The organism is Agreia bicolorata, assembly GCF_000938265.1.
Lineage (GTDB): Bacteria > Actinomycetota > Actinomycetes > Actinomycetales > Microbacteriaceae > Agreia > Agreia bicolorata.
In genome coordinates this window covers 115,343-172,280 of the sequence record NZ_JYFC01000004.1, presented here as the reverse complement: position 1 = coordinate 172,280, position 56,938 = coordinate 115,343, and the positions used below count along the sequence as shown (strand labels likewise).

Annotated in this window: 58 protein-coding genes, 1 tRNA gene and 1 other RNA gene (2 of these 60 cut by a window edge); 29 read left to right on the top strand and 31 right to left on the bottom strand. The window is 65.4% G+C overall.

The window, feature by feature from the left end; genetic code table 11:
• The 6 genes from TZ00_RS10990 to TZ00_RS10965 form a co-directional block, all read right to left on the bottom strand.
• Positions 1-250, bottom strand: partial view of an aspartate-semialdehyde dehydrogenase gene (locus tag TZ00_RS10990; protein ID WP_044441717.1) — the beginning only. 818 nt of this gene lie to the left of the window's left edge; only the first 250 of its 1,068 coding nucleotides appear in the window; its start codon is at positions 248-250; its stop codon lies off the left edge, out of view.
• 162 nt (positions 251-412) lie between these two features.
• Positions 413-1,075, bottom strand: coding sequence for a hypothetical protein (locus tag TZ00_RS10985; RefSeq protein ID WP_152631170.1), 663 nt, complete (start codon positions 1,073-1,075; stop codon positions 413-415).
• Positions 1,076-1,572: 497 nt separating this feature from the next.
• On the bottom strand, positions 1,573-2,868 hold the full coding sequence (locus TZ00_RS10980; protein WP_044441715.1) for an aspartate kinase: 1,296 nt from the start codon (positions 2,866-2,868) through the stop codon (positions 1,573-1,575).
• A 60-nt stretch (positions 2,869-2,928) separates the two neighbouring features.
• Positions 2,929-4,635: a bifunctional 3'-5' exonuclease/DNA polymerase gene (locus TZ00_RS10975; protein WP_044441958.1), complete on the bottom strand. Its 1,707-nt coding sequence runs from the start codon at positions 4,633-4,635 to the stop codon at positions 2,929-2,931.
• Positions 4,636-4,643: 8 nt separating this feature from the next.
• Complete coding sequence (recR, locus tag TZ00_RS10970; protein WP_044441714.1) at positions 4,644-5,243, bottom strand: recombination mediator RecR; 600 nt, start codon at positions 5,241-5,243, stop codon at positions 4,644-4,646.
• Complete coding sequence (locus TZ00_RS10965; RefSeq protein WP_044441712.1) at positions 5,244-7,403, bottom strand: DNA polymerase III subunit gamma and tau; 2,160 nt, start codon at positions 7,401-7,403, stop codon at positions 5,244-5,246. It abuts the gene before it with no gap.
• An 85-nt stretch (positions 7,404-7,488) separates the two neighbouring features.
• Here TZ00_RS10965 and TZ00_RS10960 point away from each other — a divergent pair, with 85 nt between their 5' ends.
• Both TZ00_RS10960 and TZ00_RS10955 read left to right on the top strand, forming a co-directional pair.
• Positions 7,489-7,923 (top strand): GNAT family acetyltransferase, encoded by a 435-nt coding sequence (locus TZ00_RS10960; RefSeq protein WP_044441710.1) that lies wholly within the window; start codon positions 7,489-7,491, stop codon positions 7,921-7,923.
• 156 nt (positions 7,924-8,079) lie between these two features.
• Complete coding sequence (locus TZ00_RS10955; protein ID WP_161793765.1) at positions 8,080-10,800, top strand: LuxR C-terminal-related transcriptional regulator; 2,721 nt, start codon at positions 8,080-8,082, stop codon at positions 10,798-10,800.
• 22 nt (positions 10,801-10,822) lie between these two features.
• On the opposite strand, the gene TZ00_RS10950 is transcribed toward TZ00_RS10955, so the two are convergent.
• The 7 genes from TZ00_RS10950 to ffs all read right to left on the bottom strand — a co-directional run bounded on the left by TZ00_RS10950 (position 10,823) and on the right by ffs (position 16,943).
• Positions 10,823-12,007 carry an acetate/propionate family kinase gene (locus tag TZ00_RS10950; RefSeq protein ID WP_044441706.1) on the bottom strand — a complete coding sequence of 395 codons (1,185 nt, stop codon included), beginning with the start codon at positions 12,005-12,007 and terminating at the stop codon, positions 10,823-10,825.
• Entirely contained in the window at positions 12,004-14,154 is a 2,151-nt protein-coding gene (gene pta / locus TZ00_RS10945; protein WP_044441704.1) for a phosphate acetyltransferase, read from the bottom strand. Before pta ends, TZ00_RS10950 begins: the two co-directional genes overlap by 4 nt.
• Before the next feature lie 104 nt (positions 14,155-14,258).
• Positions 14,259-14,780, bottom strand: coding sequence for a hypothetical protein (locus tag TZ00_RS10940; protein ID WP_044441702.1), 522 nt, complete (start codon positions 14,778-14,780; stop codon positions 14,259-14,261).
• The gene (locus TZ00_RS10935; protein WP_044441956.1) at positions 14,780-15,394 is read right to left on the bottom strand and encodes a signal peptidase I; all 615 of its coding nucleotides are present in this window, start codon (positions 15,392-15,394) and stop codon (positions 14,780-14,782) included. Before TZ00_RS10935 ends, TZ00_RS10940 begins: the two co-directional genes overlap by 1 nt.
• Positions 15,391-16,032 (bottom strand): SipW-dependent-type signal peptide-containing protein, encoded by a 642-nt coding sequence (locus TZ00_RS10930; protein ID WP_044441700.1) that lies wholly within the window; start codon positions 16,030-16,032, stop codon positions 15,391-15,393. The genes TZ00_RS10935 and TZ00_RS10930 overlap by 4 nt, the downstream gene beginning before the upstream one ends.
• A 5-nt stretch (positions 16,033-16,037) precedes the next feature.
• The gene (locus TZ00_RS10925) at positions 16,038-16,682 is read right to left on the bottom strand and encodes a SipW-dependent-type signal peptide-containing protein (protein WP_052521491.1); all 645 of its coding nucleotides are present in this window, start codon (positions 16,680-16,682) and stop codon (positions 16,038-16,040) included.
• 164 nt (positions 16,683-16,846) lie between these two features.
• Positions 16,847-16,943, bottom strand: an RNA gene (gene ffs / locus TZ00_RS19320) — signal recognition particle sRNA small type.
• 53 nt (positions 16,944-16,996) lie between these two features.
• Here ffs and TZ00_RS10920 point away from each other — a divergent pair.
• On the top strand, positions 16,997-17,650 hold the full coding sequence (locus TZ00_RS10920; RefSeq protein ID WP_044441698.1) for an SDR family oxidoreductase: 654 nt from the start codon (positions 16,997-16,999) through the stop codon (positions 17,648-17,650).
• A 79-nt stretch (positions 17,651-17,729) separates the two neighbouring features.
• Here the strand turns inward: TZ00_RS10920 and TZ00_RS10915 are convergent.
• Positions 17,730-17,814: transfer RNA gene (locus TZ00_RS10915), tRNA-Ser, on the bottom strand.
• A gap of 160 nt (positions 17,815-17,974) precedes the next feature.
• Here TZ00_RS10915 and TZ00_RS10910 point away from each other — a divergent pair.
• The 7 genes from TZ00_RS10910 (at position 17,975) to TZ00_RS10880 (ending at position 28,612) form a co-directional block, all read left to right on the top strand.
• A complete protein-coding gene (locus tag TZ00_RS10910; RefSeq protein ID WP_044441696.1) occupies positions 17,975-18,997 on the top strand; it encodes a LacI family DNA-binding transcriptional regulator in 1,023 nt (340 codons plus the stop codon).
• Positions 18,998-19,044: 47 nt separating this feature from the next.
• A complete protein-coding gene (locus TZ00_RS10905) occupies positions 19,045-20,304 on the top strand; it encodes a sugar ABC transporter substrate-binding protein (protein ID WP_044441952.1) in 1,260 nt (419 codons plus the stop codon).
• Between the two features lie 58 nt (positions 20,305-20,362).
• Positions 20,363-21,331, top strand: coding sequence for a carbohydrate ABC transporter permease (locus TZ00_RS10900; protein WP_044441950.1), 969 nt, complete (start codon positions 20,363-20,365; stop codon positions 21,329-21,331).
• Entirely contained in the window at positions 21,328-22,146 is an 819-nt protein-coding gene (locus TZ00_RS10895) for a carbohydrate ABC transporter permease (RefSeq protein WP_044441695.1), read from the top strand. Before TZ00_RS10900 ends, TZ00_RS10895 begins: the two co-directional genes overlap by 4 nt.
• Positions 22,147-22,149: 3 nt before the next feature.
• Positions 22,150-24,075 carry a glycoside hydrolase family 127 protein gene (locus tag TZ00_RS10890; protein ID WP_238579660.1) on the top strand — a complete coding sequence of 642 codons (1,926 nt, stop codon included), beginning with the start codon at positions 22,150-22,152 and terminating at the stop codon, positions 24,073-24,075.
• A 70-nt stretch (positions 24,076-24,145) separates the two neighbouring features.
• A complete protein-coding gene (locus TZ00_RS19315) occupies positions 24,146-26,821 on the top strand; it encodes a LamG-like jellyroll fold domain-containing protein (RefSeq protein ID WP_084606056.1) in 2,676 nt (891 codons plus the stop codon).
• A gap of 75 nt (positions 26,822-26,896) precedes the next feature.
• On the top strand, positions 26,897-28,612 hold the full coding sequence (locus TZ00_RS10880) for an amylo-alpha-1,6-glucosidase (RefSeq protein WP_044441693.1): 1,716 nt from the start codon (positions 26,897-26,899) through the stop codon (positions 28,610-28,612).
• Between the two features lie 13 nt (positions 28,613-28,625).
• Here the strand turns inward: TZ00_RS10880 and TZ00_RS10875 are convergent, their stop codons facing one another.
• Complete coding sequence (locus TZ00_RS10875) at positions 28,626-29,669, bottom strand: LacI family DNA-binding transcriptional regulator (RefSeq protein ID WP_084606055.1); 1,044 nt, start codon at positions 29,667-29,669, stop codon at positions 28,626-28,628.
• A 183-nt stretch (positions 29,670-29,852) separates the two neighbouring features.
• Between TZ00_RS10875 and TZ00_RS10870 the strand changes: the two genes are divergently transcribed.
• Together TZ00_RS10870 and TZ00_RS10865 are read left to right on the top strand one after the other, a co-directional pair.
• On the top strand, positions 29,853-30,569 hold the full coding sequence (locus TZ00_RS10870; protein ID WP_044441689.1) for a ThuA domain-containing protein: 717 nt from the start codon (positions 29,853-29,855) through the stop codon (positions 30,567-30,569).
• Positions 30,554-31,651 carry a Gfo/Idh/MocA family protein gene (locus TZ00_RS10865; RefSeq protein WP_044441687.1) on the top strand — a complete coding sequence of 366 codons (1,098 nt, stop codon included), beginning with the start codon at positions 30,554-30,556 and terminating at the stop codon, positions 31,649-31,651. Before TZ00_RS10870 ends, TZ00_RS10865 begins: the two co-directional genes overlap by 16 nt.
• Before the next feature lie 17 nt (positions 31,652-31,668).
• Here the strand turns inward: TZ00_RS10865 and TZ00_RS10860 are convergent, their stop codons facing one another.
• Positions 31,669-32,202 (bottom strand): RNA polymerase sigma factor, encoded by a 534-nt coding sequence (locus TZ00_RS10860; RefSeq protein ID WP_044441685.1) that lies wholly within the window; start codon positions 32,200-32,202, stop codon positions 31,669-31,671.
• A gap of 226 nt (positions 32,203-32,428) precedes the next feature.
• On the opposite strand from TZ00_RS10860, the gene pgi reads away from it, so the two are divergent.
• The 7 genes from pgi to TZ00_RS10825 all read left to right on the top strand — a co-directional run bounded on the left by pgi (position 32,429) and on the right by TZ00_RS10825 (position 37,609).
• Positions 32,429-34,156, top strand: coding sequence for a glucose-6-phosphate isomerase (gene pgi / locus TZ00_RS10855; RefSeq protein ID WP_044441683.1), 1,728 nt, complete (start codon positions 32,429-32,431; stop codon positions 34,154-34,156).
• Between the two features lie 30 nt (positions 34,157-34,186).
• Positions 34,187-34,816: a dihydrofolate reductase family protein gene (locus tag TZ00_RS10850; RefSeq protein ID WP_044441682.1), complete on the top strand. Its 630-nt coding sequence runs from the start codon at positions 34,187-34,189 to the stop codon at positions 34,814-34,816.
• 20 nt (positions 34,817-34,836) lie between these two features.
• Entirely contained in the window at positions 34,837-35,325 is a 489-nt protein-coding gene (locus TZ00_RS10845) for a glutathione peroxidase (RefSeq protein WP_044441680.1), read from the top strand.
• A gap of 5 nt (positions 35,326-35,330) precedes the next feature.
• Positions 35,331-35,843 (top strand): hypothetical protein, encoded by a 513-nt coding sequence (locus TZ00_RS10840; RefSeq protein WP_044441679.1) that lies wholly within the window; start codon positions 35,331-35,333, stop codon positions 35,841-35,843.
• Positions 35,844-35,862: 19 nt separating this feature from the next.
• On the top strand, positions 35,863-36,501 hold the full coding sequence (locus TZ00_RS10835) for a DnaJ family domain-containing protein (RefSeq protein ID WP_044441678.1): 639 nt from the start codon (positions 35,863-35,865) through the stop codon (positions 36,499-36,501).
• 74 nt (positions 36,502-36,575) lie between these two features.
• Positions 36,576-36,905, top strand: coding sequence for a hypothetical protein (locus tag TZ00_RS10830; RefSeq protein WP_044441677.1), 330 nt, complete (start codon positions 36,576-36,578; stop codon positions 36,903-36,905).
• Positions 36,899-37,609 (top strand): TMEM175 family protein, encoded by a 711-nt coding sequence (locus TZ00_RS10825; RefSeq protein WP_084606053.1) that lies wholly within the window; start codon positions 36,899-36,901, stop codon positions 37,607-37,609. The genes TZ00_RS10830 and TZ00_RS10825 overlap by 7 nt, the downstream gene beginning before the upstream one ends.
• Before the next feature lie 31 nt (positions 37,610-37,640).
• Here TZ00_RS10825 and msrA read toward each other — a convergent pair whose 3' ends face one another.
• From msrA to TZ00_RS10785, 7 genes are all read right to left on the bottom strand, one after another.
• Positions 37,641-38,159: a peptide-methionine (S)-S-oxide reductase MsrA gene (gene msrA, locus TZ00_RS10820; protein ID WP_044441675.1), complete on the bottom strand. Its 519-nt coding sequence runs from the start codon at positions 38,157-38,159 to the stop codon at positions 37,641-37,643.
• Positions 38,156-38,644 (bottom strand): peptide-methionine (R)-S-oxide reductase MsrB, encoded by a 489-nt coding sequence (gene msrB / locus TZ00_RS10815; protein WP_044441672.1) that lies wholly within the window; start codon positions 38,642-38,644, stop codon positions 38,156-38,158. The genes msrA and msrB overlap by 4 nt, the downstream gene beginning before the upstream one ends.
• Before the next feature lie 89 nt (positions 38,645-38,733).
• A complete protein-coding gene (locus TZ00_RS10810; protein ID WP_238579659.1) occupies positions 38,734-39,234 on the bottom strand; it encodes a DNA alkylation repair protein in 501 nt (166 codons plus the stop codon).
• Entirely contained in the window at positions 39,234-39,671 is a 438-nt protein-coding gene (locus tag TZ00_RS10805; RefSeq protein ID WP_044441670.1) for an SRPBCC family protein, read from the bottom strand. Before TZ00_RS10805 ends, TZ00_RS10810 begins: the two co-directional genes overlap by 1 nt.
• 60 nt (positions 39,672-39,731) lie before the next feature.
• Complete coding sequence (locus tag TZ00_RS10800) at positions 39,732-40,130, bottom strand: hypothetical protein (protein ID WP_044441668.1); 399 nt, start codon at positions 40,128-40,130, stop codon at positions 39,732-39,734.
• Between the two features lie 100 nt (positions 40,131-40,230).
• On the bottom strand, positions 40,231-41,253 hold the full coding sequence (locus tag TZ00_RS18910; protein WP_052521489.1) for a hypothetical protein: 1,023 nt from the start codon (positions 41,251-41,253) through the stop codon (positions 40,231-40,233).
• A 109-nt stretch (positions 41,254-41,362) separates the two neighbouring features.
• Positions 41,363-42,337, bottom strand: coding sequence for a DMT family transporter (locus tag TZ00_RS10785; RefSeq protein WP_044441666.1), 975 nt, complete (start codon positions 42,335-42,337; stop codon positions 41,363-41,365).
• 72 nt (positions 42,338-42,409) lie between these two features.
• Here TZ00_RS10785 and TZ00_RS10780 point away from each other — a divergent pair, with 72 nt between their 5' ends.
• Entirely contained in the window at positions 42,410-42,967 is a 558-nt protein-coding gene (locus TZ00_RS10780; RefSeq protein WP_152631167.1) for a CGNR zinc finger domain-containing protein, read from the top strand.
• Between the two features lie 9 nt (positions 42,968-42,976).
• The gene (locus TZ00_RS10775; RefSeq protein ID WP_044441664.1) at positions 42,977-43,456 is read left to right on the top strand and encodes a PPOX class F420-dependent oxidoreductase; all 480 of its coding nucleotides are present in this window, start codon (positions 42,977-42,979) and stop codon (positions 43,454-43,456) included.
• A 35-nt stretch (positions 43,457-43,491) separates the two neighbouring features.
• Here the strand turns inward: TZ00_RS10775 and TZ00_RS10770 are convergent, their stop codons facing one another.
• Positions 43,492-44,055, bottom strand: a complete 564-nt coding sequence (locus tag TZ00_RS10770) for a manganese efflux pump MntP (RefSeq protein ID WP_044441662.1) — start codon at positions 44,053-44,055, stop codon at positions 43,492-43,494.
• A gap of 120 nt (positions 44,056-44,175) precedes the next feature.
• The gene (locus TZ00_RS10765) at positions 44,176-45,282 is read right to left on the bottom strand and encodes an AI-2E family transporter (protein WP_044441660.1); all 1,107 of its coding nucleotides are present in this window, start codon (positions 45,280-45,282) and stop codon (positions 44,176-44,178) included.
• Between the two features lie 51 nt (positions 45,283-45,333).
• On the opposite strand from TZ00_RS10765, the gene TZ00_RS10760 reads away from it, so the two are divergent.
• On the top strand, positions 45,334-46,653 hold the full coding sequence (locus TZ00_RS10760) for an MFS transporter (RefSeq protein WP_044441658.1): 1,320 nt from the start codon (positions 45,334-45,336) through the stop codon (positions 46,651-46,653).
• A gap of 27 nt (positions 46,654-46,680) precedes the next feature.
• Here the strand turns inward: TZ00_RS10760 and TZ00_RS10755 are convergent, their stop codons facing one another.
• Positions 46,681-47,184, bottom strand: coding sequence for a dihydrofolate reductase (locus TZ00_RS10755; RefSeq protein ID WP_044441655.1), 504 nt, complete (start codon positions 47,182-47,184; stop codon positions 46,681-46,683).
• Positions 47,181-47,987 (bottom strand): thymidylate synthase, encoded by an 807-nt coding sequence (locus tag TZ00_RS10750; protein WP_044441653.1) that lies wholly within the window; start codon positions 47,985-47,987, stop codon positions 47,181-47,183. The genes TZ00_RS10755 and TZ00_RS10750 overlap by 4 nt, the downstream gene beginning before the upstream one ends.
• Before the next feature lie 54 nt (positions 47,988-48,041).
• Here TZ00_RS10750 and TZ00_RS10745 point away from each other — a divergent pair, with 54 nt between their 5' ends.
• From TZ00_RS10745 to TZ00_RS10730, 4 genes are all read left to right on the top strand, one after another.
• On the top strand, positions 48,042-48,398 hold the full coding sequence (locus tag TZ00_RS10745) for a hypothetical protein (RefSeq protein WP_044441651.1): 357 nt from the start codon (positions 48,042-48,044) through the stop codon (positions 48,396-48,398).
• Positions 48,399-48,479: 81 nt separating this feature from the next.
• Positions 48,480-48,785: an SHOCT domain-containing protein gene (locus tag TZ00_RS10740; RefSeq protein WP_044441649.1), complete on the top strand. Its 306-nt coding sequence runs from the start codon at positions 48,480-48,482 to the stop codon at positions 48,783-48,785.
• A 433-nt stretch (positions 48,786-49,218) separates the two neighbouring features.
• Positions 49,219-50,241, top strand: coding sequence for an HNH endonuclease signature motif containing protein (locus TZ00_RS18905; protein ID WP_052521488.1), 1,023 nt, complete (start codon positions 49,219-49,221; stop codon positions 50,239-50,241).
• 4 nt (positions 50,242-50,245) lie between these two features.
• Positions 50,246-51,451, top strand: coding sequence for a DNA alkylation repair protein (locus TZ00_RS10730; RefSeq protein WP_044441647.1), 1,206 nt, complete (start codon positions 50,246-50,248; stop codon positions 51,449-51,451).
• Here TZ00_RS10730 and TZ00_RS10725 read toward each other — a convergent pair.
• Both TZ00_RS10725 and TZ00_RS10720 read right to left on the bottom strand, forming a co-directional pair.
• Complete coding sequence (locus TZ00_RS10725) at positions 51,397-51,969, bottom strand: DUF6328 family protein (protein WP_174436069.1); 573 nt, start codon at positions 51,967-51,969, stop codon at positions 51,397-51,399. The genes TZ00_RS10730 and TZ00_RS10725 overlap by 55 nt on opposite strands.
• 54 nt (positions 51,970-52,023) lie before the next feature.
• Entirely contained in the window at positions 52,024-52,530 is a 507-nt protein-coding gene (locus tag TZ00_RS10720) for a GNAT family N-acetyltransferase (RefSeq protein WP_044441644.1), read from the bottom strand.
• 208 nt (positions 52,531-52,738) lie between these two features.
• On the opposite strand from TZ00_RS10720, the gene TZ00_RS10715 reads away from it, so the two are divergent.
• Positions 52,739-54,157, top strand: a complete 1,419-nt coding sequence (locus TZ00_RS10715; protein ID WP_044441642.1) for a protein kinase domain-containing protein — start codon at positions 52,739-52,741, stop codon at positions 54,155-54,157.
• Here TZ00_RS10715 and TZ00_RS10710 read toward each other — a convergent pair.
• Positions 54,154-55,095 (bottom strand): aldo/keto reductase, encoded by a 942-nt coding sequence (locus TZ00_RS10710; RefSeq protein WP_044441640.1) that lies wholly within the window; start codon positions 55,093-55,095, stop codon positions 54,154-54,156. The genes TZ00_RS10715 and TZ00_RS10710 overlap by 4 nt on opposite strands.
• 274 nt (positions 55,096-55,369) lie before the next feature.
• On the opposite strand from TZ00_RS10710, the gene TZ00_RS10705 reads away from it, so the two are divergent.
• Together TZ00_RS10705 and TZ00_RS10700 are read left to right on the top strand one after the other, a co-directional pair.
• Positions 55,370-55,921, top strand: coding sequence for a TetR/AcrR family transcriptional regulator (locus tag TZ00_RS10705; RefSeq protein ID WP_152631166.1), 552 nt, complete (start codon positions 55,370-55,372; stop codon positions 55,919-55,921).
• A 123-nt stretch (positions 55,922-56,044) separates the two neighbouring features.
• Positions 56,045-56,671 carry a hypothetical protein gene (locus tag TZ00_RS10700; RefSeq protein ID WP_052521487.1) on the top strand — a complete coding sequence of 209 codons (627 nt, stop codon included), beginning with the start codon at positions 56,045-56,047 and terminating at the stop codon, positions 56,669-56,671.
• Between the two features lie 25 nt (positions 56,672-56,696).
• On the opposite strand, the gene TZ00_RS10695 is transcribed toward TZ00_RS10700, so the two are convergent.
• A protein-coding gene (locus TZ00_RS10695) for a helicase HerA-like domain-containing protein (RefSeq protein ID WP_044441636.1) crosses the window boundary here: on the bottom strand, positions 56,697-56,938 show its final stretch. Its footprint extends 1,594 nt past the window's final position; the window shows 242 of its 1,836 coding nt (coding positions 1,595-1,836); its start codon lies beyond the right edge, outside the window; its stop codon occupies positions 56,697-56,699.

Genomic DNA, 56,938 nt, shown 5'->3' with positions numbered 1-56,938 from the left:
CCTGGGCACGCGATCCGGTGGCTCCGGCAGAGAAGAGGGCGATGTCGAGGCCGGTCGGGTCTGCAGTCTCGATGTCTTCGACGACGATCTGCTCCCCGCGAAACTCGAGGGTCGTGCCTGCCGAGCGGGCGGTGGCAAAGAAGCGGATGCTCGCAATCGGAAAGTCGCGTTCCTCGAGCAGACGGCGCATAACTGTGCCGACCTGTCCGGTCGCTCCGACAACGCCAACGTTCAATGCCTGTGCAGCCACGGTAAGTTCCTCAGGTGATGGGCGGCCATCTGCCGCAAACTCTTACATTACCAAGCCGCCCCGTTGCGCCCGGAGACCACAACCCCGGCTCCCCGCATGGGTGTTGCCCAAAGCGACGGATGTTGCCGGGCGACCGGCAACATCCGTCGCCCCAAGCAACATTCAGCGCCCTGTGATCCTGGGAACTCCGATACGCAGGAGGCGGCGCGCGATCTCAGGCGGGTTGCGAAGCTCGGGTGGACCCCACCGCGTCACGTCGTTGTTCTCGTCTCGAAGGTGATCCTCCCGGATCTTCTCCTCATAGATGACATCTCCGGCTCTCTCTCCGAGCTTCAACGCCTGCTTCAGGTACTTGCCGAATCCATCGAACTCCGCAATCGCCTTGTACTCGGGCCACTCATGATCGGTGTAGTAGAAGCCGCCCCTGGGATTCACGTGCTGAACCTGAAGGAGAGGCTCCGGAAAGCCAAGTTTGATGATCGCGAGCCTGCTCAGCGTTTCGCCCGCGTTGTCGGCACCGACCCTCGCGGCATCGATGGCTCGCCTGGCCCGCGCGCGGCCGTTCGTGCGCGGCGAGCGGAGCAGCGCTTCGATGAGCTGTTCTCGCGTCAGAACATGTCGGCCCGCGCGCTTCTCATACAGGGTGAGGTCGATCGCGGCGACGGCAATGGGGAACGGCATGGTGCGCGCCAGGTCGATCGTCGTGCGCTCGAGGCTTGTGACGAGCACTCCGTTGCGCTCGACGACATCGCCATCATCCACCCGCTGACGATGAACCACCACACCGTTCTTGCTGCGCGCGTATGAGCTCTGGCCGACGATCACGTGCACCTCTGCGGGCCACGCACGGTCGGCCAGCGGAAGGCCCCAGATCGCGGCTGCCGAGACGTGGCCGAAGACCGGATGCCGATGGGTCGAGTCGACGGCGAGGACATTCGCGAGTTGACGGGAGTGCGTGTCGAGGCCGGCCTATGAGTCTGCAGCCACGTAGACACCTCGACGAAGCCGACGCGTGTCGGTGCCCGCAGAGCGTTGAAGCTGCCGGAGAGTATCAGGATCGAGATCGCGCGCGAGAAGGAGGTCGGTCGCTCGAGGCCTACGGGATGTCGGGGCTGTCATGCCTCCCAGAATGAACGGAGCCGAGAGCGCGAGAACTGCACTCAGACCCAAGAGTGCACAAGCCTGAGCAGCACCGACCGGTTGAGGAGTGGCTCATTCACTCGATCGGCTAGAGGCGAGTGTTGCCGAACGCGACGGATGTTGCCGGGCGACCGGCAACATCCGTCGCCCCGGGCAACATCATTCGTGGCGAACGGGTCGGGCTAGCGGCCCGTTCCTCCGTGCACGACCGCCTCGGTGTCGCCGTCGAGGCCGAAGGCCGTGTGCACCACGCGCAGGGCGTCGTTGATGGTGTCGGCTCGGGTCACGACCGAGATGCGGATCTCACTCGTGGAGATCATCTCGATGTTGATTCCGGCCTCGTAGAGGGCGGTGAACAGGCGTGCCGAGACACCGGCGTTCGTTCGCATGCCGGCACCGACGAGCGCGAGCTTGCCGATCTGGTCGTCATACTGCAGGCCGACGAAGCCCACGTCGCTCTGGTCGGCGCGCAGGGCGGTGAGAACCGTCTGCCCCTCGGTCTTCGGAAGCGTGAAGGAGATGTCGGTGAGACCCGTCGACGCGGCCGACACGTTCTGAACGATCATGTCGATGTTGGCACCCGTTTTGGCGACGAGGTTGAAGATCTGGGCCGCCTTGCCCGGGATATCGGGGACTCCGACGACGGTGATCTTGGCTTCGCCCAGGTCTGTCGCGACTCCGGCGATGAGTGGCTCTTCCACGGCGTTCTCGCTCTCTGTGGGGAGACCCTCCGCGGGGTTCTCCGATGGGTTGTAGACGATGGTGCCCTCGTTGTTGTTGAACGAGGAGCGCACGTGCAGGGTGACTCCGTGGCGACGGGCGTATTCGACGGCTCGGATGTAGAGCACCTTGGCGCCGTTGGCCGCCAGCTCGAGCATCTCTTCGCTGGTGATGCGGTCGATCTTCTTGGCCTTGGGAACGACTCGGGGATCGGCCGTGAAGATGCCGTCGACGTCGGTGTAGATCTCGCACACGTCGGCGTCGAGGGCCGCGGCAAGCGCGACGGCGGTCGTGTCGGAGCCGCCCCGACCGAGTGTTGTGATGTCTTTGGTGTCGCGGTTGAAACCCTGGAAACCCGCCACGATCGCGATCGCGCCCTCGTCGAGCGCTTCACGAAGCCGCACCGGCGTGACATCGACGATGCGCGCCGAGCCGTGCCGGGCATCCGTGATCATGCCGGCCTGGCTGCCGGTGAACGAGCGTGCCTCGTGACCCAGGCTCTTGATGGCCATGGCCAGCAGCGCCATGGAGATTCGCTCGCCCGCGCTCAGCAGCATGTCGAGCTCGCGCGGCGCCGGCATCGGTGTAACGGCGTGGGCCAGGTCGAGCAGTTCGTCTGTGGTGTCGCCCATCGCGGAGACAGCGACGACGACCTCGTTGCCCGCCTTGCGCGTCTCGACGATGCGCTTGGCGACACGCTTGATGCTCTCGGCGTCGGAAACCGATGATCCGCCGTACTTCTGCACGATCAAGCTCACGTAAACACTCCTGAAATGACGAGGATGGGCCCAGCGTGCAATCTTAGCGGGCAGGCGGGGTCATGCTTTGGCCTTGTCGTAGCTGTCGACCACGGCGACCGTCACCGGGAACTGCACCGGTACGGACCCGAACAGCAGCCTGCCCGCGCTTTCGGCTGCCGCGCGCACCTCTGTGGCGACCGCCTCAGCGAGCGCGGCGGGCGTGTGCACCACGATCTCATCGTGCAGAAAGAAGACGAGGTGGGGTCGTTCACGAAGGGTGGCCTCAGGGTCGAGCAGCGCCAGTCGGCGGCGGAGTCCGGCCATCCATGCCAGCGCCCACTCCGCTGCGGTGCCCTGCACAACGAAGTTGCGGGTGAAACGGCCCCAGCTTCGCCTCGCAGTCTTCGCCCGGGCCTGCACTGCCTCGCTCGCGCCCTCCTGTCGAGCGTCGTCTTGCAGCTCGCGCCACTCGTCTGACGGCCGCGGAGACGTGCGACCCAGGTGGGTCGACACCACGGCGCCGCTCTCTCCCAGCCGCGCTGCCTCTTCGACGAACCGGATGGCATCCGGGTAGGCCCGCTCCAGCCGGGGAAGCATGCGGCCGCTCTCGCCCGTGGTTCCGCCGTACATGGCGCCGAGCATTCCGACCTTGGCGTGTGCGCGCGTGTCGACGGCACCGGATGCGACGATGCCGTCGTAGAGATCGCGGTCGCGCCCCGCCACGGCCATGGCGCGATCGCCTGACATGGCGGTGAGGATGCGTGGCTCAAGTTGCGCGGCGTCGGCGACCACGAACATCCACCCCGGGTCTGCGATGACGGCGCCTCTGACCTGGTGGGGCAGTTGCAGCGCTCCTCCGCCATCGGCCGCCCAGCGGCCGGTAACGACTCCGCCGGGCACGTAAACGGGGCGGAATCGCCCGCCCTCGACCCAGGTGTCGATCCAGTTCCACCCGTTGGCCGTGAGCAGCCGAGACAGCTTCTTGTAGGCCAGCAGCGGCTCGATGACCGGATGCTCGTGGCGAGCGAGTTCCCATCGGTTCGTGCTCGAGACATCGACTCCAGCGCGGCGTAGCGACTTGACCAGCTCGACGGGCGAATCCGGGTTCGCGGCCGGGTCATTGATCGCGGCGCGGATCTCGAGAAGCAGCTCGTGCATGCGGGCAGGCCGCTGCCCCAGCGGCGGTCGCTGCCCCAGCAGCTCGACCAGAAGCTCGTTGTGCCGGGACGCGTTCCACGGCAGGCCGGCGAACTGCATCTCGATCGCGATGAGGCTGCCGGCGGACTCCGCCGCGAGTAGCAGCGACAAGCGGTTGGGATCGGCCGCACCTGCCACGGCTGCGCGCTGCAGACGGAACTCTTCGACGGGGTCTGCGCCCGCGGCATCGTCACGACCGCGCTGCACGCCGAGGTCGAACAGGGTGTCGGTTTCGCCGTGTTCAGCCCAGCTGCTCGGCTCGTCCCACGATGAGGGCGGCGCGAGGGCGAGCTCTGACTCTGCAGATGCGGCGGCATTGCGCAAGATGGTGTGGCACAGACGCAGGTCGACGCAGCGTTCGACCTCGACCTCGGACTCGAGCAGCGCCGGGTACCAGCGCCGAGTGTCGTCCCAGACCCAGCGCGGCGACTGCTCTTCACGCCGGGCGACGGCGTGCGGAAGTTCGTCGCGCGAGACTGTTTCAGGCTGACCGAGAAGCCTGCCCGCCTCGTCGAGCTCGGTGAGCGTCACGGCCTCGTCTCCGGCAGCGCCGGGAGCTGCACGTCCCGTATATGCACTGACCGCGATGTGCACGATCAGCTCTCGACGAGCCGACGCCCCTCGAAGGCACGGCCGAGTGTGACTTCGTCGGCGTACTCGAGATCGCCGCCGACCGGAAGACCGGATGCCAGGCGAGTGACGCGGATCTGAAGCGTATTGAGCAGGCGCGAGAGGTAGGTGGCCGTGGCTTCGCCCTCGAGGTTGGGATCGGTGGCGATGATGACCTCGGTGATGTTGACGTCGGCCAACCGCTGCATGAGTTCACGGATGCGCAGATTGTCTGGACCGATGCCATCGATCGGGCTGATAGCGCCGCCGAGCACGTGATAGAGCCCTCTGAACTCTCTGGTGCGCTCGATCGCGACGACGTCTTTGGCCTCTTCGACCACACAGATCACGGTCTGCTGGCGGCGAGGATCGCGGCAGATCGAGCAGGTCTCTTGCTCTGACACGTTTCCGCAGATCGAGCAGAAGTGCACCTTGTCGCGCACCTCGATGAGCACCTCGGCGAGCCGGGTGACGTCGAATGACTCCGTCTGCAAAATGTGGAACGCGATGCGCTGCGCCGACTTCGGGCCGATGCCCGGAAGCCTGCCCAACTCGTCGATGAGCTCTTGGACGATGCCTTCGTACACTTAGCCGTCGCTTCTCTGCGGGTTGCGGGGAGCCACGGGCTGCTCCTCGATGAAATTGGCGCCCAGGATCTCGCGAACGACGGCTTCGCCGTAGCGTTGACGACCGGAATCGGTGGTTGCGGCAGGCGCCGGGCGGGCCTGCGGTGTCTCGGGGCGACCTCGGGTGAAGGTGGGCGTGGGTACGGCCGGAGCGGCTTGCTCGGGGGCCTGCGCAGCAGCAGCCGGCGCGGGCCTGAACACGGGCTCCCGGAAATCGGGTTCAGGTTCGCGATCTTCTTCGGGCACGGGCTCGGCCGCAGGATCTGACTGCGGGATGGCGACGACGGCCCAGGAGCTGGTGACCTCGGCGGGCTTCTGTGGCGCGCGCGCCGGCTCGGGGCGTGACGCCGGCTCGCGTACCACGGCGGGTTCGGATGCGGATGCCGCCGTGGGTGGGGACTCGGGCGACCGGGCCGAGTTGGCCTGGGGTGCGGCAGAGGCCACCGGTTGCTCGACGCGAGCGATGTATTTGACGCGCACACCCAGCAGGTCGAGGATCGCCTGCCGCAAGATCTCGCTGACGCCCTGACCTGGAGCCTGCTGCTGCCTGAACTGGTTGACGTCATTCTCGCTGGGGAACTCGAGGGTGAGGACGTCGTTCTCGAACGCCCGCACTGTCGCGGTGAACGCGACCAACCATGCGCTGCGCTTGGTCTTCTGCACCGCATCGAGGATCTCGGGCCAGGTGTCTCGAACCTGCGCCAGAGTAACCGGCCCCGCCTGAACCGCAGGCTGCGCAGGCGCAGCGGGCTCGATGTGTGGCGGCGAAGCGACAACCGGCGCTGCCTCGGGAGTCGGGTCTGCACCGGAAGGGGCTGGCGCTGCGGCCATCTGCTGCCCCGTGGTCGTGGGAGCGGCCTCAGCGACGGCGACAGGCACGGGTTCAGCAGCCGGAGCCGGAACCGGAGCGGCACGCTGAACGGGCGCCGCGGCCCGAGGCGCATCGGCCGTCTCGACTCCGACTCGGCGCTCGAGGCGTTCGATACGGGCGAGCGATCCGCGCTCGGTGTCGTCGCTGGCGGGAACGAGAACTCGGGCCACCATCAGCTCTAGGTGCAGACGAGGGCTGGTTGCCCCGGTCATCTCGGTGAGAGCGGCGTTGACGATGTCGGCCGTGCGCGAGAGTTCAGCGTGGCCGAACTGCTGCGCCTGGTGGTGCATGGCCTGCAGTTCATCGGTGGGAACGCCTCGTAAGACGGCACCGGCTGCCTCGATGCTGGTCGTGGCGCTGACGATGATGATGTCGCGCAGGCGCTCGAGCAGGTCTTCGACGAAACGACGGGGGTCTTGGCCGGTCTGGATGACCCGGTCGACAGCGCCGAACGCTGCCGCCGCGTCGCGCACGCCGATGGCATCGATCACCTCGCCGAGAAGAGCGGAGTGCGTGTAACCGAGCAGGGCGACTGCCCGTTCGTATTCGACGGTGTTGTTCTCCGAGCCCGCCATGAGCTGGTCGAGCAGGGAGAGGGTGTCACGCGGAGAACCGCCGCCGGCACGCACGACGAGCGGCAGCACACCGGGCGCGACCTGCATGCCCTCGCTGTCGCACAGCTGCTGCACATATTCGAGCAGTTGGGCAGGAGGCACGAGGCGGAAGGGGTAGTGATGCGTGCGTGAGCGGATGGTGCCGATGACCTTGTCGGGCTCGGTCGTGGCGAAGATGAACTTGACGTGCTCCGGCGGCTCTTCGACGATCTTCAGCAGGGCGTTGAAGCCCTGCGGCGTGACCATGTGCGCCTCGTCGAGAATGAAGATCTTGAAGCGGTCGCGGGCGGGGGCAAAGACCGCCCGCTCGCGAATGTCGCGCGCATCGTCGACACCATTGTGGCTCGCGGCGTCGATCTCGACGACGTCGAGCGAACCCCCGCCGTCGCGACCGAGTTCGACGCAGCTGGGGCAGACGCCGCACGGGGTATCTGTCGGCCCCTCGGCGCAGTTGAGGCAGCGAGCGAGAATGCGTGCCGAGGTTGTCTTGCCGCAGCCGCGTGGGCCCGAGAAGAGATAGGCGTGGTTGACCCTGTTGGTACGAAGGGCCGTCATAAGCGGATCGGTCACCTGCGACTGTCCGATCATCTCGGAGAACGCCTCAGGTCGATAGCGGCGGTAGAGAGCGGTGACCATGCAGCAATCGTAACGGTCGCCGCTGACACCGTGCCCGTCGCATCCGGTGCCTGTGGGCGGAGCCTTCACCCGGCAGGATGGAGGGATGCAGATTCGCCCTTTCGCCCCCGAAGATGCCCATGCCGTGATCGAGTTGTGGACCGCCGCAGGGCTCGTTCGCCCGTGGAACGATCCGCGCAAGGACATCGAGCGCAAGCTGACGGTGCAGCCGGATCTGTTCCTGGTCGGCGAGTCCGAGGGAGCGGTCGTGGCGGCCGCGATGGTGGGTTACGACGGCCACCGCGGATGGGTCAACTACCTGGCCGTGTCGCCCGGATCCCGAGGCCTCGACTACGGTCGCCGCATGATGCAGGAGGCGGAGCGGCTGCTCATCGAGCTCGGCTGCCCGAAGCTCAACCTGCAGATCCGCGGCGACAACACAGAGGTACGCGCGTTCTACGAACACCTCGGCTACACGCAGGATGCCGCGGTCAGCTACGGAAAGCGCCTTATAGCCGACTCCCCAGACGGCAGCTACTGAGTCCCCGACTACCGAGCCCCTCACTACTGAGACGCTGACTACTGAGACTCGGTGTCCCACAACTCAGTAGTCCGGGCCAAGACTCTGAGAGCGTTCTCCGCGTAGGCTCAATCAATTAATACGGGTCGTAGGGGACCGTGCATGGGGGTGTCAGGTTTGAGCCAAACATCAGATCACAGATATGTGGCCTACAAGTCCGAGCTGCTCACATTTGCAGAATCGTTCGACGAGAACCGCGAGGCCGAGATCGCGCGGGCCTCGGCGATCATTCTCTCAGGTGGCTCGGTCATCATCGCGGCGCCTGCTGGCATGGGCAAGAGTTGGGCCGCTCGCGCATGCGCCGCCGCGGCCCGCGCACGTGGACGCACGGTCGAGACGGTCACCTGCATTCGACTGCGCGATGAGCAGTTGATCGCGCAGATGGATTCACATCCTGGACTGTTGATCGTCGAGGACGCGCATCTCCTCGGACTCGATGACACCGTCCGTCTCGCCGACCTCGCGAGCGCTCAAGACCACAGCGTTCTTATCACGCTGGACACCGGCGTCTCGTACACGGCCGCTCGCACCGAGGAAAGCCTGCGTGAACTGACGAATCTCTGGACAGAGCGAGGCATTCCGCGCGTCGATCTCGGCGGCGTCGGCTACGACGAGGCTGTGAGAATCGTAGAGACGATCGCCGGCCCGAACCGCATCGACATCGTCACCCGAGCCCGCATCATGCTGCTCGCTGAAGGAAACCCACGGCTGCTCGAGGAGCTGACGCGCGAGGAACTGCAGCGCGGAACCTACTCAGCCCGCCAGCAAAACATGCTGCTCGGGCCGTCGTACATGTCTCCGCGCGTCGTCGACTTCGTGCGCCCTCTGCTCCGACGGTTGAGCGCGGAAGAGGAATACGCGCTGGTGACCCTTGCACGACTCGGCCCCACCCCGTTCGCCAGAGCGGCGAGCCTCGTCGGCAGTACAGCGCTGAGATCCCTGCTCCGGCGGGGACTCGTCCGCTACGACCAGCGAACTCCGGACTGCGTCTTCAGTCGCTCGCTCTATGCTCGCGCAGCCCTCGCGATTCAGATAGGCGAGAATCCCCTCGAGGCACGACATGTCGTCGAACTCGCGCTTCTGCACGATGCGTCCACCGGGGTCGAACTCTCGGGCGCCGAATGCGCGTTCGCCGCCGAATACCTTCTGAACGACCCCAGTCACGATCCGCTCGACGACATGTCGTCGAGCCAGGTTGCCGTTCTGCTGGCCCGTGCCGCCCGCCACGCGAACGAGAACGGGATGCCGGGCTCCGCCCGGATGCTCGCTCACAGATCTCTCAGCTACGAGCCCACTCTCACTGGGGTCGAGCAGCTGTCTCGCTGCCTCGTGAAACTAGGCAAGTTTCAGGAGGCCATCGATGTCCTGGAGCGCGTTCACGTTCCACACACGGATCCAAGACAGGACGCTCTCTATCTCGCTTGGTGGATACAGCTGCTGGGCCAGCACGGACCGTCGTCCGAGCGGCTCGACAGGCTGCAAGAGGAGGCACGCTCCTGGGGCACCGTCGACTCCGCTCTCGACGAATGGGCCTCGTTCGCGAGGGCCCGCTCGCGCATGATGCTCAGTTGCTACGCCGACGGGGTCGAGGAGATGGAGGGTATCGCCGAAAGCGATGCCTCCTCTTCGCCGTTCGTTCTGCGGGCGATCACCGAGTTGATGCCGTGCTATGTCTACCGCGGCGAGACATCGAAGTTCGAACGCGTGCTCCGCACCGGCTGGGCCATGGTCGCCCCCGCACTCTCCGCTTCCGCCTCTTCTGGAGTGAAACGTGGCGATCGCAGCGGGGTCATCACCGAGTTCGTTATGCAGGCGTCGCTGGTGCGCGGGGCCGTCGGCCACGACAGGGCGGGCCTTGCTCAGGAGCTGGAGTCGTTCGCGTTGCGAACGGTCGAATCGTCCGATGAGTATGGCATGGCGCTGGTGAATCTCGCCGCCGGCCACCTCGCCCTCGAGAAGGGGCAGGCGGAGCGCGCAGAGAATGAGCTGCAACGGGCTCTCGAGCGTGTGGGATATAGCACGCAGATGAAGTGGACGACCTGGATACAGCTGCTCCGTTCGAACGCCCTCGCCGCCCTTCACCGCTACGACGACGCCCTCCTCGTGGAGCGCGAGATCTCGGCCATCACCCGTGAGAGCACGCCGTGGCTGGCCCAGTACTCCAGTCAACTCAGCGCTCGGCTGAAGGCTCACGACGGAGATCTGGCTGGGTCAGCCGCCGCGTGCCGCGCGCTCGCAGACGCCCGGTCGGATTCGCGCTTCTTCGCTGTGAGGCCGCTCCATGTGGCCGCTGCACTCGGGGACGACCCCGAGGAACTGGTCATGGAGATCGAGCAGCTGCCCTCTCAGCAGATGTGGGACTCGACCAGGCTCCTCGAAGGCCATCTGCGCGCCTCGGCCGACGGTGACGCCGACGAGCTCGAGCGCATCGGCGCTGAACTCGCCGCGCTCGAGTTCTGGTGGGAGGCGGTGTTCTCATTCACAACGGCCGCGACGATCCACGGTGATTCCGCCAACGAGTCACGTCGCGACGCCGCCCTCGCCCAGGCGGAGGCGATTCGTCGCCATGTTCCCTCGCTGCAGCTCGTCGACGACAACGCCTCACCCGAACACGACGCAATGGGCGGTGAGGCGGACGAGCTCGCCGCCCGAAGACTCGCCAAGCTCACGCCTCGCGAACTCGAGGTTGTCACGCTCGCGGCCGACGGCCTCACGAACGCCGAGATAGCCTCTCATCTCTACCTCAGCGTGCGCACAGTGGAGTCGCACGTCTTGCAGGCGCGATCAAAACTTGGCGCCATACCCCGGTCGGAGCTCAGATCGATCGTGAGAGGGTAAGGCTGCCACCGCCGGTCTGACCTCAGATCACGGCCAGCGACTGTCGGGCGATCTCCAGTTCCTCGTTCGTGGGAATCACGAGGACTGCGACGCGCGACGCATCCGTCGAGATGAGCCGGGGCCCGCGCTCGGTCGACTCGTTGCGCTCCTCATCGATCTCGATGCCCAGGATGCCGAGTCCCGCGAGCGCCCCGGCCCGGATGAGCGGGGTGTTCTCCCCCACTCCCGCCGTGAAGACGATCGCGTCGAGCCCGCCGAGCTGCGCGGCGTAGGCACCCACGTAGTGCTTCAGGCGGTGCAGATAGACGTCGAGGGCTGCCTGCGCTTCTGCATCGCCCGAGCGCGCTGCGGCGATCATGTCGCGCATGTCGCCGTAGCCCGAGAGGCCCAGGATGCCGCTGCCACGATTGAGAAGTGTGTCGAGATCGTCGAACGTCTGGCCCGTCTTGCGATGCAGGTGGAACAGCACGGCGGGATCGAGATCGCCCGAGCGAGTGCCCATAACGAGTCCCTCCAACGGCGTCATACCCATCGACGTCTCGACCGACTTTCCGTCGGAGACGGCACAGGCGGACGCCCCGTTGCCGAGGTGCAGCACGATCGTCTTCGTGTCGTCGAGCGGCCGCCCGAGGAACGCCGCCGCGGCCTCAGACACGAACTTGTGCGACGTGCCGTGGAACCCGTATCGCCGGATGCGGTGCTGGTCGGCGAGCTTCTTGTCGATGGCGTAGGTGTAAGCGGCGGGAGAGAGGGTCGAGTGGAACGCGGTGTCGAACACCGCCACGTGCGGCACATCGGGAAACGCCTTCTGAGCCGCCTCGATACCCTGCAGGTTCGCCGGATTGTGCAGTGGCGCGAGGTCGGCGAGGTCGTCGATATTGATCTTCACGAGGTCGGTCACGACCGTCGCCTCGAAGAATCGCTTTCCGCCGTGCACAACGCGGTGTCCGACAGCGACGGGCGGATGCTCGTCGAGCGACGGCCCGTTCGCTCGGAACGCGTCGAGCATCACCTGGAACCCCTGCGAGTGATCGCGGATCGGCAGGTCGAGCTCGCTCGATCCTTGGGCGTTCGTGTGCTTGGAGTGCCCGGTCTCGTCGCCGATGCGCTCGACAAGGCCGGAGGCGAGCACCTCTTCGGTGGTCATCTCGATGAGCTGGTACTTGAACGATGACGAACCGGAGTTCACCACGAGGATAGCGCTCACGCGGAGACTCCTTCTTCTGCGACGGCGTCGACGGGCTGGGCGGCCGCCTGGATTGCCGTGATGGCGATGGTGTTCACGATGTCGGCCACAAGCGCGCCGCGGGAGAGATCGTTGATCGGCTTGTTGAGTCCCTGCAGCACGGGCCCGATAGCCACGGCACCGGCGCTGCGCTGCACCGCCTTGTAGGTGTTGTTACCCGTGTTGAGGTCGGGGAAGATGAACACCGTGGCGCGACCGGCCACCTGGCTGTCGGGCATCTTCGTGGCCGCCACCGCGGCATCCGCTGCGGCGTCGTACTGGATCGGACCCTCGACCAGCAGGTCGGGGCGCCGCTCGCGCACGAGACCGGTCGCTGTTCGAACCTTCTCGACCTCTGCGCCCGAGCCCGACGTTCCTGTGGAGTACGAGAGCATCGCAATGCGTGGCTCGACGCCGAACTGAGTGGCCGTGGCGCTCGACGAGATGGCGATGTCGGCGAGCTGCTCGGCGGTGGGGTCGGGGATGACGGCGCAGTCGCCGTAGACCAGCACGCGGTCGGCGAGCGCCATGAGAAAGACACTCGAGACGACGGATACACCGGGCTGGGTCTTGATGACCTCGAACGCCGGTCGAATGGTGTGCGCCGTGGTGTGCGCGGCGCCAGAGACCATGCCGTCGGCGAGGCCGAGCTTCACCATCATGGTTCCGAAGTACGACACGTCAGTGACCGTGTCGCGCGCCTGCTCGAGGGTGATTCCCTTGTGCGCGCGCAGCCGCGCGTACTCCTCGGCGAACGGCTGGCGGTACTTCTCGTCGAACACGCTCACGATGTGCGCGCCCTCGAGGTCAAGTCCGAGACCGGCAGCCCTGGTGCGCACCTCGTCCTCTTCTCCCACGATCGTGAGTTCTGCGATGCCGCGTGCCAGCACGGTGCTCGCGGCTTTCAGCACACGGTCGTCGTCGCCCTCGGGAAGAACGATGTGCCGGCGCACGTGCCGCGCCTGATCGATGAGGCCGTACTCGAACATGAGCGGAGTGACGACTGTCGACGAACTCACGTCAAGCAACTCGAGCAGCTTCGCGCCGTCGACATGCTGCTCGAACAGCGCAAGTGCGCTGTCGTATTTGCGCTGCGAGTCGGCCGCGAGGCGCCCGCGAGTCGACGTGATGCGCAGCGCCGTGTCGTAGGTTCCGAGGTCGGTCGTCACGATCGGCAGAGTCGAATCGAGGCCCGAGATCAGACGCGTGATCGGTTCGGGTAGCTCGAAACCTCCGTTGAGGACGATGCCGGAGAGCGAGGGGAAGGTTCCAGAGGCGTTCGCCATAAGAACCGCGAGGAGCACCTCGGAGCGGTCTGCAGGGATGACGACGACCGCACTCTCGGTGAGGCGAGGAAGCACGTTGACCATCGACATGCCCGCAACGACCACTCCGAGGGCTTCTCTGTTGAGCAGGAGCGGATCGCCCGAGAGCAGTGATCCAGCGGTGGCCTCCACGAGGTGCTGCATGGTCGGAGCGACGAGCACCCGGTCTTCGGGAATCGCCCAGATCGGAACGGATGCCGGGCTGTCGATGGCGGAACCGATCGCATCCCGAGTCTCGTCGAGCCGCTCGGGGTCGGCGCGGTTCGACACGATGCCGAGCAGCGTGGCATGCGCCAGTTTGAGTTCGACCTGGGCAAGTTCGGTGAGCTGCCGCATGTCGTCGGGCGTCCGCGACTCGGAGTAGCCGAGCGTCTCCGAAGATCCCTGGCCCTTTCGCCCACCCAGCACCAGCAGCACGGGAGCTCCGAGGTTCGCCGCGACTCGCGCGTTGAATGAGAGTTCGGAGGGGCTGCCGACGTCGGTGTAGTCGGAGCCGAGGATGACCACAGCGTCGCATTCGCGCTCGACCGCCTTGTAGCGCTCGACGATGACTGACAGGGCGGCATCCGGGTCGTTGTGCACGTCGTCGTAGGTGACGCCGATGGTCTGCTCGTAGCTCAGCTCGACGCCGTCGTGCGCCAGGAGCATCTCGAGAACGTAGTCGCGTTCTGCGACCGAGCGCGCGATGGGCCGGAAGACGCCGACCCGCTGCAGCGAGTGGCACAGGGTGTCGAGCACCCCCAGCGCGATCGTTGACTTGCCGGAGTGGCCTTCGGCTGAGGCGACGTAAATGCTTCTCGACACTTAGGATCCTTCGAACTTGTGGTTACTTAGGCGCTCCTAACCCTATGCGCTCGCGCTGTTGTTCAACGGGGAATCCTGTCAGGTCGAGAAGACGTGCAGTCCGATCAGGTCGGGTTCGGCGCGCACGTGGGATTCGCCCCGACCAGGCCCATGGCGGCGGTGGCTCCGGCCCGCCCAGAGGTCCATCCCGTCGCGTCGACGGTCTGCAGGTAGAGCCCGTAGCTGCCGCCCAGCAGTCCCCCGAGAAGGGAACTGCTGAACGTCGTGGTGTAGGTCCCCGACACCGGTCCGCTCGTGGTGATCCCCTGGCCGAGCAACGCCACCGTGAGGTTCGACAGAAGGCCGCCCTCCGCCACCGCATACGCGACGTTCGCCGGAGCCGCGTAGCCCGTGCCCGCCGGAAAGTTCCACTTCATCGTGATCGTGGGGTTCGTCCCCAGCGTTCCGGGGCTGAGCACGCAGCTCTGGATGACCGGGTTCGGGATCGTCGTAGCGGTCAATGTGGTCCGGGCGAATTCCTGGTCCGTCCAGGAGGCCTCGGTCTCGTCGACGCCGCCGCCGATGCCCCATGCCGCGATCAGGGCTGCGCCCACCACCAGGGCAGCGATCCTGCTCCCCCGCCGCATCAGCCGACGCTTCCTCCGAACGACTTTGTGTCGGGCCCGTGCCGACCGCGGGTCGTTCGCTCGGCCCGCTGCGAGCGGGGCCAGAAATACCAAGTGATGAACGAGGCGACGACGAGGGTCACCGAGCCGAGGGCCACAGGATTCGACATCGCCACGACGGCGACGGCGAGCCCGGGAATGGATGCCATGACGATGCGCACGGTCGACACGGTGTACGGCGCGGGGTCGTCGACCGGGTTGGCATCGCCGCGCAGGGTCAGGATCGTCTGCCCGCCGACGCCCGGTTCGGTCGCGACCACCCGATGGGTGACGGGCAGCTGGTCGGGGCGGTCGACGGTCACGACGTCGCCGACTTTCGCTTCGGATGCCGGAATCTCGCGCACGAGGGCGAGCGACCCGGCGGGGATCGTCGGAGACATCGACCCGGTCTTGAACATGATCAGCGTGATGTTGAACAGCAGCGCGGCCAGCGTGAGCGCGATGCACGCAGCACCCAGTACGGATGCGATGTTTAGGAGCACCTCGCGCACGACGCCGCGTCGCCGACCGTGCGCGGTGGATGCCGGGGAGTCTGATCGGACCCCCGAGTCGACTGCGGCCACGGTTTCGATCATGAGCTCGAGGTCGCCTTCACTTCCCACGTGGCGGTGATGCTTCCTCCCTGCAGGGTGTTCGGGGCATCGGCGTTCATCGACACCTCGAAGCAGAGTTGGGTCACGGCCGACTGGTTGGCCGCCACGCCCGTGGTCACCGTCGGCGTGCTGGTGAGCGCGGCACCCCCTGCGGCGGGAAGCCCCGCTGCGCCCACGATGTAGACCGCTCCGGCACTGAACTGGCTCGAGTCGCACGTGCCGGTGGAGTAACGGACCACGCGGTACTTGAGCGCTGCCGCGAAAGCCGTGTTGTTGGACGTCGCGGTCTGCAGCGCCAGCGTGCCATCGAGCGACACCGTCTTCGTGCGAACCCAGAATGGCGCGTACTTCACGGTGGTGGGCGACATGGCTGCGGCAGAGAAGGCGAAGACAAGCGGCGCGGCGGCCGTCGAGTCGGCCCAGGTCGAACCTGTATTGATCGACGACTCGGTGTTGAAGCTGCTCGCTGTGAACGTGGCCTGGCCGAACTCGCTGTCAGTCCAGGCCGCCATGGTCAGCGACCCTCCGACGCCGAGCACGAGGCCACCGGCCAGGATCGCCCTGATTCGCGCAAAGCGGCGGGAACGGTCCTCGGCCCGGGGCCTGTGTGCGTGACGCATCGTTCTCAGTCGTTGTCCGACACCGACTCGGCGGCGAACTCCCACGTCACGGTTGCTGCGGCCCCTTCGACGAGGCCGCCGCCGGCGGTCACGATCAGGCAGAGGTTCACGGGATCCCCCGCGGCCGCGGCCGCGCCCTGAGTCAGGTCGAACGTCGCGGCGTCTGCTGCCGTGGTGGCCGTTCCCGCGGGAACCAGCGACGTTCCGGTCGTGTCGGCGTCGCATTCGAATGCCGTCGTCGTGAGGATTTCGTAGGTGAGGTTGGCCGCGTTCGCGCCCGCGCCGACGCTGCTGAGCGTCACGACCGCATCCGTTGTGGTGGCCGCATCGAGGCGCACGGCGAACGGCGCGTAGACGACGTCAGCAGGTGCCAGGTTGAGCGGCTCGACAACGAACGTGAGGGCCGCACCGGGTGCCGTTTCATGGTCGGTGAACCCGCCCCCAGCCGTCTCCTGGCCCTCGAGGTTGAACGATCCTGCCCCGAAGGTGCCGGTGGCGAACTCGGAATCGTTCCAGGCCGCGAGTGTCACCGCGGCTCCCACTCCGAGCACGAGGCCGCCGGCGAGAACCGCGCGAACGATCCCCCTGCGTCTCGTGGCGTGCTCTGTCGCCTGCCCTGTCGTCGCGTGTTCGCTGGTCGATGTGCTCATGTCGGTGCCCCTCAAGTCCCCCGGATCGTTCGCCGCACAGTGCGGCCTGATCCCGACATGGTGGAACGGGAAAGCGAGGCTGGGGGCCGAAACGGCCGATCTCCAGCAGCCGAATGCAGACAATCCAGTAGTCCACGGACTCGTCTCAGTAGTACCGAGGCAAAAGAAAAGACCCCCCGCGCACCCGCCAGAGCCCGGTTACCCTTGCTACGTTTCCGTCCTGGGGGAGTTGGCCTGGATGGCGCCACGCGGGGAGCCGTCAACCACTTTACGCGAGGTTGTGTGCCGCTCGCGACCTGAGGTGTACTTGATGCATGCGTATTGCAATCGCCGGTGGTCACGGCAAGATCGCCCTCATTCTCCAGAAACTCCTCAGCGACGCGGGCCACGAGGCCGTCGGCTTCATCCGTAACCCCGATCAGGCGAGCGATCTGCTCGTCGCCGGCGGCATCCCCGTCGTTCTCGATCTCGAGCAGATCTCGGTCGAGACTCTCGCCGCGGATCTCGCCGGGGTGGATGCCGTGGTGTTCGCCGCCGGCGCCGGCCCTGATTCCGGGGCGGCTCGCAAGCTCACGGTCGACCGGGATGCGGCCGTGCTGCTGGCCGACGCGGCCCTGATCGCCGGCATCCGGCGTTACGTGATGATCTCGGCCATGTCGGCCGACTCCTTCGAGCCAGACTCCGACGACGTGTTCCAGGTGTACCTGCGGGCCAAGAGCGAGGCCGATTCTGCCCTACGCCAGCGCGACCTCGACTGGACAATCATCAGGCCGGGCGCCCTCACCAACGAACCCGGAACGGGCCTCGTGCATCTCGCCGAGAGCACCGGTCGTGGCTCGATCCCGCGCGCCGACGTCGCCGCTCTCGTGTTCTGCAGCCTCGTCGACGGCGTCGGCCTGCACGCGCAGTTCGAAGCGGTAGCGGGCGACGACCCCGTTGCCGAGGCGCTCACCATGGCGCGCTACTAGCGCCATCACTCCCCCGCGGAGCCCCCTAAACGCACAAACCCCTGACCGAGGCATCTGGTGCTTCGATCAGGGGTTTCGGCGGTGGCGGAGAGATTCGAACTCTCGATAGGTTGCCCTATACACGCTTTCCAAGCGTGCCTCTTCGGCCGCTTGAGTACGCCACCTCTGTTCTTACGAACCTGAACATCCTAACCGATCAAGCGCAGTGCTCGCGCGCCCTCTACGAGCCCCGCTCGAAAATGACCTTGCGGGATCGCCGATGATTCTGTTATCGTCGAACCGGTTCGAATCGAACCGGTTCGAAACATCGTCAATGGAGACCTCATGGCAACAATCGGAGACGTGGCCCGTGTCGCGGGCGTGTCACGCAGCACCGCGTCGTACGCGCTCTCGGGCAAGCGATCCATCTCCGCCGAGGTTCGCGAAAAGGTGGAGCAGGCGGTTCTCAGCCTCGGCTACACGCCGAACGCCGGCGCCAGAGCGCTGGCCACATCGCAGACGAAAGTGATCGGTCTGCTGGCCCGCTTTCTTGAAGACGAGTTCGCTCCCGCCATGCTTCAGTACATTCTCGGGGTCACCAACCGCGCCCGCGAGCGCGGCTACGACACGCTTCTGCTGACAGACGAAGACGGCGTATCGGCCCTCCGACGCATCTCGGACTCGAGAATGGTCGACGGCTTCATCCTGCTGAACGTCGCCGAGAACGATGACCGCCTCGGCATCCTCCGCGCGGCCGCTCAGCCCGGCTCCCTGGTCGGGTTGCCGGGCGACCCGAGCGGCATCGACGTGTTCGACCTCGACTTCGTCGCCGCGGGCCGTCTGATGGTGGAGACGCTGCACGAGCTGGGCCACCGCAACTTGATTCTGGTCTCCCAGCCCGAACACGTGTTGGAGCGCGGCGGCGCCTACGTGTCGAGGCTCGCGAATGCGGCACAGGATCGCGCTCGCGAACTCGGAGTCGAGCTGCACCACCACTTCGCGCCCTCGAGCCAGCCCCAGATCGGTTTGGAGCTCGCCCGACTGCTCGATGCCCACCCCAATGCCACGGGCCTTCTGCTGAACAATGAGGCCGCCGCGGCAGCACTGCCGAGCGTGCTGCGGTCTCGGGGGCTCTCGGCTCCGGCAGACATCTCGGTAATCGGGCGTTATTCAGATGATTTCGCCCGCACGTTCTCGCTTCCCTACACCGCAATCGACAGCGCCGCCGACGAACTCGGTCGTCGCGCTGTCGAACGCCTCGTCTCCCGCATCGAAAGCACGTCCGATGCGGTTTCACCGATCGTCGATCTGATCACCCCACGGATCGATGACCGCGGCAGTACCGCGGTACCGCCAACCCGCCACTGAGAAACACCAAGAGGTCCGGTATGCCGGACACGTTCAAGGAGGAACACATGTTGAGCACCAAACTACGGAAGCCGCTCGCTATCGCGGTTACCGTCGTCGCACTCGGAGCCCTCGCGGGCTGTTCGAGTTCGGGCGACACCGGGTCGACCGACGCCGCCGGAGGCACCTACACCTGGTGGGATCCGTACCCCCAGCACGAAGAGGGTTCCGACTGGGCGAAGCGGGTTCAGGCCTGCGGTACGGATGCCGGAGTCACCATTCAGCGCACCGCCTACGACACGACATCGTTGACGAATCAGGCCCTGCTCGCCGCGCAGGAAGGCACGTCGCCCGACGTGATCCTGCTCGACAACCCCGCCGTCTCCACGCTCGCCGACACCGGAATGCTGACCACCACAGACGAGCTCGGGCTCGACACCTCGAAGGTCGACGCCAACCTGCTGGCTGCCGGAGAGCTCGACGGCAAAGACTACGGAGTGCCGGTCGGCGCGAACACCCTCGCGCTGTACTACAACGCCGACATCCTCGCTGCCGCCGGAGTCGATCCCGCCAGCATCACGAGCTGGGCGACGCTGACCGATGCACTCTCCAAGGTCACCGCAGCAGGCAAGAAGGGCATCACCTTCGCCGGCATCAACACCGAAGAGGGTTCCTTCCAGTTCCTTCCCTGGTTCTGGGGCGCTGGCGCAGACCTCACCAAGCTCGATTCGCCCGAGGCCGTCAGCGCGCTGACGCTGTGGACGGACTGGGTCAACAAGGGCTACGCACCGCAGTCGGTGATCGGCAACTCGCAGAACACCAGCTGGGAGGAGTTCCTCACGGGCGACTTCGCCTTCTCGGAGAACGGCACCTGGCAGGTCGACAGCGCGGCCAAGCAGTCATTCAAGACGGGAGTTATCCAGCTCCCGGCAGTCGACTCCGGCGTAGCGCCGGCCCCGACCGGTGGCGAGTTCATCACCGCCCCGGTGCAGAAGGACACCGCACGCTACGAGACCACAAAGAAGATCATCGACTGCATGACGACTCCCGAGGGCTTCGTCGAGACGGCCAACACCTTCGCGTACTACATTCCGCCGACAAGTGACGGCCAGGACCAGTTGCTCGAGCAGCACCCGGATCTCAAGACCTGGGTGTCGGCAGTGAAGGCTGCAAAGGGTCGCACCAGCGACAACCTGGGCACGAACTACCCGCTGATCTCCGAGCAGCTGTGGACCGCGGTGCAGAGCGCGCTCTCGGGTGCCTCCTCTCCCCAGGATGCGCTGGCGGCTGCCCAGAAGGCCGCCGCCTCGGCGACAGCCGGCAAGTAATCCGTAGCCGGGGGTGGGCGAAACGCCCGCCCCCGGAACCCCTGACGAAGGACAGATGATGACGATCTCCGCGGCGCCGGCTGTACTGCCGGCACCCGACCCCAAGCCGGGCGCTCCGCGCCCCAGGCGACCCAAGGGCGGCGGGCTGGGCGGCTCTCGATGGGTCGCGGCAGCTTTCGCAGCTCCGTTGCTGGTCTACCTGCTCGCGTTCTACGCGTACCCGCTGATCCGCAGTATCGACCTCAGCATCCATGACTACAACGTGCGTGCCTTCGTTCAGGGCAACGCCGAGTTCGTCGGTCTGAAGAACTACATCGACGTGATCTCGTCGCCCCTGTTCGGGCAGGCCGCCTGGAACACAGTGGTCTTCGTCTTCGGTTCGCTCATCTTCCAGTACGTGCTCGGCCTCGCGCTGGCCGTCTTCTTTCGCAGCAACTTTCGTCTGAGCGGAATCCTCAGGGCCCTGTTCCTGGTGCCGTGGCTGCTGCCGCTGATCGTCTCGGGCTCGGCTTGGGCCTGGATGCTGAACAGCGACAACGGCATTGTCAACTCATTTCTTCAAGCCTTCGGCATCGGCCAGATCAACTGGCTCACGTCGCCCGACACATCGATGATCGCCGTGATCATCGCCAACATCTGGCTGGGCATCCCCTTCAACCTCGTCATCCTCTACTCAGGTCTGCAGAACATCTCGCCCGATCTCTATGAGGCGGCGGCGCTCGATGGTGCCGGCCCCTGGCGCCAGTTCTGGAGCATCACTTTTCCGCTGCTTCGTCCGGTCTCTGCGATCACGTTGCTTCTCGGCCTGGTCTACACGCTGAAGGTCGTCGACATCATCTGGATCATGACCAGCGGAGGCCCTGCTAACTCCACCACCACGCTCGCGATCTGGTCGTACCGGGAAGCCTTCGGCACCGGCCAGCCCGACCTCTCCCCCGCTGCCGCCGTCGGCAACATCCTCATCGTCATCGCGCTGATCTTCGGGTTCATCTACCTGAGAATGCAGCGACGTCAGGAGCAATCATGACCGCCCGCCGACCCTGGTGGAAGACGATCCTCGGAGTCGTCTTCACCGCCCTGATGCTGTTCCCTGTCTACTGGATGCTCAACGTGTCATTCACGAAGACCGAGGACCTCAGGCTCAGCCCTCCGCACCTCTTCCCGACCGATCCGACCCTCGAGGGCTACGCCGAGGTGCTGCGGCAGCAACTGCCGAATCTCGGTACAAGCCTGCTCATCGGCCTGGGTACCGTCGCGCTGACGGTGGTCATCGCGGCGCCTGCCGCGTATGCGATCTCGCTGCTGAATCTGCGAGGCGGCCGCACCCTCAACTTCGTGCTGCTGGTTGCGCAGATGATCCCCGGTGTCGTCATGGCCATGGGCTTCTACGCGATCTACGTGCGGCTGGGCATGCTCAACAGCGTCTGGGGACTCATCCTCGCCGACTCGACGGTCGCGGTTCCCTTCGGCGTGCTGCTGTTCACCGCCTTTATGAGTGGCCTGCCGCGTGAATTGCTGCAGGCGGCCCGTATAGACGGCGCGAATGCGTGGCGCACCTTCACCTCGGTCGTTATGCCGCTGAGCCGAAACTCCGCGATCACGGTCGCGCTCTTCGCCTTCCTGTGGGCTTGGTCAGACTTCGTCTTCGCGTCGACCCTCGCCCGCAACTCGGCGCTGAAGCCGGTGACGCTCGGCATCTATTCGTACATCGGCAACAACACGACTCAGTGGAACGCCATCATGGCCACCGCCGTCGTTGCCTCTATCCCGGCGGCCATCCTGCTCGTCGTCGCTCAGCGCTACGTTGCCGCCGGCGTCACCGCCGGTGCAGTGAAGGACTGACCCGTGACTCTGTTTGCTGCGCCCACGCACGAGAAGATCCGACCGGCCACCGGTCCGGTGGCCCCCGCCACGTCGACCCACCACGGCCTCGGGGTCTCCGACGTACGTCTCGACCCCGCCGGCTTCTGGGGAATCCGTCAGGCCGTCAACGCCGGAGCCACCCTGCAACACTGCCTCGAGTGGATGGAACGCCTGGGATGGATCGAGAACTTCGATCGTGTCGCCCGCGGCGAGGCCACCGTGACGCGGCCCGGGTGGCAGTTCTCCGATTCGGAGATCTACAAGCTGCTGGAGGCTATGGCGTGGGAACTCGGCCGCAGCCCCGACGCGTCGCTGGCGGCGGCATTCGACTCGCTGGTCGATCGGGTGGGAGCGGCCCAAGACGACGACGGCTATCTGAACACGGCCCACGGGCATCCGGGCCTGCCGCCGCGTTATTCGGACATGGCGATGGGCCATGAACTGTACAACACGGGCCATCTGCTGCAGGCCGCTGTCGCGCGGCACCGCACCGGGCACGACGATCGACTCGTGCAGATCGCGCGACGCGCGGCCGATCAGGTCTGTAAGGAATTCGGGGCGGGCGGTTTCGATGCTGTCTGCGGTCATCCCGAAATCGAGGTGGCGCTCGTCGAGGCGGGGCGCGCATTCGGCGAGCGTCGCTATCTCGAGCAAGCGCGTCTCTTCGTCGAGCGCCGCGGACGTGGCACGCTGCCGGTGCGGCCACTGCTGTCGGCAGAGTACTTCCAGGACGATGTCCCTGTGCGAGAGGCATCCGTGCTTCGCGGTCACGCTGTGCGGGCACTCTACCTCTCGGCCGGTGCCTTCGATGTGGCCGTAGAGACGCACGATGAGGAACTGGCCGATGCAGTCACCACACAGTGGCGCAACACGGTCGCCCGCCGCACCTACCTGACCGGGGGCATGGGCTCCAGGCATCAGGATGAGGGCTTCGGCGACGACTGGGAGCTGCCGTCCGATCGCGCCTACTGCGAGACCTGCGCCGGCGTCGCTTCGATCATGCTCGCCTGGCGGTTGTACCTGGCGACGGGCGAGGCCCGTTACCCGGATCTCATCGAGCGGACCCTGTTCAACGTGGTGGCCACCTCGCCGAGCGAGGACGGCAGATCGTTCTTCTACGCCAATCCACTGCACCAGCGGGAGCCCGGCGCGAGTGCGAGCGACGGAGTCAACAACAGGGCGGAGGGCGGCGTGCGGGCACCGTGGTTCGATGTCTCGTGCTGCCCCACCAACGTGGCCCGCACCATCGCGTCGCTAGGCGCCTATGTCGCCTCCGTCGACGACGAGGGAATCGCGGTGCTGCAGTATGCGGCCGGTGAGATCCGCGCCGGCGGTTTCGTACTTCACGTGCAGACCCGCTATCCCGACGAGGGAACCGTGCTCGTGCGGATTCTCGCCGCCCCCGAGTCCGAGTCCCGGCTTCGCCTGCGTATCCCCGGCTGGGCCGGCTCTGCGACCGTGCGCGTCAACCTCGACGAGGCAATCGACGTGGCGCCCGGTTGGGCGGACATCCGGCGCAGGTTCGAACCCGGCGACGAGATAGTCCTCGAGCTGCCCCTCACTCCGCGCTTCACCTGGCCCGATGACCGCATCGATGCCGTGCGCGGCACGGTCGCCGTGGAGCGAGGACCTCTCGTTCTCTGCCTGGAATCGACAGATTTGCCGTCGTACGTGCGTGTCGACAACGTGCGGCTCGACGCCGATCTCGCGCCGTATGCCCACGCCGACGGCGCACGCGCCGGTGGCGTCATCGTCGCGGCGACATCCAGTTCGGGCCCCCTTCCGTTCAGCGCGGCCAGGCCGCTCACTACCGAGTCGGTGCCGGTCGAGTTCACTCTCGTGCCCTACCACCGATGGGCGGAGCGCGGCCCGGCCACCATGCGCATCTTCATTCCCGTAGCCGGCTGACAAACGCCGGCACGGCCCACAATCGCCCCGCCATCCAGCAACGCACCATCACGCAAAGGAGCATGACCACATGGGCATCACACCCTTACCGACACGAAGAAAACGTGGCCTCAGAGCCGCGTCGCTTCTCGCTGCCGCCACGGTGGCGATCGCGGGAGCCGCCATCGCGGCACCGGCGGCTCAGGCCGCACCCAACGCGGCCAACACGCTGACCGTCAACGCCGACCAGACCTTCAGGCCGGTCACCCATATGGCCTCGGGAAGTCTGTACGGCCTGGCCGATGCCGACTCGCCGTCGAGCGACTTGATCTCCGCGATCAAGCCGCACACCTTCATCCAGAAGCCATTCGGAGGCAAGCAGCAGCCCACGGGAGACGTCGGCGACACCTGGAAGGTCGCGGCAGACCACGGAGCGAACGTCGTGATCCGTCTCTCCGACTACTACGCCGGCTGGCCTTACCAGTTCGACTGGGACACCTGGGATCAGGTGGTCACCGACCAGGTGAAGCAGGCCAAGGCGTCGGGCATGACGAACCTGGCGGCCTGGGCACCGTGGAACGAGTCGACCGGCACCTGGGATGCCGCGAAGAACGGCTCGTTCGAGGACTTCTGGGTGCACACCTACAACCTCATCCGCAGCCTCGACCCGACCACTCCGATTCAGGGTCCGAGCTATTCCGACAACATCTCCGAGGCGCGGCAGTTCTTCACGGTGGCCAAGGCGACCAATACCGTGCCCGACATCCTGGCCTGGCACGAGCTCATCCGCTCGTCGAAGATCGTCGACGACATGAAGACGATCAGCGGAATTCTGAGCGACCTCGGCATCGCCGAGCGGCCGATCTCCATTGAGGAGTACGCGGCCCCCGCCGAGGCGGGCATCCCCGGATCGCTGATCGGCTACGTCGCCAAGTTCGAGAGGCTCGGCATCCACGACGCCGAGCTGCCGTTCTGGAACCAGTCAGGCACCCTCGGCGATCTGCTCACCGGACGCGACGGCGTTCCGAACGGCGCCTACTGGATGTACACCTGGTACGCCGACATGTCCGGCGACATGGTCACGACGACTCCCCCGGCGAACAACAACTTCGACGCCGCGGCCTCGGTCACGAGCGACAAGAACCAGGTCGAGGTCATCACCGGCGGCAACAGCGGCGCGACCGCGATCACCGTCGACGGGCTCGACAAGCTCGCCGTCGGAGCAAGCGGAAGCGTGAACGTGAAGCTCGAGTACACGCCGAGCTATGGGCGCACGGTCGCCGTCGACGGTCCCGTCACCATCTCGAACACCACCTACACCGTCGGCGACGATGGATCGATCACCGTGCCGATCACGATGAACCCCGCCTACGGGTACCACATCGTCGTGACGCCGGCCGGCGAAGCCGCCGACCTCGCCGGTGCATACACGATGACGAACGTGAACAGCGGACTCGCCCTGGACACCGCTGACGCAGACCCTCAGGCGGGCACACTGGCCGCCCAGCGCACGCCGGCGGCAACGCCCAACCAGACGTGGAATCTGGTCGCGGCAGGGTCGGGCCTTTACAAAATCGTCAACGCGACCAGCGGGCTCGTGCTCGGCATGCAGACCGTCGACACGAACAACAACACGAAGGTCGTGGTCGCCTCCGACACCGGAAGTGACGACCAGCTCTGGCAGGCGATTCCAGACGGAAAGGGCGCGTATCGCTTTGGCAACTACGCCACCGGCCGAGTTCTCGCCGTCGCCGGAATGAGCAAGGATGACGGCGCTCAGGTGGTGCAGTGGCTCGACGGCAACCCGTCGTCGGACTGCACTGCAGCTGGCCCCCGTCAGCCAGGCAAGCTCGGCAACGCGGTGAACTTCTGCGGCACGAACGCCTATGTCGCGCTCCCCACGGGCGCGGTCAGCAGTCTGACCGGAGACTTCAGCGTCTCGACCTGGGTGAACCCTGCTTCCAGCGGCACGTGGCAGCGTGTGTTCGACATCGGCACGGGCAGCCAGAAGAGCATGTTCCTGACGGTCAACGACGGCTCGAAGGTTCGCTTCGTCATCACGACCGGCGGGGCGGGCGGCGAGCAGCGACTCGTGAGCAGTTCGGGAAGCCTGCCGCTGAACCAATGGTCTCTGGTGACGGTCACTCTGTCGGGCACGACGGGCAAGCTCTATGTGGGCAGCAACCTCGTGGCCACCAACAACAACATGACGGTGCACCCGTCGGACTTCGGGCAGAGCACGCAGAACTACCTGGGCAAGTCGCAGTATTCCTCCGACCCGCCCTTCAACGGTCTGCTCGACGACTTCAACATCTATGACCGCGCCCTCAGCGCCGACGAGGTTCTCAACCTCAGCACCGGCGTCGCCGGCACAGGCAACGTGGTGAAGTACAGTTTCGACGAGAACACCGGCGCCGACGTTCCGGACTCGTCGGGCGCGGCTCGGAATGGAAAGGTCGTGAACGGCGACAGCGCGGGCAGTGGCACAAACGCCACGACGACGTCGACAGATGCTCAGACCGCCGACCACTTCTGGACGCTGGCCCCCGTAGAGGTCGACCCAGGAACCGGCCCAGGCGAGCCTGGAGGATCTGGAACGACTCCCCAGGGACCGGGCGCACCCACTGGCGGGGCGGGCACCACAGAGGCGGCGGGCACGCTAGCGGCGACCGGTGCCGACTGGAGCTTCATCGCTCTGCTCGGCCTCATGATGGCGGGAGCCGGTGCACTGGTACTGCGCCAGAAGGCCAAAGCCACCCACGCTTGACCCACCCGCCTCGGGTTGCGCTTCGCTTGTCTGCGGAGCGCAACCCGAGGCATCCACTTCTAGGAGAACACCCCCGTGACAGCGCCCTCGGCAACATCGTTCGACATCCGCGAGATCCCCTTCAGCCGGCGAGGATCGTGGCTCGACATCTCACCTGTGGTGGCGCTGCACACCGTGCGCGAGAAGCTGCACCTGGTCTCGCACAAGACCGGCATGCACGCCATCTTCGTCTTCGAGCCGCTGCAGAACGGCGCGCCCGTCGAGGCGGTTGTGGATGCGACGCCCACGACCCTGCGCTGGTCGACATCGGAGGGCGAGATCGAGGCGGTCTTCGAGAACGACAGCGTGCTGCGGGTGCGCGGACGCTCTGCTGAGCTGAGAATCGCCGATGCGACACCCGAACTGACCCCATTCACCGGCACCTACCTCTACACCGATCCGATCGACGGCGCGGCCGTCTTCACCTCATACGAGACGGGCCGGCGCTACCGCATCACGGCAATCTCGGGATCCCTCGCCATCGTCGGCTCGGAGGCCCTGGGCGCCGGCGAGCGTTCGGTGACCGCGAGCGGCGCGGAGTGGGAGATCGCCATCGAGGAGTTCGACGCGGCCCGCGCGCCCTACCGCGCGACCGGCACCTTCGACGACGCCGCAGCTGCCGTCGCGGCGGAATTCGATCACTACGTCGAGAGCATCGCGTCGTGGCGCAGCGAGCGCACACCGGGCGTCTCTGCGGCCTGTTACGTGCTGTGGTCTGCGACCGTCTCGCCGAGCGGCTTTCTCGAACGAGAGTCGATCTTTATGTCGAAGCACTGGATGGACAAGGTCTGGAGCTGGGATCACTGCTTCAACGCTCTGGCGCTCGCCCCCGGCCTGCCCCAGGAAGCGCTCGACCAGTTCCAGATCGTCTTCGATTTTCAAGACGCGAGCGGCGCGCTTCCCGACTCCGTCACCCACTCCGAGGTGCTCTACAACTTCGTGAAGCCGCCGATCCATGGGTGGGCGTTCCGCAAACTCCGCAGCACCCTCGAGGCTCCTCTCGAGCGGCAGACCCTCACCGACGTATACGACTCGCTGGTGCGCTGGACACGGTTCTGGCTCGACCGTAGACGAGTGACAGGCCATGTGCTGCCGCACTACCAACACGGCAACGACAGCGGGTGGGACAACTCGACGACGTTCGACCACGACCGCGTGATCGAGGCTCCCGACCTCGCGGCGTTCCTCCTGGTGCAGCTCGAGGTACTTGCCGAGCTGGCAGCCGAGCTGGATCGTCACAGCGAAGCGGCCTCCTGGAACAGCGAGGCGGATGCCGTACGGAGCGCCCTGCTCGACCTCTGGAACGGCGACGCATTCGTGGCGAAGGCGCCTCTGAGCGGCCGCGAAAGCAAGACGAGTTCACTCCTCAACAAGCTGCCGATCGTGGCGGCCTCGCACTTGCCCGCCGGCACCATCGAGACATTGTCGGCACGGATCTCCGAACACGTCACCGAATTCGGCCCTGCCACTCAACTGACCGACAGCGAGGAGTACGAGGCGGACGGCTACTGGCGCGGGCCTATCTGGGCACCCTCGACAGCGATCATCGAAGACGGCCTGCGCCGGGCCGGCCAGGCCGAACTCGCCGATCTGATCAGCGAACGTTTCCGTCGCCTGTGTGAGCGGTCGGGCTTCGCCGAGAACTTCGACGCTCTGACAGGAGAGGGACTGCGCGACCGCGCGTACACCTGGACGGCGAGCTGCTACCTGACCTTCGCCCGCGAGGCCGAAGAGCGCGAGTCGACGAGGTGAGCCCGAGCGGGCGCTAGGCGGGACTCCGGGTAGACAGGCGCGTGATCAATCGCGTCTCCAGCTCCATCCGGGTCGCCGAGCCGCCCGTCGACAGAGGCGACTCCGTGCGATCGGCCTGATACAGCATCCGAAATGCCGCCGCACCCATCTCGACGATCGGCTGCTGCACGGTCGTCATCGGCGGAGTCGCCCACGCCGACTCCTGAATGTCGTCGAAGCCGACCACGCTCAACTCGGCTGGTATCGACAGAGAGGCGTCACGGGCGGCGTCGTAGGCGCCCAGCGCCATGAAGTCGGAGCAGGCGAAGATCGCCGAGGGCCTGGCCGCCTGCGACGAGAGCATCGCTGTTGCGGCCCGGTGCGCCCGCTCTCGGTCCCAGTCGCAGTAGGCGAGCCAGTTCGGGGGAACGGCGACCCCCGCTCCGCGAAGTGCCGTGACGAAGCCATCGATCCGCGCGCTGCTCGACAGCTCCGTTCGCCGACCTCCGATGATTCCGATTCTGCTGTGGCCCAGATCGAGCAGATGCTCCGCGGCCAGGCGTCCGCCGTCCCAGTTGGTCGCGCCGATGCTGGCGACGTCCGCCGGGGGTCGACTGATCGGGTCGATGACCACGACCGGGATTGCACCCGACGTCAGAACGTTCAGCTGGGCAGCGCTCGTGTCGACGAGAACGATGATCGCTCCAATCGATGGCCGTCTGAGAAGGCGGCGAATCCAGTTCTCGTCGGAACGGGCCACGGTCAGCGCAAGATCGACGCCGTAGCGGGCCGCCTCTGCCTCGACCCCCTCCAGAACCCGGCTGATCCAGCTTCCCTCCATGTGCTTCACGACAACGTCGACGAGCGGCGCCACGGGCCGGTGGTCAGCGCCGACGCGGGCGCGAGCCTTCCTCCGATAACCGAGTTCCTGAGCGGCCTCCATGACACGGTGGCGCATCGCCTCCGAGACATCCGTTCCGCCGTTCAGCACTTTCGATACGGTGGGCACGCTGGTGCCGGCCCGGTCGGCGATCTGCGCCATCGTGGGCGCGCTTCGAGGTTCTGTCGATGGTGACATGCCTCCGATGCTACATAAGTTGCGCAACTTATGATTGCTTTCGCCGTCAAACTACCGCAACTGTCCCCTTGTTAGCGGGTAGTGACTGAGCGAGAATAGCTACCATCCCACATCAACGTCTGCATTTTTGCGCAATTTTTTTCGATGCGATGACGCAGCAGACTCAGCACCTCAAGGATGACAATGACTGACACCCACCAGGCCACTCCCCCGAAGAAAGCACTCGTGGTACGCGGAGGGTGGGACGGCCACCAGCCCGTCGAGGCCACCGAACTGTTCCTGCCATTCCTCGCCGCAAGCGGCTTCGAGGTGCGCGTCGAGGAGTCTCCGGCCATCTACGCCGACGCGTCCTATCTATCGAGCGTCGACCTCATCGTGCAGTCCAACACCATGTCGTCGATCGAGGCCGCAGAATTCGCCGGGTTGAGCGCCGCGGTCGAGGCGGGCACAGGCTTCGCAGGCTGGCACGGCGGAATCGCGGACTCGTACCGCAACAACTCCGACTACCTCCAGATGGTCGGCGGCCAGTTCGCCTCGCACCCCGGCAAACACCCGAGCGAGCGCACGGGCGAGCAATCCGACAACTACGTTCCGTACACGATCGAGATGACCGAAGCCGCGGCTGATCACCCCATCACCCGAGGAATCAGTGACTTCGAGCTGGTGACAGAGCAGTACTGGGTGCTGCACGACGACTACAACGACGTCTTGGCAACCACCACACAGGCTGTGCGGGAGTGGGATCCCTGGAATCGGCCTGTCACCTCGCCCGCCATCTGGACCAGGACCTGGGGCAAGGGGCGCATCTTCGTCTCGACCCCCGGCCACCGGGTCGAGATCCTCCAGAACCCCAATGTCAAGACCATCATCGAAAGGGGACTCCTGTGGGCATCCCGCTGACCGTCGGCATCATCGGCGTCGGGAAGATCAGCGAGCAGTATCTCGCGAACCTTCCGACGTTTCCCCAGCTCCGACTGGTCGCCGTCGCCGACCTCGATTCGGCTCGCGCTCAGAAGGTCGCCGAGCAGCACGGCGTGCGCGCGCTGACCGTCGACGAACTTCTCAGCGATCCCGACGTCGATGCCGTGTTGAACCTCACCATTCCGGTCGCCCACGTCGAGATCGGCACCCGCGCCCTCCTCGCGGGCAAGCACGTCTTCGCCGAGAAACCTCTCGGACTGAACGCGGCAGAGGCCACGCCCATGATCGAGCTCGCCGAAGAGCTCGGCCTGAGATTCGGCAGTGCGCCCGACACGGTCCTCGGCACGGGCGTTCAGACCGCCCGCCGCGCCATCGATTCGGGGCTGATCGGCGACCCGATCGCCGCACAGGTCTTCTGGTCGTCACCCGGTCACGAGGCCTGGCATCCGGCTCCCGCCTTCTACTACCAGGAGGGCGGAGGGCCCTTGCTCGATATGGGCCCTTACTATCTCACCTCCCTCGTTCACTTCTTCGGCCCCGTGGTGCGCGTCACCGGCCTCACAAGCCGCTCGAACCGGATGCGCACGGTCGGGTCAGGCGCGTCGGCGGGCACCGAGATCCCCGTCTCGGTCGACACGCACGTCACCGCACTGCTGGAGCACGCCGACGGCGTCTCCTCTACCGTTACCGTGAGCTTCGAGATCTGGAAGACCCGTTCGCCTCTGTTCGAGGTCTACGGCACGGCCGGCACTCTCGCCGTTCCGGATCCGAACCAGTTCTCCGAACCAGTGGAGCTCGCACGCAGCGAGACCCGCGAGTGGGAGTCACTGCCTGACTCCGCCGGCTATATGTCCACGGGTCGGGGCATCGGCCTCGCCGACCTCGCGGAAGCGATACGGCACGACCTGCCCCACCGCGCTTCAGGCCGACTCGCGCTTCACGTGCTCGAGATCATGGATGCCATTCAGATCTCCAGCGCTCAACGCGAGACCATCGCAATCGCCAGCACGGTGGAGCGGCCCGGGCTCCTGCCGCTGCGCGGGGTCACGGAACAGGTCTAGGACACGGCACCGATTCGTCATCGCCAGTCCGCCAGGTCTCGAGCCAGCCTGGCACGGGCGCGCACCAGCAGCCCGCGCACGGTCGAGGGAGGAATCATCAACTCGCTGGCGATCGCGGTGTAGCTCAGATGATCGAGTTGTCGGAGTTCCCAGCACCGACGCTGCAGATAGGGCATCGACTCGAGAACGCGCCTGGCTTCGGATGCGAGGGACTGGCAGTGGGCCATGATTGCCGGATCGTCATGGTCGAACGAGAGCATCTCGTCGTCGAGGTCGGCCCGTCGTCGTGATGTCGAGGAACGAAGCCGGTCATAACTGCGCCGGCGCACGGTTGTCACGAGCCAGCCGGCGATCGTTTCGCCTTCGACGACGCTTTCCGCGTGCGTCCACGCCGCGAGAAACGCTTCTTGCACAACGTCGTCGACATCTGCATTCCCACCCAGCGTGCGGTGGGCAACCAAGCGGAGCATCGCCGAGTGTCGCTGCACGAGCTGCGCGAACGCCTTGTCATCTGAAGTCTGGATGCGGTGGGCAGGGATCGTGGCGAGCATGCGGACTCCAGGTGTCGAACAATATGTGTACGCATTGTTCGGATTCGCCGTTGGCCAGGATTGCCGCATCGTTACCCCCAATGCGAGGGGTTCTTGACCGGCGCGAAGTGCGGGCTGGAGACAGGCGTCGCGAGGGCGCCTGCACAGGAATAGGCTTGTCGATGGCTCGCCTCGCATCGCCGCGAGAGTCGCGGGCTGCGCGCCACCGGCACTTACGGAGAACCCCTTGACCGAATCCGCTCCCGTCGATCCCACGACCACCGACGCCTGGAAAAATCTCGCTGCGATCGCCGACGGTTTCTCGCCCGATCTTCGAGGATGGTTCGCGGATGACGCCGACCGCGCCGAACGCTACACCTTTCAAGCGGCAGACCTCACCGTCGACCTGTCCAAGGGACTCGTCACCGAGGAGATCCTGGCCAACCTCCTGCAGTTGGCGAAAGACGTCGACGTCTCGGGTCGCTACGCAGCCATGATCGCCGGCGACCACATCAACGTCACCGAAGACCGCGCCGTTCTACACACGGCCCTCCGCCGCCCCAAAGACGGCGAAGGCCTCGTACCGCCGAAAGGCTTCATCGTAGACGGGCAGGACGTCGATGCAGACGTGCACGCCACCCTCGACAAGGTGTACGCATTCGCCGACAAGGTGCGCTCGGGCGAGTGGACCGGAGTCACCGGCAAGCGCATCGAGACCGTGGTCAACATCGGCATCGGCGGCTCCGACCTCGGCCCCGTCATGGTCTACGAGGCGCTGAAGCCCTACGTGCAGCAGGGCATCGAGGCTCGATTCGTGTCGAACATCGACCCCAACGATGTCTACGAGAAGACGGTCGGCCTCGACCCGGAGACCACGCTCTTCATCGTCGCCTCCAAGACCTTCGGCACCCTCGAGACGCTCACGAACGCCCGACTCGCACGCGAGTGGCTGTGGGCCGAGCTGAGCGCCGCCGGCGTGCTCGACGACTCCGACGAGGCTCGCACGGGCGCCGTCGCCAAGCACTTCGTGGCCGTCTCGACCGCCCTCGACAAGGTCGAGGCTTTCGGTATCGACCCGGAGAACGCCTTCGGATTCTGGGACTGGGTGGGCGGCCGATACTCGGTCGACTCGGCCATCGGCACCTCCGTTGTGATCGCTATCGGCCCCGAGAACTGGCGCGAGTTCCTTGCCGGATTCCACGCTGTCGACGAGCACATGCGCACCGCTCCACTCGACTCCAATGTGCCCGTACTCATGGGCCTGCTCAACGTCTGGTACACGAACTTCCTCGGCGCCCAGAGCCACGCCGTGCTGCCCTATGCGCAGTACCTGCACCGCTTCGCCGCCTACCTGCAGCAGCTCACCATGGAATCGAACGGCAAGAGCGTTCGCTGGGACGGGTCGCCTGTCACCACCGACACCGGCGAGATCTTCTGGGGCGAGCCGGGCACCAACGGCCAGCACGCGTTCTATCAGCTCATCCACCAGGGCACGCGCCTCATTCCCGCCGATTTCATCGCGGTCGCCAACCCCGCGCATCCATTGAAAGACGCGACCGGCGATGGTGCGGGCGTCGAGCCCGGGCAAGATGTGCACACGCTGTTCATGGCCAATTTCTTCGCGCAGACGAAGGCGCTCGCCTTCGGCAAGACAGCCGACGAGGTGCGTGCGGAGGGCACGAAGGAGTCCGTCGTTCCCGCGCGCGAGTTCGCCGGAAACAAGCCGACGACCTCGATCCTCGCGCCCGCCCTCACGCCGAGCGTCGTGGGCCAGCTCATCGCCCTCTACGAGCACATCGTTTTCGTCGAGGGCACCATCTGGGGAATCGACTCGTTCGACCAGTGGGGTGTCGAGCTCGGCAAGCAGCTGGCCCTGCAGATCACGCCCGCGGTGGCCGGCGACGCGGCTGCCCTCGAGACCCAGGACTCGTCGAGCAAGTCGCTCATCGCGAAGTACCTGGAGCTGCGCAAGTGATGCTCAGCTAGAAACAAGGGAGGAACGACCATGGCCGGTCGCATCGAGATCGATCTCTTCAGCACGCTCGATGGAGTGATGCAGGCCCCGGGCGGGCCCGAAGAAGACCCGTCCGGCGGATTCAGCTTCGGCGGGTGGCAGGCGCCGATGAACGACGAGGCCGTGGGCATGCAGGTGTTCGAGGGCATCCGGCGTATGGATGCGCTTCTGCTGGGCCGGCGCACCTACGACATCTTCGCCGCGTACTGGCCGAACCAGCTCGCCGGCGACGGCGGGGTCGAGAACGAGATCGCGGCCGCGTTCGATGCCATCCCGAAGTACGTGGCCTCGCGCGGGGCACCGTCCCTTTCGTGGCGAGACTCCCACCTGCTCGGGCCCGACCTTTCGTCCGAGATCGAGACGCTGCGTGGGCGGCATCGCGAGATCCACGTGATCGGCAGCATCGATTTCGCACGGACCCTCGTGGCAGAAGGGCTTTTCGACCAGCTGAACCTGTGGGTCTATCCGATCGTGCTCGGCGCGGGCAAGCGTCTCTTCCCAGCCGACGGACCGGCCATGAGGCTCGAGCCCCTCTCGTCGTCGACGATCTCCGACGACGGAACGCTCCTCCTCCGGTACGGGCCGACGGGTGAGGTGCCCACGACCGGCGACATGACCTGAAGGAGTCGTAGGCTGAGATCATGAACCTCGATGACATTCCCATCACCACCACGACCGGTGAAGAGACCACCCTCGGCGCCTACGACGGCGTCAGGCTGATCGTCAACGTCGCCAGCCGCTGCGGCCTCGCACCGCAGTACGAGAAGCTCGAAACACTGCAGAAGACCTACGGAGACAAGGGCTTCACGGTGCTCGGCTTCCCCAGCAATCAGTTCCTTCAGGAGCTCTCCACCGACGAGGCGATCCAGGAGTACTGCTCGATGACCTGGGGAGTCACCTTCCCGATCTTCGAGAAGATCAGAGTAAACGGCCGCAACGCGCACCCGCTCTACAAGGAGCTCACCAAGACGCCCGACGTCGACGGCAAGAAGGGCCGCATCAGCTGGAACTTCGAGAAGTTCGTCGTGACCCCGGACGGCGCGGTGCACCGCTTCAGCCCGCGCACGGAGCCCGATGACCCCGCCATCATCGGACTGATCGAATCGTCGCTGCCCACCCCGTCGCAGTAGCGGCGGTGCGGAACGATCCATCGACCATCGCCCCGGAGCATCGCGCCGAGGCGCTGAAGGAACGCGTCTATGTCACCTTCACGAGCCTCGCGGTCGTGCTGGCCATGCAGTCGCATTCCGCAGAGCAGCTGAGCGCCGGCGAGGCGGCATCGACCCTGAGCATCACGGTGATCGGCACTCTGCTGGCGGTCTTCGTGGCCGACGTCGTCTCGCACCTGGCGGTGCACGCGACCGTGCCGACGGCGGCGGAGATCCGGCGCATGGCCGCGGTGAGCTTCGGGGCCTTTGCCACGGTCGTGCTCCCTCTCATCTTCATCGGGTTCGCCGCTCTCGATCGCTGGAGCGTCGATACGGCCCTTCGCGCATCCACCATCGCGCTCACGGTCTCGCTGATCGCTATCGGCTTCCTCGCCGTGCGCCGGGTCACACTCGCCTGGTGGCAGCGGCTGATCGTACTGGGAGCGGAGTTCGCCGTCGGCGCAGCAGTGGTGGGTCTCGAACTGCTGGCGCACGGCTGACCGCTCGTAAGCTTGATACATGGGCGGTCCCACGGAACCTCGTGACTCGCGACTGAGCGTCGCCCGATACCAGGTCGACAAACTGACTCCCGAGAGCGAGCGCGACGACGACGCGGTCGACTCAGGCCAACCGACCATGGAGCAGCGCGCGCAGATCGTCGAGATCTCGATCCAGCAAGCCATGCGACGGGGCGATTTCGACGATCTCCCGGGCGCAGGAAAGCCGTTGACCGGCTTGCAGAATGCTTACGACCCGAACTGGTGGATCAGGCAGAAGATCGAGCGCGAGCGCCTCACCGGGCTCGGCCCGCCCGCCCTCACGCTGCGCACGGAGGACTCGCAGCTCGACGAGAGGCTCGACGCCGCTCCGTCGGAGGACGCGGTTCGAAGCATGCTGAGCGACTTCAACGCGCGCATCATCGAGGCGCGTCGGCAGTTGCAGGGCGGGCCGCCCGTGGTCACGGCCCCGCGCGACGTCGACGCCGAGGTCGAGCGCTGGCGCGAGCGACGGGATGCGCGGCACCGGCAATATTCGAAGGCGCGGGAGCGTGAGGAGGCGACTTACAGGGCCATGGGATGGCGCGAGCGCCGCCGTGCGCGCCGCTCGGACTCGGGCCATCCGGAACCTTCACAGATCACACCATCTGAAACGATTTAGGCTGACCATAGCCATGGGCAGCACAGCGTGCAACCCCATTGCACCCGAGGCAACCGGCGAACGAGAGTAGTCGAATGAGAGAGCTTCACTATGGAGGCGGAACCCTTGTCGTCGGCCGCGAGGTCTGCACGGCGGTATTCGACTACGCCCTGGCATTGGCGCGCGTCGGGAGGTCTGACCTCATCACCGTACCGATCCTCGTGAATGGCCAGATCGACGAATCGAATATCTTGCTCGGTCCGACGACACAGATCTTCTGCACGCCCGCAACGCAGACTGCCGCTGGGCTCGACGATCTGTCGACGGTCAGCGAACTGCGCAACCGCATCGCGTCACTGCACCGACCCATCACCGCGATTTCTGACGACGCCACCGTCTACCCAGACTTCGAACTCGAATACTGACCTCACCCGCGCTACAGTTCTGGTCATGTCGTTCGAACCGCCCAGCACCGCTCTCGAGACGGGGCATCGCCCTGGCTGAGCAGACGCGCGGCGACCTCGCTCGCCTCGTCACGTTCAGTGACGCGGTCGTCGCGATCGCAGCGACGCTGCTTGTGCTGCCGCTCGCGGAGAACGCCACTCGAGGGGGCACACCGACTCTCGGCGAGATCTTCGCTGAAAGCGGCGGCCAGATTCTGCTGTTGCTCCTCGGGTTTCTGGTGATCTGCCGCTTCTGGCTCAATCACCACGACATCATGAGAAACCTCGTGACATTCGATTCGCCTCTGTTCTGGGCGAACGCGGTATGGATGGCGTCAATCGTTCTGCTGCCCTTCACGACCGGCCTGATCGGCACGTCGGACAGCAGTGATCCGGCCACAACCGGCCTCTACATCGGCAACATGCTCGTCACGTGTCTGGCCGCTTTGACGATGCAGTGGCACGTCACGCGCACCCCTTCTCTGCAGACTCCCGAGAGCAGGGGTACGGCGCGACTGACCGGTGGCGTCGTCGCGGCCATCGCGCTGACCGTCGCCCTGGTGATCGCCGTGCTCGTGCCCGCGATCGGGCCTTGGGCTCTTCTGCTTCTCGCCGTCGACGGACTGGTCACGAAAGCGCTGCGTCGCAGAACAGAAAAGCCGGGCTCACCACGAAAGACGCGATGAACCCGGCGAGGAATCTGCCGAGAATCAGTCGTTAGGCGACCGACTGCTCCCTGCGGGGAAGCTTCCATCCGGGCCGCACGTAGTGGCACGTGTAACCGTTGGGGTACTTCTCCAGGTAGTCCTGATGCTCCTCCTCGGCCTCCCAGAAGTCGCCTGCCGGCTCGACCTCGGTGACGACCTTCGCGGGCCAGAGACCGGATGCGTCGACATCGGCGATCGTGTCGAGCGCGACCTGCTTCTGCTCGTCGGATGTGTAGAAGATGGCCGAGCGGTAGCTCTCTCCCACATCATTTCCCTGCCGGTTCTTGGTCGACGGGTCGTGAATCTGGAAGAAGAACTCGAGCAGGTCTCGGTAGCTGATCTGCGAGGGATCGAACACGATCTCGAGTGCCTCGGCATGCGAGCCATGGTTGCGATAGGTCGCGTTCGGGGTGTCGCCTCCGGAGTATCCGGTGCGGGTCGAAATGACTCCCGGGCGCTTTCGGATCAGGTCCTGGACGCCCCAGAAGCATCCGCCGGCCAGAATGGCGGTTTCAGTGGTCGTGGTCATCGTGAGATCTCCTCGGTGCTCGTGGATGCGGTGCTTGTGGATGTTATGAACAGGCTGCGGTAATCACCGTAGCCCTCCTTTTCGAGGTCTGCCTCTGCGACGAAACGCAACGACGCGGAGTTGATGCAATAGCGCAGTCCCCCGGCCTCGACCGGGCCGTCATCGAAGACGTGGCCGAGGTGACTGTCGCCATGGGCCGAGCGCACCTCCGTGCGCACCATACCGAAGGCCTTGTCGGTCTTAACCACGATGTTCGCGGGGTCGATCGGAACGGTGAAGCTGGGCCAGCCCGACCGGCTGTCGTACTTGTCGGTCGAAGCGAACAGCGGCTCCCCCGACACCACGTCGACATACAGGCCGGCGTCTTTCTTGTCCCAGAACTCGTTCTGGAAGGCGGGCTCCGTTGCATCGTCTTGCGTTACACGGCGCTGCTGCCGGGTGAGGCGGGCGATCGCCTCGGGAGTCTTCTTGTACTGAGCTGACACTGTTGTCTCCTCGTATGTGCGCGGCTGGCTGCCGCGGTCATGAGGTAGAACCGGCGCACCCCGTCGGATGTTCCGCGGTCGGCAAACACTCAGGAATCGGCCGCCGCGATCTGCGCGGCACGGCGAAGACCGGGACTCTCGCTCTCTGACCAACGGGCGACGACCGATTCAGCGCGCGCACGATCCCGGTCTCCAAGCGAGAGAACGAGAGGGCGAATCACATCGCGCGCGAGCACGAAGGAGAGTTCGTCGACAGCACTCGATCGCAGGAAGCCCTCAAGCCTCGTGAGGTCGGACACGATGAGCACGTCGAGGCGGCTCTGAAGAAGGATGACAGCCGCGAGCCTCCGCTCGTATACGTCAGCCGCCCAGAGCAGCGAGCTCAGGGCGGTGATCTCGTCGTGCGTGAGTTCGGGAAATCGGCGCAGGGTGTCACGAAGACTCGCTCGGATCGCACCGACCGATGTGCCGTAGTAGCGGCCGCCGCCGCCGAAACGAGCGCGATGTTCCTCGGCGCGCTGCCACGACGACTCGTTCTGCAACGCCTCGTCAACGAGCTCGCAGGCTTCGACTATGCGCTGCGACGCCACTACTCGCTCTCGGCGACCAGGGTACTCATCACATCGAAGAACGCGTTGTAACCGATCACGGTCTGGTCGAGCTGGCCCTGATCGAAGCCCGGAGACTCCTGCTTCATGGACATCTCGGTACCGCCGGCGACCTCTGCAAGGTCGACCGTGATCACACCGCGCGCGTCAAGCGCGGGGTTGTCGGTGATCGTCAAAACGAGATGGGTCGGGGCGTCGACCTCGAGGTACTCGCCCACCCAGCTGATCGAGGTGTCGTCAGGCAGCTTCATGACTGCGTTCCACGAGCCTCCGGGGCGGACATCCATCGACAGGGTCTCGGCCGGCACATCGACACCGTCGGTGCCGAACCACACCGCGAATTTCTCGGGATCGGTCCATGCGTCGAAGACCGCTTGCGGCGTTGCTGCGAATGAACGGGTGATGCTGAGTTCTGCCATGGTGGTGCTCCTCGTCAGTGCTGATCTGAAGTGGACACTACCCGGTTCGCCCGAGCGGTGTCACTCGAAGATCGACCGGAGCACGACCTGGCGCGTTGCCTCATCGAGGTAGACCTCGCTCTGATAAGGGCTCGTCGAGAACAGGGCGTCGAGGTCAGCGCCGGACACCAGCTGGCCCTGCGGCAACGCACCGTCGAGACCGTCGACGAGCGTCGGAGATGATGTGGATACGACATCGCCCACGCTCTGACGAAGCCGATCGAATTCGTCTTGGGGCAGCAGCACGATGGCATCGATCCAGTACGTACTCGGCCCGGGAACTCCCGAGTCGCCGAGCGTGCCCGACATCCACGTTGCGGACTCCGCCTCGGCAAAGGGAGGGAATCGTTTCTGCAACGGCTCCAGGTCTGTTCGGAGTTCGCCTGTGCCGGAGCGGACAACAGCTTCTTCAGTGGACATCCGGGTCTCCGATGGGTCTCGAGGGCTGGGGTTCGATGTGCTCTGACATCCGACGATCGCCGTGCTGAATACAACGGCGAATGCGACGCTCAGAAGTGCTCTATCTCTCATCTGGTTCATCCTGCACCACCGTCGACGACGGATCTCCGATCGTCCACGTAATGGTGCGCGTTACGGAGCCTGAGCTGTCGAAGGGCTTGGCCCAGCCGATCTCAGTGAAACGACCGTTCTCGTCGTCTGACGCTCCAGACGCGATGTCATTCTGGCCCCGGTTGAAGTTGTAGTGATCCTCGGCGTGCACGGTTACCGTCATCGTCGCCTGGTTGCCGGATACAGACACATCAGCGCTACTCCACTGCTGGTATGCACCGATCGCTTTCTGCCAGTTCTCTGTCTCGGGATACTCGCCGCCAGACGGCGCACCAGTGAACGAGAAGTCTCCCTGGCCCGAGGCGATGAACTCCTCTGCGGCGGCCTGGCTCCGAGATATCTCCGCATCGACGTTGCGCGAGATCGCAGGATCCGACTGCGCTGCAGAATCGTAATCGAAGTGCCACGGGTCTCCGGTGTTCGACCAGTAGTGATCGTAGGCGTCGAGCGCATCGCCGAGATCCCACCTGGCCAGGCGGGCAGCTGCCATCATCGACTTCCACTTCGCCGCCGCGCCGAAATCGGAGAAGTTCGAATCTTTCGAGTCGTACTCGAAATCCTCGTCCCACGTGATGTCGGGCCGGCTCGGCGGCCCGATCGTGTAGGTGCCGTCGGCCGTCGTCGAACCCCCGGGGTCGGAAGCTGCGCCATCGAATGAGGCTGGTATCGCCTGCGTGGGAGTCGTGCCGGATCCCGAGGCGCCATCTGACGCGCTCGCCGAATCCTGCTCGTCTGCATTCCTGAGTACGGCTGCCGCCACTGCGGCAAGAATCGAACCCGCTCGCGCCAGATTCGGTCGGTGTTGACCGTGCCACGCAGCGACGAAGGTCGTGCCGTCCGGTCCGATCCATCGCGAGGCCGCGAGCTGTCCAGTCAGGTTCGATTGGATCCCGTCGAGCTGACGTGCACTCGCGTCGACGAGACGAGCGAACTCACGGAGCTCGCCGACATCGGCACCGAAAAAAGCAGACATCGACCACGCACCACCTCTGTTGACCGGGGCTCGAACCCTACGCTCGACCGTGCTCCAAGGGTATTCGGGTGGCTCGCCGAAGCATATGGGCACAACTCCCCATGCCCGGTCAGAGGTGCCGCTGCACCCCGATTGGGGCCGGCGCAGTGCGGTCTACCGAGGCCGGCTCGATCGGCGCATCCGTCTTCTCACTTCGAACGAACCCGATTCCGACGAGGATCAGCACGCCTCCGAGCAGCTGAGGCAGAGTCAGCTGCTCGCCCAGGAGGAGCCAGGCATAGAACGTGGCGGCGACGACTTCGAGCAGACCGACGAACGATGCGAGCCTCGAGCCGAGCATCTGGGTGGCGGTGATGCTCGCCGCATAGGCGATGCCAGTCGAGACGACCCCGACGAGCAACAGCGGGATCCACCAGGGCGCCGCGTTGCCGAAGAGAGCGACATCGCCGAATGTGACAGTGAATGGAACCAGCCCGGTGAGTCCAACGGCGCCGAGCGCGAGTCCACCGAGCAGAAGGCCGGCGGCCGCCAGGGCCACCGGGGGAAGGCCGTCGTCGGGCTGTGCCGCGACCACATAGTAGATGGCGCATCCGACCATGGCGGCGACGGCGAGCGCCAGTCCGAGCGCGTCGAGACTCGCCGTGCCGCCCGGCGACACGACCATCACCAGGCCGACGAGCGCAACGACAGAACCGACGAGAACGACGGCCTTGGGCATCCGGCGCGTGCGCGCCCACGCGAAGGCGACGAGCAGCAGCGGCGCCATGTACTCGATGAGAATGCCGGTCCCCACAGGGATGCGCTGGATCGCTGCGAAGTAGAGAAGCTGGGTTCCCGCGACGCCGATGAGGGCCATGGCGAGCACGCGACCCCGTGAGCGCCACAGTGCCGACCAGCGGCCGCGCAGCATCATGACGGCGACGGGAGCGAGCACGACGCCGCCCACGAGCGCGCGAGCGGTGACCGCGGCAGCGGGGCTCCAGCCTGACTCGAGCAACGGCTTCGCAAGGGCGCCGGAGCCTCCGAACGTTGCCGCGGCGATGACGGCGATGATCAGACCGGCTGAGGTCTGAGACCGTGGCATGGCATTCCCTTTCGAACCGCTGTTGATGCTTCGTAATCGAGACGCTAGTCTCAGAATGAGTAAGGAGTCAATTTGCATTTAGCCCCTGACACCGAAGACATCCTGGCGTTCATCGTGGCACTCGGCAACACGGTCACCTCCGCGTCTCGCAGCGGCACCGACGAGATCGCCACGCCGACCCAATTGACAGAGCTTCTCGACGCCCACGGCTTCACCGGGCGGTTCGACCGCGACGAGAGGGAACTCGCCGACGTTCACCGCGCGCGGACCCGACTGCGTTACGTCTGGAGCCTGGAGCGTGACGCGGCGGCCGACGAGGTCAACGAGATGCTCCGGCAGACGAGGGCACTCCCCCAGCTGGTGCGGCACGACGCCTTCGACTGGCACCTGCACGCGTCGGAGGACGACGAACCCCTGGCCGATCGCATCCTGAGCGAGGCGTCGCTGGCGTTCGTCGACGTGATCCGCACCGATGAGATGACGCGCCTGCGCTCGTGCGGGGCCCCCGACTGCGAGGGCATTTTCGCCGACCTGTCACGCAACGGTTCGAAAAGGTTCTGCAGCGTGCGCTGCGGCAATCGAGTGAACATGATCGCGTTCCGCGAGCGGGCAGCGGCAGGCAGCGCCTAGCCTTGTCGCATGGCCAGAACCGTCTCCACCAACACCACCGTCGACCGCGACGGAATGCTCGATTTCGTGCGCCCTCGACACCGGATGCTCGTCGCAACGACGCGCGCCGACGGCCGGCCCCAGATGTCGCCGGTTTCAGGAGGGGTCGACGATCTGGGTCGCATCGTCATCTCGACGTACCCCGGCCGGGCTAAGACCCGCAACGCCGAACGCAGATCGGCCGCATCGGTACTCGTGCTCTCCGACGACTGGAACGACGCGTGGATCCAAGTCGACGGCGACGCGGAGGTGCTGCACATGCCCGAGGCCGCCGATGCACTGGTCGACTACTACCGCAGTATCTCTGGAGAACACCCCGACTGGCAGGAGTACCGGGCCGCCATGGCCATCCAGAACAAGTCATTGCTGCGCATCACGCCCACGCGCTGGAGCCCGATCTCCACCGGAGGATTCCCGGCAGACGTCGCCGCGCGCCTCGACGGAGCCTGAGCTGGGCCGCCGCAGAGCACCAGCCGCCGCGAGGATCAGAAGACGCCGAGGTGCTCGAGCAGAATCCGCGCGCCGATGAGGATGAGGATGAGACCACCCGCGATCTCTGCCGGACGCCGGAACTTCAGGCCCGCCCGGTGCCCGATCACGATCCCCGCGAAGGTGAGCACGAACGTCGTCACTCCGATGAGCACGGCCGTCTCGGTGATCGAGATCGCAAGGAACGCGAACGATAGGCCTACCGCAAGCGCGTCGATGCTCGTGGCCACCGAGAGCACCAGGAGTTCTCTGATCTTCAGCCTGTCGTCGACCTCCTTGTCATCCGGGTTCGAGAAGGCCTCCCACAGCATCTTGCCGCCGATCAGCGCGAGTAGTACGAACGCGATCCAGTGGTCGATACCGGTGATGTACGACGCGAACTGCGTGCCCAGAAACCAGCCGATGACGGGCATGATCGCCTGAAACAGGCCGAAGGCCGTGGCAATGATGAGCGCGTTGCGCAGGTTGAAACGGCGCATGTGCAGGCCCTTGCCGAGGGCGACAGCGAATGCATCAGCCGAGACTCCGAGCGCGACGAAGAAGATAGACCAGAGGGCCATGCGATGTGTGACCTTTCACGACGAACGAACGATGTACTGCTCGCCGTTGAGGATTCAAGGATGCCAGCCGGCTTATCCGCCCACGGCCGAAAAGCCCGGATTCACGGCTTTTCGGGCCACCTAATCGACGGGCGCCGGTGCAGATGCGGGCGCTGGCGCATCGTCGTTCCACGTCTTGACGATGGCCCATCCGACGGCGGCGATCGGCACCGCGAGCACGGCCCCGGTGATGCCCCCGAGGATCGTTCCGGCGGTGAGGGCGACCAATATCACGAGGGGGTGCAGCTTCAGCGACTGCGCCATGACCACGGGTTGGAGGAAGTTGCCCTCGAGCTGATTGACGACCACGACGATGATGACCACGATCAGGGCGACCAGCGGCCCGTTCGCCACGAGAGCGACGAGGGCGGCCAGAATTCCTGCGGCGGTCGCACCCACGATCGGGATGAACGCGGTGACGAAGACGATCACGGCGAGCGGCAACGCCAGGGGAACGCCGAGGATCGCGAGGCCGATGCCGATTCCGGCTGCATCAACGAAGGCGATGATGGCCGTTCCCCGAACGTAGCCGCCGAGCACGCGCACCGCGGTGGCCCCGATCCGCACGCCGCGGGCCTTGCGGTGGCCGCGGAAGGGGCGCAGGAAGAATGCCCAGATAACGGGTCCGTCTTTGAGGAAGAAGAACAGGATCACGATGGCCAGCGCAGCACCCGTGGCCAGTTCACCGACGACGGACGCCCCGGCGAGCGCACCCGATCCGGCCTGACTGCTCGTCGCGAAGTCGATGAGCGCCTGCTTGACCGACTCGATCTGCGATGCATCGATCGGAATGGGGCCGGTGGTGATGAAGTCCTGCAGCTGATCGAGGCCATCCTTGGCCGATGACGCCAGAGTGTCCCACTGCCCGCGCACGGCGAAGACGATGAGGGTGATCAGGCCGCCGATCACCAGGATTCCGGCCAGCAGCGTGAGCCAGGTGGCCAGAATCGCCGACATGCCACGGTTCTTGAGGAACCCCATGATCGGAGACGCGGCCGCCGCGATGATGAGCGCGATCAGCACGGGAATCACCACGAGCTTGAGCTGCACAAGCGCGAACACGATGACGACGGCCAACGCCAGAACGATGATGATCTGGCCGCTGCGGATGGCCAGCGCACCCATCTTGTCAGTGAGCAGGGAACGCAGAGTCGGAGCGGCCGGGGGCTCGCCGGAGGGAACGGTCATACACCCACCATAGGGAAAGATCAGATCCGGTCACCCCCCTAGACTTGGCCAGTGTCGACCAGCCCACCTCCTCCGAACGGGGCGTCGGCCACCGCTGCGCGAGCAGGAGGCCGAGCGCTCGCTCTCGTCGGCATCGTTCTCGTCGCCGTCAACCTTCGCACCGCCGTGGCCGCGTTGTCACCGATCTTCACCCAGATCAGCGTCGACGTTCCCGTCGACAGCGTGGGCGTTGGCCTGCTGGGAACCCTTCCCCCTCTCTGTTTCGCCGTCTTCGGGCTGCTCGCCCCCGTTCTGAAGCGGCACCTGCGCCTCGAGACCCTGCTGATCGCGGCGTTGTGCGCCATCCTGATCGGTCACCTCGCCCGCGGTCTCGCGCCGAACTACGCCGTCCTCGCCCTGGCGAGCGTGCTCACCTTCGCCGGCATGGGCGTCGCGAACGTGGTGCTTCCACCCGTCGTCAAGAAATACTTTCCGGCGTCCATCGGCACGCTCACCTCGATGTACGTCACGATCATGGCGTTGTTCAGTCTGATCCCACCGCTCGTCGCCGTGCCCATCGCCGATTCGCTCGGATGGCGCGTCAGCGTCTCGATGTGGGCCGCGCTGGCCGCTGTGGCGATCATCCCCTGGCTCACGCTCTGGATGCGCGACCGCCGGGCGACTTCCGCGGCGGCGCGGGCGGCGACAGCGGCGGCCGCGCCCGCGGCATCCGAATCGCCTTTCGACGCCGAGCTGCTGCCGGAGGTCTCGCCGACCCTCGTCGGCCAAGTCTGGCGCTCGCGGTTGGCCTGGTCGATGGGCCTGCTGTTCGGCGCCACCAGCCTGAACGTGTACGCCGCATTCGCGTGGCTCCCCGAGATCCTCATCGACATCGCCGGGGTGTCGCCCGCGCAGGCCGGCATTCTGCTCTCGCTCTACGCGGGCATGGGCATCCCGTTCTCGCTTCTCGTGCCGATTCTCGCGAGCCGCATGCGTTCGGTGGCGCCGCTGATCGCGCTCGGATTCGTCTGCTTCGCGGCCGGCTATGCCGGGCTGCTGCTCGCCCCGGCGGCGCTTCCTTGGCTCTGGGTAGCTCTCGTCGGCGCCGGCCCACTGACGTTTCCGCTCGTACTCGTTCTGGTCGGACTCCGGAGTCGCACGCCCGAGGGAACCGTCGCGCTCAGCGGGTTCACCCAGGGCATCGGATATGCCCTCGGCGCGCTCGGCCCGCTGGTGGTCGGCGTGCTGCACGAGCTCTCCGGCGGCTGGACCGCGCCCCTCGCCTTTCTGCTGCTCACCCTCGCGGTCGTGGGCCTCGCGGGCAGAGTGGTCGCAAGGCCCCGAATGCTCGAGGACGACTGGCATCGCAGCTCGCCCAATCGCGCTGATTGAGTAGTCGCGCGAGGGGCGCGGTGGGTGCTAACGGCGCCGCGAGTGGCTCACGAAGCGGTAGCGGATGCCCGTGCGTGACTCGAGCCAGTCGGTCTCGTGAGCAACGGCCCACAGGGCCGGGTCGATCCTAGGCGCCCTCGTATCGCCCGCGATGTCGAGATCGACCTCGGTGATCTCGAGCCGGGATGCGCGCGCCAGCGACTGCGCATAGATGTCGCCGCCGCCGATCACCCAGACGGGAGCCGACGACTCGTCGCGAACCGACGCATCCAGAACCTCGTCGAGCGAATGCCCGACTTCGGCACCCGCGGCGGCGAAGTCGCGATCGCGGGTCACGACGACGTTGCGACGGCCGACCAGAGGCCGGAACCTCTCGGGGAGGGACTGCCAGGTGCGGCGCCCCATGACGACCGTGCCACCCAGAGTCAGCTCCTTGAAGTGCGCGAGGTCTTCGGGAACGTGCCAGGGGATCGTGCCACCGTCGCCGATGACTCCCCCGCGCGCCTCGGCCCAGATGAGCGCGATGCTCATACGGCGACAGGAGCCTTGATCGCGGGGTGGTGCACGTAGTCGACGATCTCGAAATCGTCGTAGCTGTAGTCGAAGATGCTGTCGGGAGTGCGCGTGACGCGCAGCGTGGGCAGCGCATAGGGCTCGCGGGTGAGCTGCTCGGTGACCTGCTCTCGATGGTTGTCGTAGATGTGGCAGTCGCCACCCGTCCAGATGAAGTCGCCCACCTCGAGGCCTGTCTGCTGAGCGACCATGTGGGTCAGCAGCGCGTAGCTCGCGATGTTGAACGGAACACCCAGGAAGAGGTCGGCGCTGCGCTGGTAGAGCTGGCATGACAGCTTGCCGTCGGCTACGTAGAACTGGAAGAGAGCGTGGCACGGGGCCAGGGCCATCTCGGGGATCTCGGCGACGTTCCATGCCGACACGATGATGCGCCGCGAGTCTGGGTCGGTCTTCAGCGTCTCGATGACCTGTGCGATCTGGTCGATATGGCCGCCCGACGGGGTGGGCCACGAACGCCACTGAACACCGTAGACGGGACCGAGCTCACCGTCGGCGTCTGCCCACTCGTCCCAGATAGTGACGCCGTTCTCGCGCAGCCAGCCCACATTGCTCTCGCCGCGCAGGAACCACAGCAGCTCGTAGGCGATGGACTTGAAGTGCACCCGCTTGGTGGTGATCAGCGGAAAGCCCTCGCTCAGGTCGAAGCGGAGCTGGGCGCCGAACACGCTCGTCGTACCGGTGCCCGTGCGATCGGACTTGATGGCCCCCGTCTCGAGGGTGTGGCGCAGCAGGTCTTCGTACGGAGTGTGATGTGTGGGCACCCTGCGAGCTTAATCCAACGGGCAGACGATCGGAACGAACTATCGTTGTCAACGATGATCACTCGACGAGAAGCCGCCCTCCGCCTTGACATCTCGATGGAGATGGCGCGCAAGCACGGCATGGCCGCGAAGATCTCCGAGACCGAGCTGGCGGAGATGAACGACAATCCGCCGCCGTGGCTGGCGCAATCGCGGGCGAATCGCACGGGCAAGAAAGCCGTATGGGTTCAGCTGAGATGCGACGTGTGCGGATTCGAGGAGTCTGTCAGGCCGAAGAAGTGGTGGCCCGAGTTCACCTATCTGACGTGCGACCACCACAGCATCGGCGACATTCCGTTGCCTGCCGATGGGCTCAAGCGCAGCGAACTCGACGGCATCGGCTCGCGATTCATCGCGATCATCGACGCCTGAACTTCCTCCGAGTTCCCTCCGTATGACCCCCGTTCGGGGCTGATCGGCAGGAGGGTTGCTCATAGGGAGAAGGGAAAAATCATGCCCGAGAGCGACATGTCCGGATTCATGCCCATCGTCTTCTGGGTCATCGGAGGCTTCATTGCCGTGGTGTTCGTCTACGTGATCGTGAGCGTGTTCGTCAACGCTTCGCGCGTGAGACGCGCCGGTCACAACCCGCTCACACTGCAGAGCGACATCGCCACGAAGCTGCTCGACAGCGATGCGCTGAGTTCGCAGCCGAGTGTCGAGGCACGGCTCGAGAAGATCGAGCAGCTTTGCTCGGCTGGAACCATCAGCAACGACGAGTACGACGCCGCCCGTTCACGACTGCTGGCTCAGCTGTAGCGAACCGTCAGGCGCCGGCGCCAGCCTCGCCCAAATTGATCTATTCGAACACTTGTTCTATGTAATCATAACCAGTACCATAGATGCATGGAACATATATTCGATACGCTGCGAGACCTCGTGCCTCGCATGTCGAATATGCATGCGACCTCCGACCTCTCATTGTTGAGTTCTTCAGATTTAAAGCGGTTCATGGTGTCTGCTGGGCGACTTCGACACGAGACTGAGCGCGCCCTGGCCCTCGGTGCCGCAGAGATCAATCGTCGATCGCACGCCGAAGCGGGCGGCACCGGCATGGCCAAATCCGAAGGGTACGTGAATCCGCAGGGCTTGATCGCCGCGCCTGCCGGCACCAGCAAAGCCGAAGCACGCAAGATTGACCGGCTGGGCAAAAGTCTTATGCAGGCGGCTGAGACGAGCGTCGACTCTGCGAATGACCACGCTGCGCGTGGCACTTCCGAAGCGGCCGACGACTGCTCGACTGCTCGACCTGCTGCACGCCGACGATTCACCCGAGACGGTATTCCGCGATGCCCGTCAGGCCCGCGCCCTCCTCGACCGCGACAGCGTGGCCGCAAACGAGAACGCTCTGCAGTCGCAGCAGGAAGCAAAAGTCTGGATGTCCCGCGACGGAATGGTGCACCTGCGCGCCGATTTCGCCCCCGAAGATGGAGCCTGGGTGAAGACCACCCTCGATCTGATCCTCGGGCCTCGTATCGGCGGGCCGCGCTTCGCAGCCGCGCCCGAAGGTGCCCGATCGATCATCGATGACCCGCGCAGCACCGAGCAGATCCGCGCTTCCGCACTGATCAGCCTGCTCAAAGCAGGAGCCGAGCTCGACGACAACGCCATCCTCGCTCGCAAGCGGCCGAGCGTGCAGGTCATCATCACCGCGAGCGAACTCGGGCGACCCGATGACAACGGCGTGGCATTCATCGAAGGATCCCGCTACCCCGTCACCAAACGCACCGTTGACCGGCTCATCTGTGACACCGGCTACGCACCGGTCGTTACCAATAGCAATGGATCGCCGCTCGATCTCGGCAGAGACGTCAGGCTCTTCACACCTGCGCAGAGAGTCGTCCTCGCCACCCTGCAGGGCGGGTGCGTCTGGAACGGGTGCGACAAACCTCCATCCATGTGCGAAGCGCATCACATCGACCACTGGGCACAGCATGGCAAGACCAACATCAGAGACGGCGTTCTTCTCTGCCGTTACCATCACCAACAACTTCACAACCACGGATGGTCCATCGGCCGAACCACGCCGCCCTCGTCGACCGGGCAGCACGTCAAACAGCGCTACGAACACGACTACTGGCTCACACCACCGCCTGATCAAGACCCAGAGCAGAAACCCATCCGGCTCAGGTTTCGGGCAACGGCGCACCCCATCGAGCACAGTGAGCCTGGCCCTGTGCGCGGTCCAGCATCCTCGCCGAGCCGAGTAGCGTGACGACATGGGTGTGATGAACGAGCTGATCAATAGGAATACGGTTCTGAGCTTGGCCGGACTCCTTGGCGAGGCAGATGGCGCGAACCCCTGGGTCACGGTAGAAGAGTCGGCCCAGCGTGTCGACGGCCTGCAGCTGCGAGCGCGGAGCGACCTCGTCGCGGAGGCGATCCTGCGCGACAACGCACTTCGATCCGGAGGCCAGACAGTTGGCTCGGTTCGCGACGGCCGCTGGGGCTCCGATGCCCAAGACGACCCGAGTTATGGCCGGCTTGCCGCCACGATCCGACGGGCGCTCCGCTCTCCCGACTTCACTGGATGGATGATCTGGCCGGTATCGGAGGCGGTCACCACAGCCGCACTTCGCGGGTGGTCGAGCGATTCGCGCGAGACGTACGCCCGTTTCGACGACGGACTCACGCTGCTGGCCGAGCTCACCCCGCGGCTCACCGCGGAGTTCGCGATCCGGCGGTTTCTGGCAGCGGACCTCGATCGCGCCGTGACGAACATCCTGCCCTGGACCGCCAACCACGACGAGCACGTGCGCCGACTCGCCAGCGAGGGAACTCGCCCGTTCCTGCCGTGGGCGGTGCGCGTCGCTGCGCTTACCTCGTCACCCGAAAGAACCGTGCCGATACTCGACGCGCTGCGGGCGGACCCGAGCGACTACGTGCGACGATCGGTTGCGAACCATCTCAACGATCTCAGTCGGCAGAATCCGAAATTGGTCGTTCAGACGGCGGCGCGCTGGCTTGAGGAACCCGATGAGAACACGACCTGGGTTGTGCGGCACGGGCTGCGAACGCTGGTGAAGAGAGCCGACCCCGACGCCTTGGCACTGATGGGGTTCTCCGACGCCACGGTGCAGGTCTCGCCGATGACCGTCGCTCACGAAACGGTCGTTCTGCCGGGCTCACTCGACTTCTCGTTCACCGTCACCAACGAAGGCGACGCCCCCGTGAGGCTGGCGATCGATTACGCCGTCTCCTACGTCAAGAGCTCTGGCGCGCTGGCCGAGAAAGTCTTCAAGCTGAGCACTCGAGAGCTGCAGGCCGGCGAAACGCTCGACGTGCACAAGAGGCACGCCATCCACCAGATGACCACCCGTGTTCACTACGCGGGCACGCACCTGATAGAACTGCAGATCAACGGGCGGCGCTACTCGCGACGCGCCTTCGAGGTCGAGATCCCGCCGGAGCTTGCGCCGAGTTGATCGGCGCCCGCGCCCAACAAGAAGCGCGAGCGCAGGCGGCGAGGCACCACCACCCATAGCACAGTGATAATCAACAGAACGCTGACTCCGGCAACGACGCCGCCGACACGGCCGAAGACGAAGTCGAAGATGAGCATGGCCGTTCCGGCCAACGTCAACGCGACGCCCGCCATGATGATCTGCAGAAAACGGTCGGTCGTGCGCACGATCGTGGCCTTCGCGTGCTGCCGAAACAGGATGCGGTGGAGGCTCACGGGTGCGAGGCCCATCACCGTCGTCAAGATGCTGGCGACGACGAGCGAGGCATAAACGATCTTCTGGTAGTCGTCGAGGTCGCTGAACCTGCTCTGAAAGACAGCGGCGAGAAGAAAGCCCGTGAGAATCTGCGTTCCGGTCTGGATGACACGCAGCTCCTGAAGGATCTCCTCCCAGTTGCGGTCGAGTCTCTCGGCCATCGTCTCGTGGCGTCCGTCGTTCGCGTCGGCATCCAGATCATCACGGTCATTCTTCGTGTCCACGATCACTCCTCATGCCTTGCCCTGCCGTCAGAGTACCGACAAGCGCGCATCAGATCAGCGAAGAATCAATTCGAAACACAACGACTGCGGCATAACGTCCGCGTAAGGGGCATAGACGGGAATGGGCGTAAACCCGAGGCCGGCGTAAAGACCGACCGCCTCGGGCTGACGGTCTCCCGACTGCAAGATGACGCGCCGCGCGCCCCCTCGGCGAGCGATCTCGACGATCTCGTTCATCAACGCGCGACCCAGGCCCTGTCCGCGTCGTGTGCCGTCGACGATGACCCTCTTGACTTCCCATTCCGAGCCCGAATCCGTCTGCAGCATCCGCAGGGCGGCATGGGCCACGGGCACGCCGTCATCGACGAGCAGCACCGTGTCGACGACGGTCGACTCGTCGACTGCGAGGGCACGGTGGATGGCCTCCGAGAGCTCAGCGTCGGCCGGGCTTGAGAGACCGTACCGCACCTGCATCTCCGCATCCATAACGTCGCGAAGGGCGATCGCACGCGGGTCAGACCAGGCGACATGGTGAATTTCGAGTTCGATCTTTTCGGGCATCAGACAATCTTCGCAAAGAAAAGGGGTGTTTCGCGCTTGTGCGGCGCCCTCGCCGGATGCACCATGTGCGTAGGAAGCGATTGCGTCCGCCGCAGCACGGGTGCACACCGCTCGTCAACCCCTGGCTTCATTGGTGAGGTTCCATCGGATCCGCATCTACCATCACATAGAGGGGTGGACGGCATCCACGGGGGATGGGGGCTGCACGATGAGCGAGACCGCGTTACATCCATACTCGGTGCTGCACGACAGGTACCGCATCGATTCGTTCGTCGGCAAAGGCGGCATGGCCTCGGTCTACCGGGCCCACGACCAATTACTCGGCCGCGACGTAGCCGTGAAACTCTTCGAACCGGCGCCGGCGAATACCGAGGAACTCGCCCGACAGCACCACGAGCTCGCCGTGCTGGCCAGCCTGAATCACCCGAGCCTGGTGACACTCCACGACGCCGGGATCGACCGTACTGATCCCGAGAACCCGCGCCGATTCCTGGTGATGGAACTTGTCGAGGGCAAGAACCTCAAGGAGGCTCTCATCGACGGTCCGCTGGGGCGACGCCAGGTCGCCCAGCTCGCTTACGACCTCGCTGAGGGGCTCGAGTACGCGCACCACCACGGCGTGGTGCACCGCGACGTGAAGCCTGCGAACATTCTGCTGGCCGAATACACGAGTCACGGCGTGCGCACCCGCGCCAAGCTGGCCGATTTCGGCATCGCACAATCGCGCAACGGCCTGCCCGCCAGCGAGGGTTCTGCCACCGGCACAGCCGCATACCTCAGCCCGGAACAGGCACGGGGCGAGGCGCTCGGGCCGGCAAGCGACGTGTATTCGCTCGGGCTCGTCCTTCTCGAATGTCTGAGCGGGGTGCCCTCATTCAGCGGGCCGAAGCTTCAGGCGGCGATGGCGCGCCTCATCGACGACCCCGACGTTCCCGATGACCTGCCCGTGGAGTGGCGCATTCTGCTCACTGGCATGACGTCGCGCATCGCAGCCGACAGACCGGCCTTGGGCGAGATCATCCTGTTCTTCCGCCGCGCCTTCCTCACGGACTCCGGTCGACACAGCGCACCCGACGCGGGCGTGCTGCCCAGCGACGAGGCGACTCGGCTCGCGGCCGTCCGACGTTACGACGTGCTCGACACCCCGCCCGACGGCGCCTTCGACCACATCACCGCCCTGGCCGCCCGACTCTTCAATGTGCCCGTGGCCATCGTCAGCATCGTCGACTTCGACCGCATCTGGTTCAAGTCGCATCACGGACTCGAGATCTCCGAGATCGGCAGGGACGCCGGCCTTTGCGCGTCCGCGATCCTCGGCGGCGAGGCATGGGTCGTGGATGACGCCACATTCGATCCGCGGGCGATGGCGAATCCCCTCGTGGCCGGTGAATTCGGACTGCGCTTCTACGCCGGGGTTCCCCTGACCACTCGCGACGGGCACAACCTCGGCACGCTCTGCGTTCTCGACTTCGAGCCGCGAAAAACGACCGCGCAAGACCTGGAGACGCTCGGCGACCTCGCCGCTATGGTCATGAGCGAACTCGAGCTGCGCCTCGAACTCCGGCGCGTCTCGGGCAAGGCCGAGCCCGTTGAGCCCGCCCGGGCAGTGCCCTCAGTTCAGGCCTAGAACCCGGCAGACGCCTGGTCGAGAAGGGCGATCTCCGGGCCCGTCAGCTCGAGGCGTGCGCCCTCGAGCAGATCAGGCAGCTGAGTGAGCGTTCGAGCACTGGCGATCGGCGCGACCACGGTCGGACGAGCCAGCAACCAGGCCAAAGCGACGCTCGCAATCGCCGCGCCTCGCGCATCCGCAATCGTCGCCAGCGCCGACACCACGCCCAGACCTTCGTCATTCAGATAGCCCTTCGCACCGGCGCCGCGACTGCTCTTTTCGAGATCGGCGCTGGTGCGGTACTTGCCGGTGAGGAACCCGGCGGCGAGCCCGAAGTACGGAAGAACACCCAGCTGTGCGCGCTCGGCGACGGGTGCGAGGGTCTTCTCGAAGTCGGATCGATGCACGAGGTTGTAGTGGGGCTGAAGCGCCACCGGCGCCGCGAAACCGTTGCGCCTCGCGATGCCCACCCACTCCGACACACGCTCGGCAGAGAAGTTCGATATGCCAACGTAGCGAATCTTGCCGGCCGCGACCAGCGCATCGAACGCGGCGACCGTCTCTTCGAGTGGCGTGTTCACATCGTCGAAGTGCGCGTAGTACAGGTCGATGTAGTCGGTGCCCAGCCGAGCGAGACTCGCATCGGCGGCTGCAGCGACATTGGACGCCGAGAGTCCCCGGAATTCGGGGTGTTGACTCACTTTGGTCGAGATGACGACGTCGGACCGGTTGCCCCGATCTGCCATCCACCGGCCGATGATCGACTCCGATTCGCCCCCAGTGTTGCCGGGAACCCAGGCCGAGTAGCCGTCGGCCGTATCAATGAGATCGCCACCGCCTGCCACGAAGGCGTCGAGCACGTCGCGTGATGACGCCTCATCGCTGGTCCAACCGAAGGTATTGCCACCGAGGGCGAGGGGAAAGATGGCGAGATCCGATGAACCTATTTCGACCACGATGGGCTCCTTGACTTAACAAAACACAGTGTATTTAACAGATCGTATCCCGTTTGCTGAATCCGCAGGGTTCGCGGCGCATCACGCGAGCCTGGCTGCATAGTCAGCGCTCACAGGGTGATTCCATGGGTGAAAACCCTGCCTACCAGTTCCTTCACACTTCCCCTGGAGACAAACTGACGGTAATGGCGAAATCTTAGAATTTACTTACAGCCTCTAGTCATCTGAGTCAAGCGGATGCTGCAAAGAATACGCACCGCCTATCATTACTTTTGTGACTGATCCTCGAATCAAAAGAACCCGCCTGCATGTCCTCGAGACCACGCGCCGCATGCTCTCCGAGCGCAATGGCGAGACCATCACCTTGAGCAGCCTCGCCAAAGAGGCTGAGGTCTCCCGCCGCACGCTCTACGTGCACTGGGGCACGATCGAGCAGGTCATCAGCGAAGCCGTCAGCCTCGCCCCGGGCGCCGACGGGTTCGACCCGGAGGGCCTGACGACCCGCGAACGAGTGGTGCACTTCCTCACCAACGTGCGCGACGGCATCCACGAACCCATCACCAAGGTCGCGCTGACGTCGCTGATTCACCACGCAACCCAGGAAGACAAAGCTGTGGCGTCGATGGACGACATGAGCGACAAGCGCCTCGAGCAGCTGCGCGAATTGGTGGGACCGGTAACGACCGAGCAGTTTGCCGAGCTCGTTGGGCCTGTGTATTTCAGCGAGCTCGTGCTGCATAAGCCCGCCTCCGACGAGCTGATCGAGCGCCTTGCGGACGTCGCCGTCGAGCTGGTCGGACCGGGCGAAACGGGCTCCTCCAACTGAAGATGGCCACGCCGCTCGGCGTGTCCTCATTAATGCGGCTGTCTGACGTGTCAGGCCGCGATCTACGATTGGCCAAAGCAGGAGTACCAGCTCCCGCCTTGCCATCGAAGGATCGAGGTCGCGGTGATACAGAATCCCCTCTCGCGCACTGACCGCATCCTTCGCCCGATCGCCCAGCTGCACGGGCAGACCCGTCTCGTCACGGCGGCCCTCCTCATTCCCGTTTTCGCCGCCGTCTTCTGGTTCTCGATCCCACGCGGAACGTGGCCCCGGGTCTTCGTCGCCCTTCTCGTCGTAAGCGCCGTCTACGCGGCCGCCTCGTTCCTTCTCTCGCGAGTCTCGATCCGCCTTGCCCACGACTGCGTGTCCGAGCGCGGCTTCTTCACCAGCAACAGGGTCGCAAGCAAGCGCATCGAGAGTGTGCTGATCATCACGGCCTATCGCGGTCAGTCGCTCGAGACCGTCCCGCAGCTGTTCCTTCTCGACACCAACGGCGACGCACTGCTGCGCATGCGCGGGCAGTTCTGGTCGACGGACAGCATCGAGGCCATGGCCGCAGCGTTCGATGTTCCCGTCAAACGAATCGAAGAGCCCTTGACTCGCGCAGAGCTGCGCCGCGACTATTCGCCGATTCTCTATTGGTTCGAGCGCTGGCCGTGGCTCGGCGTCGCCGTGTCGGCGGGCACTATCGCAGCGCTGTCGCTTCTGCTCATTCTCCTTATGTCACCCGAGAACCTCGTGGTGCGCTAGACCGACTCCTCGACGAAACGCAGGGTCAGCGCCGTCGCGCGTTGCCGAAGATTCCCCGCATCACCTCGGTGAGAATCGTCTTGGCGACCGGCGACCCGAGAACCTGTTCGATCGGGGTCTTCGATGCTCTGCGAGACGACGAGGTGCGTGTCGTGCGGCGCGGTTGGCTCTGCCTGGCCAGGCGGTCGTACTCGGCATCGATCTTCTTCTGTGCGGCCAACCGCTCCTTCTCGCTCTTCGCCGACTCTTTCGCGGCGGCCTCGGCAG

Bases quoted from the DNA above. Each gene is read 5' to 3' on its own strand.
- TZ00_RS10920 (WP_044441698.1), top strand. From the start codon at position 16,997: ATGCGTATTGCAATCGCCGGTGGTCACGGCAAGATCGCCCTCATTCTC.
- TZ00_RS10765 (WP_044441660.1), bottom strand. From the start codon at position 45,282: ATGACCGTTCCCTCCGGCGAGCCCCCGGCCGCTCCGACTCTGCGTTCC.
- TZ00_RS10965 (WP_044441712.1), bottom strand. From the start codon at position 7,403: ATGGTCACCGCTCTCTACCGCCGCTATCGACCTGAGGCGTTCTCCGAG.
- TZ00_RS18910 (WP_052521489.1), bottom strand. From the start codon at position 41,253: ATGTCTGCTTTTTTCGGTGCCGATGTCGGCGAGCTCCGTGAGTTCGCT.
- TZ00_RS10720 (WP_044441644.1), bottom strand. From the start codon at position 52,530: ATGCCCGAAAAGATCGAACTCGAAATTCACCATGTCGCCTGGTCTGAC.
- TZ00_RS10835 (WP_044441678.1), top strand. From the start codon at position 35,863: ATGGGCGGTCCCACGGAACCTCGTGACTCGCGACTGAGCGTCGCCCGA.
- TZ00_RS10935 (WP_044441956.1), bottom strand. From the start codon at position 15,394: ATGATCGAAACCGTGGCCGCAGTCGACTCGGGGGTCCGATCAGACTCC.
- msrA (WP_044441675.1), bottom strand. From the start codon at position 38,159: ATGACCACGACCACTGAAACCGCCATTCTGGCCGGCGGATGCTTCTGG.
- TZ00_RS10940 (WP_044441702.1), bottom strand. From the start codon at position 14,780: ATGCGGCGGGGGAGCAGGATCGCTGCCCTGGTGGTGGGCGCAGCCCTG.
- TZ00_RS10875 (WP_084606055.1), bottom strand. From the start codon at position 29,669: ATGTCACCATCGACAGAACCTCGAAGCGCGCCCACGATGGCGCAGATC.
- TZ00_RS19315 (WP_084606056.1), top strand. From the start codon at position 24,146: ATGGGCATCACACCCTTACCGACACGAAGAAAACGTGGCCTCAGAGCC.
- TZ00_RS10755 (WP_044441655.1), bottom strand. From the start codon at position 47,184: ATGAGCATCGCGCTCATCTGGGCCGAGGCGCGCGGGGGAGTCATCGGC.
- TZ00_RS10960 (WP_044441710.1), top strand. From the start codon at position 7,489: ATGCAGATTCGCCCTTTCGCCCCCGAAGATGCCCATGCCGTGATCGAG.
- TZ00_RS10930 (WP_044441700.1), bottom strand. From the start codon at position 16,032: ATGCGTCACGCACACAGGCCCCGGGCCGAGGACCGTTCCCGCCGCTTT.
- TZ00_RS10730 (WP_044441647.1), top strand. From the start codon at position 50,246: ATGGGTGTGATGAACGAGCTGATCAATAGGAATACGGTTCTGAGCTTG.
- TZ00_RS10745 (WP_044441651.1), top strand. From the start codon at position 48,042: ATGATCACTCGACGAGAAGCCGCCCTCCGCCTTGACATCTCGATGGAG.
- TZ00_RS10715 (WP_044441642.1), top strand. From the start codon at position 52,739: ATGAGCGAGACCGCGTTACATCCATACTCGGTGCTGCACGACAGGTAC.
- TZ00_RS10770 (WP_044441662.1), bottom strand. From the start codon at position 44,055: ATGGCCCTCTGGTCTATCTTCTTCGTCGCGCTCGGAGTCTCGGCTGAT.
- TZ00_RS10850 (WP_044441682.1), top strand. From the start codon at position 34,187: ATGGCCGGTCGCATCGAGATCGATCTCTTCAGCACGCTCGATGGAGTG.
- TZ00_RS10925 (WP_052521491.1), bottom strand. From the start codon at position 16,682: ATGAGCACATCGACCAGCGAACACGCGACGACAGGGCAGGCGACAGAG.
- TZ00_RS18905 (WP_052521488.1), top strand. From the start codon at position 49,219: ATGACCACGCTGCGCGTGGCACTTCCGAAGCGGCCGACGACTGCTCGA.
- TZ00_RS10910 (WP_044441696.1), top strand. From the start codon at position 17,975: ATGGCAACAATCGGAGACGTGGCCCGTGTCGCGGGCGTGTCACGCAGC.
- TZ00_RS10845 (WP_044441680.1), top strand. From the start codon at position 34,837: ATGAACCTCGATGACATTCCCATCACCACCACGACCGGTGAAGAGACC.
- TZ00_RS10785 (WP_044441666.1), bottom strand. From the start codon at position 42,337: ATGCCACGGTCTCAGACCTCAGCCGGTCTGATCATCGCCGTCATCGCC.
- TZ00_RS10870 (WP_044441689.1), top strand. From the start codon at position 29,853: ATGACTGACACCCACCAGGCCACTCCCCCGAAGAAAGCACTCGTGGTA.
- TZ00_RS10895 (WP_044441695.1), top strand. From the start codon at position 21,328: ATGACCGCCCGCCGACCCTGGTGGAAGACGATCCTCGGAGTCGTCTTC.
- TZ00_RS10900 (WP_044441950.1), top strand. From the start codon at position 20,363: ATGACGATCTCCGCGGCGCCGGCTGTACTGCCGGCACCCGACCCCAAG.
- TZ00_RS10800 (WP_044441668.1), bottom strand. From the start codon at position 40,130: ATGTCCACTGAAGAAGCTGTTGTCCGCTCCGGCACAGGCGAACTCCGA.
- TZ00_RS10775 (WP_044441664.1), top strand. From the start codon at position 42,977: ATGGCCAGAACCGTCTCCACCAACACCACCGTCGACCGCGACGGAATG.
- TZ00_RS10860 (WP_044441685.1), bottom strand. From the start codon at position 32,202: ATGCTCGCCACGATCCCTGCCCACCGCATCCAGACTTCAGATGACAAG.
- TZ00_RS10905 (WP_044441952.1), top strand. From the start codon at position 19,045: ATGTTGAGCACCAAACTACGGAAGCCGCTCGCTATCGCGGTTACCGTC.
- TZ00_RS10740 (WP_044441649.1), top strand. From the start codon at position 48,480: ATGCCCGAGAGCGACATGTCCGGATTCATGCCCATCGTCTTCTGGGTC.
- TZ00_RS10830 (WP_044441677.1), top strand. From the start codon at position 36,576: ATGAGAGAGCTTCACTATGGAGGCGGAACCCTTGTCGTCGGCCGCGAG.
- TZ00_RS10805 (WP_044441670.1), bottom strand. From the start codon at position 39,671: ATGGCAGAACTCAGCATCACCCGTTCATTCGCAGCAACGCCGCAAGCG.